Raw genomic sequence first — 43,225 nt, 5'->3', positions numbered from 1 at the left:
CCCACCCCAACCCCTCCCCTGAAGGGGAGGGGCTTTTGCATGAGCGTAACACCCGCTAAGCGCTCCATCATGACCACGCGCTCGCCCCTCGCCCCCGCCGCCTTTCCCGCCCTCCCCGAAATCGCCGGGGTCACGCGCCGCGTCGCGCGCGCGCAGTACAAGAATTGGGACCGCTGCGACCTGACCTATGTCGAACTCGCGCCCGGCACCACGGTCGCGGGCGTGTTCACGCGCAACGTGTGCTGCTCATCCGAAGTCGAGCTTGGCCGCGAACAAGTGAAGGGCGGCAAGGGCCGCGCGCTGATCGTCAACGCCGGCAACAGCAATGCCTTCACCGGCTATCGCGGGCGTGAGGCGGTCGAACAGATCATGGCGCAGGTCGCGGTCCACCTCGGCTGCGACGCGAACGAGGTCTTCGTCAGCTCGACCGGCGTCATCGGCGTGCCGCTGCCCAAGGACAAGGCGCGCGCCGGGGTCGACGCCGCGCTCAACGCACAGCCCTGCTCGTGGGAGGCGGCCGCCGGCACGATCGGCACAACCGACACCTTCGCCAAGGGCTCGGCCGCGAGCGCGATCGTCGGCGGCAAGACCGTTCAGGTAGCGGGAATCGTCAAGGGGTCGGGCATGATCGCCCCCGACATGGCGACGATGCTCGGCTATATCTTCACCGACGCCGCGATCGCGCCCGCGCTGCTGCAGGAGATGCTGAGCGAGGCGACAGGCGGAAGCTTCAACAGCATCACCGTCGACAGCGACACCTCGACCAGCGACACCGTGCTGCTCTTCGCAACCGGACAGGCAGGCAACGCCACGCTCACCACGCGTGACGATCCGGGCGCCGACGCGCTCTACGCGGCGATCCGCGAGGTCGCGCTCGACCTCGCGCAGCAGGTCGTGCGCGACGGTGAGGGCGCGTCGAAGTTCATCGAGATACAAGTGACCGGCGCCATCAGCGACAACAGCGCCAAGCGCGTCGCGCTCGCGATCGCCAATTCGCCGCTGGTGAAGACCGCGATCGCGGGCGAGGACGCGAACTGGGGCCGCGTCGTGATGGCTGTAGGAAAAGCGGGCGAACCCGCCGACCGCGACAAGCTCGCGATCCGCTTCGGCGATCATTGGGTAGCGAAGGACGGGCTACCCGTCGATAGCTATGACGAGGCGCCGGTCGCGGCGCATCTCAAAGGTCAGGACGTCCGCATCGGCGCCGACCTGGGGCTGGGCGAAGGTGTGGCGACCGTTTGGACGTGCGACTTGACCCATGGCTATATCAGCATCAACGCCGATTACCGGAGCTGATCCTTTTACGTCGTCACCCCGGACTTGATCCGGGGTCCATGGCCCACATCTGAGAGGTCCGCATGGATCCCGGATCAAGTCCGGGATGACGAAAAGAGACTAAAGTGCGTCTTCGAGCCAGCCCTTGAGCGCGCTCTTCGGCGCCGCGCCGACCTTGGTGTCGGCGATCTCGCCATTCTTGAACAGGATCATCGTCGGGATGCCGCGCACGCCATATTTGCCGGGCGCGTCGGGATTTTCGTCGATGTTGATCTTGGCGATCACGACCTTGCCCGCGAGTTCGTCCGAGATTTCCTCGAGCGACGGGCCGATCATCTTGCACGGACCGCACCATTCGGCCCAGAAATCGACGAGTACGGGGGTGTCGCTGTCGAGCACGTCCGACTGGAAGCTGGCGTCGGTGATGGCTTTGGTACCCATAGTCTGAACTCCTGAAATTCTGTTGTCCCCAAGCTAAGGCGTCGGCGCGTCCGGCTCAAGGGGTGGGCCCGGCAAATTCGCCTTGGTTGCGGGCAAGCCCGGCTTGTGCGCGTCGAGCAGGTCATCGCCCGGCACGATCAGCCGAGGTCCTGCGGTATAGAGCAAAGCCGTTGCGACGCGCCGGCCGGGAAAGATCACCTTCAGCGCATCGCGATAGGCCGCCATCTGCCGCAGATAGGCGGGCGCGACATCGGCAGCACGCGCCGGCACATGCCGCCCGGTCTTATAGTCGATCACCGTTACCGTGTCGGGCGTGACGAGCAGCCGGTCGACGATTCCCGCCACGACCACGCCGTCAACGACCGCCGACAGCGGCACTTCGCCCAGCGAACCGGGACCGAAAAGCGCGGCGTGCGCCGGATCCTCGATCACCGCGAGCACCTCGTCGACCATCGCCGCGCGCGCGGACTCGTCGAGCGCCGCCGCCTGTACCGAGAGCCAGTGCAACGCGGCAGCCCGCCGACGCTCGGCCAGAACCGGCGGCAAGCGCTCGAACAAAGCGTGGAGCAGCAAACCGCGCTCGACCGCGACCACACGCTCGCCCCCCTGCGGCGGCGACGCGACATCGTCCTCACCCAGCGCCGACGGCGCGAGCGGCCGCGGCGGGCGCGCCTCTTCGGGCGCGGATCGCCGCGCCCAGGGCGGCACGACAACCGGCGGCGCCACTTGCCGAGCCTTGTCCTTCGGCGGACGCGCCCATTTCTTCGGCTGCACCGCATAAACGCGCTTGCGCCCCCAACGCGGCCCGGCATCCTGCCAATCGGCACCCATGTCAGCCATCACCGCATCGACCGCGCCATGCCAATTATTGTCGGGCAGCGTGCGGTCGACGGTCTTGGTGATCCCGGTGACGACCAGCAATTCCTCGGCGCGCGTCATCGCGACATAGAGCAATCGCCAATGCTCCTGGCGCTCGGCCGCTTCCTTGTCGTCATGCGCTTTGGCGATCGCACCGTGCCGTTCGTCCTTGCCCAGCCCGAACACCGGCAATTTCTCCCACTCGCCCATCGACAGGTCGAAGCTCACGCGTCGCGGCCGCGGATCGTCGGTCGCATCGGCGAGGATGACGATCGGCGCCTGCAGCCCCTTGGACCCGTGCACCGTCATCACCCGCACAACGTCGCTGCGCGCCTCGGTCTGGCGTTTGATCTCGGCCGTGCTGGCGGCGATGTGGGCGAGGAAGCCAAGCAGCGACGGCACTTCCCGCTGTGCGAAGGCGAGCGCTTGTCCGAGCAATTCGTCTATCGGATCGCGGGCTTCGCGGCCCAACCGGCGGTACAGTTTGCGCCGCCCGTCGAGCGACCCCGACAAGATAGCGTCCAGGAAACGGAAGGGCGTGGTGAAGTCGGCCATGCCGAGCAATCCGCGCAGCGCCGCCATCGTTTCGGGCGGCGCGTCGCTTTCGCGCGCGCGAAGCTGCTCCCACAAGGTGCGGCCCTTGCGGGCATGGGCAAAACCGAACAGATCGTCCTGCGTCCAGCCGAACAGCGGCGAGACCAGCAAGCCGGCCAGGTTGAGGTCGTCGAGCGGCTGCACCGCGAAGCGCATCGCCGCGAGCAGATCCTGCACCGCGAGCGACTGCGTCAGCGAAAAACGATCGACCCCCGCGACCGGCACGTGCCGCGATTGCAGCCGCGCGACGATCCGCGCCGCGAGGTCGCGACGGCGACGGACGAGGATCAATATATCGCCCGGCGCGACGCTCCGCCCGTCCTTGCCATGTTCGATCCAGTCCTGCACCTCGTCGGCAATCGCGCGCGACAGACGCAGGCTCGCGGGATCGCTCGCCGCCACGGAGGATTCGCCCGATCCGGCATCTTCCTCGCCGTCCTCGCGGTCGCTCTCGTCGTCGGCGGCCGCATCGAGCGCTTTCCCGACCGGCAGCGGCTCCCACAGCTCGACGCGGCCCGCGCGGTCGCGGTTGAAATCGGCGGGGATGTGCGGTGGCTCGTCGCTTTCCAGCCCCATCAGTTCGGGCGCGCCCGCCGCGATCCACGCATCGACGACGTCGAGCACGGCGGGGCTCGACCGGTAGTTGGTGTCGAGATCGACATCCTCGAACGGCCTGCCGCCCGCCATCGCCCGCTCGCCAAAGCGGATCCGCGCGGCCTCGAACGCCGCGGGTTCGGTGCCCTGAAAGCCGAAGATCGCCTGCTTGCGGTCGCCGACGGTGAACATCGTGCGGACGCGGTCGTCCTTGGCGCCCAGTCCGGCAAAAAATTCCGCCGCGAGCGACAGGATAATTGCCCATTGCCGCGCGTTCGTGTCCTGCGCCTCGTCGACCAATATATGATCGGTGCGCTGGTCGAGCTTGAAGCGCACCCAGTCGCCGAAATCGCCGGTGGCAAGCAGGTGGCCGGCGATGCTGATCAGGTCGTCGAAATCGGCATAGCCCTTGTCGCGCTTGGCGAGGGCATAGGCTTCGGCAAAGCGGCTGCCGAGATCCCACGCCGCCGCCAGATCGTCGGCGACCTGCATCGCGGTGGCGATTGCCAAAAGATCGCCGGTGGCGGCAACGATTCGTTCCGCGGCACCAAGGCAGCCGCGCATCGCGCCCTTTTCCTTGGTGTAGTCGGCGCGCAGATCGCCCGTCCCGGTAACGAAGCAGCCGCGCACCGCGGCCAGCATCGCCGCGCGCCCATGCGAATCCGCGCGGCGCCAGTCGTCCATGATATCGGCCCGCCCGTCGCCGGTCTTGGTCGCCCAGTCGCGGCCACTGAGGGCCACGGCCGCGATATCGGCATCGGCGACGGCGCCATCCGCAATCGCCGCCGCCCGCCAGTCGGCGGGGTCGCCCTGCGGCAGGTCGAGCGCCGTCCGCAGGTCGGTCGCCCGTGGCGCAAGCCGCGGCGCATTCGCCGCCGTAAAACTGCTGGCGCAGCGCGCGAGGAAGGCGATGGCGGCATCCTGCCCCAACCGCCGCGACAGCATCGCGGCGATGCTTCGCATGCGATCGCCGTCGCCCCCCGGTTGCGACAGGAGCTTGCCCAGCACCTCGCGTTGCAGCGCGCGCGCCTCGCTATCTTCGAGCGCGCGGAACCCCGGCAATATCCGGGCCTCGAGCGGGAAGCTGGCGAGCAAGGTCTGGCAAAAGCTGTGGATCGTCTGGACGCGAACGGCGCCGCCGGGGCTGTCGATGACCGTCGCGAACAGCGATCGCGCCCGCTCGATCAGCGCCGGGACGCCATGATCATAGCCGATGAGTTCAAGGTCCAATCCCAAAGCCCGGAGTTCGGTGCGCAGGTCGCCGTCGTCCATCCGCACCCACATCGCGAGCCGCTCGTGGATGCGATGCGCCATTTCGGCAGCTCCCGCCTTGGTGAAGGTGATGCAAAGGATCGCTTCGGGCGACACGCCTTCCAGCATCAGGCGCAGGACGCGCGCCGACAGCACCTGCGTCTTGCCCGTCCCCGCCGACGCGCCCAGCCAGACATGATCGTCGGGCTGCGCCGCGGCACGCTGCCCTATATCGAGCATTTTGAGCTGCTTGTCGGGGTCGATCATGCCGCCCCCACTTCGGTCGCGCGATCGTCGGCGTCACCCCGTCCGAACCATTCGTCGCGGCGCATCAAATGGTCGAAATCGGCATAGCGCTTGCCCGTATCGCCCGGAACAAACGGCTCCTGGCCCAACAGGTAACGCGCTATCAGGTCGCCGAATACTTCGCGCGCGCGCTCGACGACCGCGCCCGCCGTCGCGGGTTTGGGTTTTTGCCCGCGGATGGCCTTGACCGCGCCATCAACCTCTTTTTTCCGGTCGCGCTTCAGTTCCCAATATTCGAACGCGTCGACGATTTCGGGCGCGAGGTCGCCGAGCCCCGCGTCCTGCGCCAGCAAGCCCAGAAGGCCAAGCTGGCTGTTGAGCCCGTCGCCCGTCGATTTGCCCGACGGCGCCGCACCCGTCTTGTAATCGACGATCGCCAAGGTGCCATCGGCGGTCTGGTCGACACGGTCGGCGGTCCCGTGGAGCAGGATGCCATCGACGACCTGTTCGCCGCGCACCTCATTCGCCACCGGCCAGCGTTCGTCGCGCGACGCCCAAACGCGCTCCGCCGCCCAGCGCAGCGACGGCTCGATCCGCGGCAACCAGAAAGCGCTGGCCAGTGAATCGAGCGCCGGGTCTGACCGCAGTGCCGCCAGTTCGATATCGAACGCGGCTTCGGTCAGCCCGGCCGTCTGCCAGTCCTGCAGGAATTTATGGACGCGAATGCCGAACCACTTCGCGTCGGGGCCGCTGCTCAGCGGATCGAGCTCGCTCAGCCGCAATATCTTTGCCGCATAAAAGGCAAAGGGATCGCGCGCGAGTTGATCGACCCCGGTCACGCTGATCCGGCCCGGCCGTGCCGCGAGCGGCGGCGCCGGTTGCGGTTTTTCGGCCGGCGCGCTGACGCCCGGCGGCACGTCGAGCATCCCCGCAAGCGCCATCACCGATTGCTCGCCCAGCCGCGCCTCGGGCAATTCGCCCGCGAGCGCCGCGAGCCGCAGCCAGAAGCGCGACGCGACCGCCGGATCGCCGCCGCTGCGCTGTGCGCGTGTCACGACCACCTCGCGCGCCGCGAACGCCCCCGCAAAATCATGCGCCGCCGCGCCCTGCTGGCGTTCGGGCGCCGCGAGTCCGAGCATCCGGCGGATACCGGGCGCGAGCCACGGGTCGGGGCTCTGCTGCTGCGGCCAGCGGCCTTCGTCGAGCCCGCCGAGGATCATCACATCGGCGCGCTGGAGCCGCGCTTCGAGCAGTCCCCAGATGAACAGGCGCGGGTGCCCGCCATAGGGCGGCCGCACGCTCTCGCTCGACAAGAGGTCGGTGAGCATCGCCGGAAAGTCGGCGGGCGCGACGAGCGCCGGGCCGTCGCCCTTCGCGAGCGCCCAGCGGTCGAACAATTCGGACAGCGCGCGCCCGGCATGGCCCGTCCACGCCCCCTCGCCGGTCAGCCAGCCGAGCGCCGCCTGCAACGCGCCGAGCAGGACCGAAGGCGGCGCGGGAACGCCCGCCGCGAAGGGCGCAAGCGTGGTGCCCAGTCCGGCGGCGACATCCGCCCACCAGTCGCCGATCGCCTCTGCTTCGGCATGGCCGCGCGCTTTCGAAGCGGCGGCGCGTTCGGCGATCCGCGCGGTCACTCCGTCCCAGCCGGGCACCAGTCCCGGCCCGCGCAGCACAAGGTCGAGCCGCCGTACCTGATCGAGCCAGCCGAGCCGCGCTTCGCCCGCACGCACGAGCGGATGCCCGAGCAGCGCGACGAGCCGCACCGGATCGAATGCCGCAGCGAATTCGGCGAGCGCAAGCAGCAGCGCGCCCGGCGGCGTCTGCCCGAGCGGCTGCCCCGCGCTGTCGTCGACCGAAATATTCCAACGCGCGAGCGCCGCCGCGACGCGCGTCGCGAGCGCGCGGTCGGGGGTCACCAGCGCGGCAGTGCGCGTGGGCGTTTCGAGCGCGTGGCGCATCATCAGCGCGATCCCCTGCGCCTCCTGCCCGTCGTCGGCGAACACCCCCGCGCTGACACCGGCGATGCCGGGGTTCAGATCGCCCGCCTGTTGCCAGCGTGTCGTATAGGCGGCGGGCGCGAAGAGCAGCGAGGTGAAGGGCGCGCGCGCATCGGGGCCGTCGAAGGGCGAGGTCGCGTCCCAGGGCCGCACCTCGTCGCGCGACATACCCATGCGCCCGAGCAACAGCTTCAGATGATATTGCGGGTGCGTCTCCAGCGGGCGCTCGTGGGGCTTATCAGGATCGGCTTTCACCGGGCCGAGCGCATCCCACTCCTCGCCGGCCATGCCAATGTCCAGACCCGGCAGCACGACCATGCCTTGAGGCAGATCAGCGACGGTGCGCAGCAGCCGCGCGATCGCGGGCGCCGCCGTGGTGACACCGGCCGCCACCACGAAGCGCGCGGGCGGTGCGACGCGCCATCCCTTGGTCACGCGACTCAGCAGACGGTTGCGGCGATCGGCGCGGTCAATATGCCCCGTCGCCGCGAGCAGCTTTGGCCACTGATCGACGAGCAGCGACAATCGCCGCCACGATGCCTGCCAATGCCCGGCAAGGTCGCCGAGTGCGCTTTCGATATCGGCGAGCCGCGACGGCGCTATCTCTTCATAATGGAGCTGATCGATCACGCGCCCCAGCCCCTCGGCAAGTTGGAACGCCGCGGCGCCCGCGATCGGCTCCTCGCCTGCCGGATTATGCTTCTCGATCAGCCCCGCGAGCATCAGCCGCCGCTTCAGCGCATCGATCGCGGGCGGGATGGCTTCGGCCTCGTCGATCGGGTCCAGCGCGAGCGCGACGCTTTCATCGAGGTCGGCATCGCCGATCACCGCGAGCCGCGGCATCAGCAAACCGGTGCCCCCCGCGCGCACGAAAGCCGCCTGCACCGCGGTCCGCGCCCGATTGCTCGGCAGCACGATCAAGCCCTGCGCCAGCCCCAGCGCACCATCGGCATAGCGGGCGATCAATCCGGCGGCGAACGCATCGGCGAAGGCCCGCTGGACGGGAATGGAAAATACGGTGGGTTTGGCGTCAGCCATCCGTCAGCGCGGCTTCGGTCGGCGCGATGCTCGCCGGGGTGCCGACGTCGAACCACTGCCCCATGTGCGACAGGCCATAAAGCCGCCCCGCCGCGATCGCGCGATCCCAGAGGATGTTGGTCGAAAATGCTCCCTCGGGCGCATCATCGAGCAGCCGCGGCGAAATAAGCTGGATGCCGGTGTAGACGAAGGGCGCGATCCGCCCCGGCTTGCGGCGCGACAGCTTGCCATCGCCGTCCATATGGAAATCGCCGCGGCCGCCATGCCCCGTCGCGCTCGCCTGCCGGATCAGCAGCAGCAACGCGTCCATCCTGTCGCCGTCCCAGTGGCGCGCGAGATGGCGGATGCTGTCCTGCGGCCCGTCGGTCCAGATATTGTCGCTGTTGACGATCAGGATCGGGTCGCCGCGAAGCCGCGGCAGCGCCTTCACCATCCCGCCGCCGGTTTCGAGCAGCAGGTCGCGCTCGTCCGAAATCGCGATGCTGAAGTTGCGCTTCTGCGACGCCAGATGCGCTTCGAGCGCGTCGGCGAGATAATGGACGTTGACGACGACATGCTCGACGCCCGCCGCCTCGATGCGGTCGAGGCTATGGTCGATCAGCGCCTTGCCGGCGACGCGCACCAGCGGCTTGGGCCGCGTCGCGGTGAGCGGGCGCATGCGCTTGCCGATCCCGGCCGCCATCACCATCGCGCTTTCGATTTTCGTCGTCACTGCCCCATTGCCTTCCAAATCGCCGCCCGTTTCGAAGCGGGGACATTGGCGTCGAACCATTGCCGAACGGGGACAAGCGCCGGATGCGCGAGATCGCGTTCGAGCAGCCCCCACATGCGCGGCTGGAAGCTCTTGTAATGCGGCTTGTTGTCGCGCTTCCACAAGCGGACGAAAACGCCGAGGATGCGCGTGTTGCGCTGCGCCGCGAGCGCCCAATAGGCGCTTTCGACGTCCTGCCCCGTCGCCGACTGATAGCGCGCGAGCATCGCCGCCTCGACCGCCGGGCTCACGTCGCGCCGCGCGTCTTCGAGCACCGAGGCGAGATCATACGCCGGGTGCCCAACGAGCGCGTCCTGGAAATCGAGGAGGCCATAATGGGCGATGCCCCCCTTGCCGGGCACCAGCATGATATTTTCGGCATGATAGTCGCGCAGCACCGTGACGCGCGGCAGGCCGTCATGCTCGACCGGCGTCAGCACCTCGGCCCATGCGGCGCGAAACGCGTCGCGGTCGACCTCGATGTCGAAAGCCGGGCAATACCAGTCGCTGAACAGCATCACCTCGTCGAGCCATTGATCGAGCCCATGCACCGGCAGCCCGTCCATCGGTGGCCGCGCGTGGAGGTGGACAAGCAGGTCGGTCACCCCGGCATAATAACCGGCCTCGGTATGCGGCGCCTCATCGACCGTTTCGCGCAGCCGCACGTCGCCGAAATCATCGATCAGCAGCAGGCCCCGCTCCAGATCGCGCGCGAGGATCGTCGGCGCGGTCAGCCCCTGTTCGCACAGAAATTCGGCGACCGCGATGAACGGGCGCGGGTCCTCGTGCGGCGGCGGGGCGTCCATCAACACCGCCTGCCGGTCGCCGTCGACGATCCGGAAATAGCGGCGGAAAGACGCATCGCCGGCGAGCGGCAAAATCTGGGCGTCGCCCCAGCCATGCGCTGCAAGGAACGCCGGGGCATGGGCGGGAGGAATCATCGGAGCGGCCATCTTGCCCCCCAAGCGGGCGGCACCGACGCTGTCAAGACGCGCGCGTCGCCCTCACCCGAAATCGTGAGCAGCAGCGCGTCCGGCCAGCCTTCGCTGCCCAGCCGTTCGGGCCATTCGATCAGCAGTGCGCCGTCATAGAGATAGTCATCGAGCCCCAACTCGATCAGCTCATCCTCGTCCTCGATGCGATAGAGATCGACATGCGCGACGGCCAAATCGACCTCGGGCGGCGCATAGGGCTGGACGATTGCAAAAGTCGGACTGGGCGCCTCGCCCGCTAGCCCGCGCGCTTTCAGCATCGCGCGCGCCAGCGTCGTCTTGCCCGCGCCAAGGTCGCCCGAGAGTAACACGACGTCGCCCGCGATCAGCGCCGTCCCGATCGCAGCGCCAATCCGCTCGGCCTCATCCAAGCCATAGTTGCAGGTAAAAACCGTCATGCGCCGCGCGGCAGACTGATCCGCACGAGCGTGCCCTGACCTTGCTCGCTCACCACTTCCATCGTCCCGCCATGCGCCGCGACGAGATGGCGCGCGAGCGCAAGGCCGATGCCGCCGGTCGCGGTCCCCGCCTGCTGCCCCTTGGCGACCGCAGCCGCCGCCGCGGGCATGCCGGGCCCATTATCGGACACGATGATATCGACGCCGCGCGCATCGCCATCAGCGTGGAGCAGCACGCGCGCGCCCGATTTGCGCGACGGCGCGGTGAAACGCACCGCATTGTCGAGCAGCCCCGCGACGAGGCGTGACAGCCGCGGCGCGTCGCCGTCGATGCTCCCGAGGTTCGCCGAAATATTGCCCACGAGTTCGACCTTCTCGCCGTCGGCAAAGGGCTTGGCGTCGGCGAGCGCGCCTTCGAGCAGCGCGCGGATATCGACCGGCGCGCGTTCGACCGCGAGCGTCCCCGCCTCGCCCTGCGCGAGGTCGAGCACATTGTCGATCTGGCGTCCGAGCACGCCGACCGAATCCATGATCGCATCGATATAGGCGCGCTGCTGATCGCCGAGCTTGCCGGCATAGCCCGCCTGCAGCATCTCGCCGAAGCCGCCGATCGAGGTCAGCGGCGTGCGCAATTCATAACTCATCCGCGACAGGAACGCGGTCTTCGCCTTGTCGGCGGCTTCGAGTGCCTCGTTGCGTTCGCGCAGCGCCCCTTCCATCTTCCGGCTCGCCGTGATGTCGAGCATGATGAGCAGCGCATTGCCGTCGGGCAGCGGGATCGACGCGAAATCGAAATGGCGCCCGTCGGCGAAGCGAACCTCGCCGACGCGCTGTTGCCGTTCCAGCGTCGCGGCACGGATCACTTCCTGCACGATGCTGATCTGGTTCGGTTTGGCGAGCCGGTCGGCGAGCCCGCCCATCAGCGCATCGACGCGCGGATGTGCCGCAAGCGTCGGCTCATCGATTCCCCACAGGCGGCGGAAACGCTGGTTCCACAGATGCAACCGCCCGTCGGGCGCGAAGACCGCCACGGCCTCGAACAGATTGTCGAAGGTCGCGGTACGCACGCGCAGCAGCGTGTCGCGCGCACCCGCAAGCTGCACCTGCTCGGTCTTGTCCTCGGCGATCAGCAGCAGGCCGCCATCGGGGGTCGGCTGCGCAACGACGTGGAGGTGCGTGCCATCGCGCAGCAGCCAATCCTCTTCGCTCGCGCCGGGCTGCGCGAACCAGTCGACATGCGCCTGCCGCCATTCGGGATAGTTGCGAACCTCGGGCGTCCGCCCGCGTTCGCGCCAGGCATCGAGCAGCCGCGCGAACGGCAACGCCTCGGCGACATCCTCGGACTCGATACCGAACAGCCGGCGGAACGGCAGGTTGGCGAAATTGAGCCCCTGATCGGGACCGAATTGCGCAACCGCCGCCGACAGGCGGTCGAGCAGCTCGCGCTGGGTATCGACGAAGCGGCGGTGCGCGCCGCGCTCGGTTTCAAGTTCCTGGATGTCGATCGCATAGCCCGCGATCCCGATCACGCGGCCGCCTTGCGGCGCCAGCGGCACGTCGACGACGCGCATGATGCGGCGCTCGCCCTCGATCGTCACCGGAATCGTGCGAACCTGCGCCGAACCCGCAATGCGCGCTTCGTCGGCGGCTTCGGCGGCACTCACGCCGGCCACGGTCTCGCACAGTTCAATCCCGCCATCGATCACCGCGACCGCGCTCTTCGCCTCGACCGCACGGACATAGGCGGTGTTGACGAGCGCGAGATGGAGATCGATGTCGCGGAACCACATCGGGAAGGGCGCCGCCTCGATCAGCCCCGACAAGGCTTCGAACGCCGCCAACGCCTCGTCGCGCTCGCTGCGCGCATGCGCCAGCGCCCGTTGCCCATCGGTCGCGTCGCTCAGCCACAGCAGCACGCCGCCCGGCCCGCCGACCGCGTTCGGCGCCGCGGCGCCGTGGATGATGATCGCCCGGTTGCCACCCTCGGGCTTCAGGCTCAGCGTAAAGGGCTTCGCGCCGCGCTGCGCGCCGAGAATTGCCTGCCGCAACGCATCATGGCCCGCCGCGTCCAGCCCGCTGCCCAGCCCGCGCAGCTCGTCGAAATTGCGCGGTCCGCGCTCGAGCCCCAACCAGCGGCCGAGCCGCTCGCTCGCCTCGATCCGCCAGTCGGCGCGGACAATGACGGGAAGCTGCGGCGACGCTTCGACAAGGCTTGCGAGCCTTTCGGCCTGCCCCGCAACGAACGCCGAGCGCCGCTGCATCGCGATCCCGCGCACCGTCGCCCAAAATCCGGCAAGCAGCCAGAGTGCGGCGAACAGACCGAGGGCGAACAAAAAGGTTGGGGAAAGCGATCCGCTCATCCCGCTTCAATCTTCCACGCTTCGGCTGTCTTCGGTGCCATTCTCGCCAGCCCTAAAGGCGATGGAGTCATGTTTCAATCGCATGTCATACGGATCGGCGCGCCGCATCGTCCGATGGGCGCGCCGTCCACAGCTTTTATCGTTGCGGAGAGGGCCCGGCCCTCATCCGGTCAATAACGATAATGATCGGGCTTGAACGGCCCTTCGACCGGAACGCCGATATAATCGGCCTGCTTCTGGCTCAGCTGGCTCAGCTTCACGCCCAGCTTGTCGAGATGCAGCGCCGCGACCTTTTCATCCAGATGCTTGGGCAGAACATAGACGTCGTTCTGATACTGCTCGCTGCGCGTCCACAGCTCGATCTGCGCGAGCGTCTGGTTGGTGAAGCTCGCCGACATCACGAAGCTCGGGTGGCCCGTCGCGTTGCCGAGGTTCACGAGGCGGCCCTTCGACAGGATGATGATCTGCTTGCCGTCGGGGAATTCGACCAGGTCGACCTGCGGCTTCACTTCGGTCCACTTGTAATTGGCGAGCGCCGCGATCTGGATCTCGCTGTCGAAGTGGCCGATGTTGCAGACGATCGCCATATTCTTCATGCCCGCCATATGCTCGGCGGTGATCACGTCGGCGTTGCCGGTCGCGGTGACGAAGATGTCCGACCGCTTGACGGCTTCGTCCATCGTCACGACCTCGAAGCCCTCCATCGCCGCCTGCAGCGCGCAGATCGGATCGATTTCGGTAACGAGGACGCGCGCGCCGCCGTTGCGGAGCGACTGCGCCGAGCCCTTGCCGACGTCGCCGAAGCCGGCAACCGTCGCAACCTTGCCGGCGAGCATCACGTCGGTGCCGCGGCGGATCGCGTCGACGAGCGATTCCTTGCAGCCATAAAGATTGTCGAACTTCGACTTGGTGACGCTGTCGTTGACGTTGATCGCGGGGAAGGGCAGCTCGCCCTTCTTGGCGATGTGGTACAGGCGGTGGACGCCGGTCGTCGTTTCTTCGGACACGCCCTTGATCGCCTTGACCGTCTTGGTCAGGTAGCCGGGGTTCGCCGCGACAAACGCCTTCAGCGCGCGCTGCATCTCGATCTCTTCTTCATTCTCGGGTGCCGGCATTTCCTGTCCGGCCTCGAGCTTCGCGCCCCACAGCGCGAACATCGTGGCGTCGCCGCCATCGTCGAGGATCAGGTTGCAGGTCGTGCCGTCTTCGACACCCCAGTCGAAAATGCGGCCGACATAGTCCCAATAATCGGCGAGGCTTTCGCCCTTCACCGCGAACACCGGCACGCCCGTCGCCGCGATCGCGGCGGCGGCATGATCCTGCGTCGAGAAGATGTTGCACGTCGCCCAGCGGACGTCGGCGCCGAGCGCGGTCAGCGTCTCGATCAGCACCGCGGTCTGGATCGTCATGTGGAGCGAGCCGACGATGCGCGCGCCCTTCAGCGGCTGCGCCGCGCCGAACTCGCTGCGCAGCGCCATCAGGCCCGGCATTTCGGTTTCGGCGATGTTGATTTCCTTGCGACCGAAATCGGCAAGCTTGATGTCGGCAACGACATAATCACGGGTATCGGCGGCGAGAGTGGCCACGTTCAGTCTCCTGTAGGCGAGTTCGGCCGCAGGCGAGCGGCCACGAAAATATGAGGTAATTATCTTGCGCGCCCTATCCGAAAGCGCACCGCCGATCAAATATAAACTTTTCTTTATATCGCAATATCGGCACCGCCCGGCCGGATGCCGGACGCACGAATCGCGGGCGCGAAATGCACCGGCCTGCGAAAATAATTTTTAGCGGACGCAATTATGACGGTCGTAGCCACGATTTTGTGACAACGAGTCCAGATCGCCAAGATTCTGAAAATCTTGACTTATAGAACTCCTTGCGGATAGCATAATTCGTCTTTGTGACACGAGTATTACAACACCCTCGAAATATTGACTTTCCTGCCGATGCGCGAGAAAATCATCCAAAGTTTTCGGAGGGATACAAAAATGAAAAAAATTCTACTGCCGCTCGTTGTATTGGCTTTCGCAAGTCCCGCTGCGGCGCAATCCATTGTCGTCGTCACCGCGCCGCAGGCCGGTGAGTCAGAGATTCTGCCGGTGGCCTATGCCGAGCTCAAGGCCGGAGAAAACCAGGCAGCTGTCGAAAAGCTGACCGGCGAAACCACCCTCCACGCTCGCGATCCGTCGCGGCTGATCAATCTTGGCACCGCTTACGCTCGTCTGGGTCGCACCGTCGATGCCGCCGCGGCCTATGGCAACGCGATCGGCAGCCCGATCCGTTACGATCTCGAACTTGCCGATGGTCGCTATGTCGATTCGCGCTGGGCCGCGCGCACCGCGCTCGCCAACCTTAATCGGGGCCGCCCGTTGCTCGCGCTCAAGTAAACCGTCGCCCCCGCGAAGGCGGGGGCCGTCCGAAATGTAACGCAAGGTCGATAACGGCCCCTGCCTTCGCAGGGGGCGACGGATATTCCTACGCCTCGCCGCCTTCCGTCGTCAGCAAGCGGGCGTCCACTCCCGCTTCGGCGAACGCCGCCTGCCACCTTTCGGCGGGCGGCGTTTCGAACAACAGGCCGTCGCTGCCCGGCGTGACATGCCAGCCGTGGCGAACCATCTCGCCTTCGAGCTGCCCCGGCGACCATCCGGCATAACCGAGCGCCACCAGCCAGCGCGACGGACCGCGCCCTTCGCCGATCGCGCGCAAGATGTCGTGCGAGCTCGACACCATCCAGCGATCGCCGACCTGCACCGCCTCCTGCCCGCCCCAGTCGAGGCTGTGGAGGACGAAGCCGCGCGACGGCTCGACCGGTCCGCCGAGAAACACCGGCTGGTCGAGCGGCACCTCGTGCGCGATTTCGAGCTGGTCGAGCACCGCACCGACGGTCATGCCGTCGATCGGATCGTCGATGCCGATCCCCATCGCGCCCTCTTCGTCATGGCTGATCATCGCGATCACCGAATGTTCGAAACGGGGATCGCCGATGCCCGGCAGCGCAAGCAGCAGCTGGCCGGTGAACCAGGTGGGGTCTGTGCTCATAAGCGGCACCATGCCGCGTCGTGGCGGCGCGGTCCAGCTTTTCGATCAACCGCCGCGCCGCGCTTGACTTGGCGACCGACGCACCCGATGTCACCGCCATCAAAATCCCCTCGAGTGAAAGGATGCCGACCATGACGATCCAGACCGGAGACAAGCTGCCCGACGCCACCTTCGTAAAGGTCACCGAAAGCGGCCCCGAACAGGTCAACACCGCCGATTATTTCAAGGGCCGCCGCGTCGCGCTCTTCTCGGTCCCCGGCGCCTTCACCCCGACGTGCTCGGCCAAGCATCTGCCGGGCTATGTCGACAAGGCCGGCGAGCTGATGGCGAAGGGGGTCGACGAAATCGTCTGCACCGCGGTCAACGACGCCTTCGTCATGGGCGCCTGGGGCAAGAGCGGCAATGCCGAGGGCAGCGTCACGATGCTCGCCGACGGCAATGGCGACTTCGCCGAAGCCGTCGGCCTCACCATGGACGGCAAGGCGTTCGGCATGGGCAAGCGCGGCCAGCGTTTCTCGATGATCGTCAACGACGGCGTCGTCGAACAGCTCAACGTCGAGGCCCCCGGCGAATTCAAGGTGTCGAGCGCCGACCATATGCTCGAGCAGCTGTAAGCTCTGGATCCTCCCTGCGGCGCAGCCGTGGGGAGGTGGCAGCGCGAAGCGCTGACGGAGGGGCGGATGGCGCGACGTCGCAGCCCCTCCACCACCGCCTGCGGCGGCGGTCCCCCTCCCCATCGCTTCGCGACAGGGAGGATCAGCCCGCCACCCCTTCCCTTTTGTCACATTTTCATGCAACAGCGTCGCGATGACATCCAACTCATCGCAAGAAACCACCGACCCCACCGCACTCGTCGACGACATCATCGCCGAGCTTCAAACGCGCTTCCGCACGTCGGTCACCAATCTTAAATCCGCCATCGCCGCCTATGTCCACGACCGCACGCTGCCGCCAGCCGACGCCGCGGCGACGGGGCTGTTCGACTATCCGGCGATCCGCCTCGTCACAACCGGCGAACAGCGCGAGGGACAAAAGGGGCATAATCTCTCCTTCGGCCGTTTCGAACGCGCGGGCACCTTCGAAACTACGGTGACGCGCCCCGACCTGTTCGCCGATTATCTGCGCGACCAGCTCATGCTCCTGGCGCGCCATTACGACATCACGCTCGAAGTCACGCGGACCGGACAGCAGATCCCCTTCCCCTATGTGCTCGACGCCAGCGACGGATCGGACATGGGCGGAGTGACCCCGCTCGAACTCGCGCGCCACTTCCCGACCACCGAACTCGCCGACATCGGCGACGAACTTGCCGATGGCCTGTTCGGGCAAGACCCCGCGGCATCGCAGCCGCTGGCGCTGTTCGACGCGCTGCGCACCGATTTCAGCCTCGCGCGCCTCCGCCACTACACCGGCACCGCGCCCGAGCATTTCCAGCGCTATATCCTGTTCACCAACTATCACCGTTATGTCGACGAATTCGTCGCCTGGGCGGGCGCGCAGGTCGGCCAAGGCCGCTACACCGCGCTCGCGGGCGCCGCAGGGCTTTACGTCGACCAGCCGGGCGTCAACGCCAGCGCGCTCGTCGCCGACAGCGCGTGGCGGCGGCACCAGATGCCCGCCTATCACCTCATCGCCCCCGATGGCGGCGGAATCACGCTCGTCAACATCGGCGTCGGTCCGTCGAACGCCAAGACGATCTGCGACCATCTCGCAGTGCTGCGTCCCGAGGCGTGGCTGATGATCGGCCATTGCGGCGGGCTGCGCCCCAGCCAGCGCATCGGCGACTATGTGCTCGCGCATGCGTACCTGCGCGACGATCATATCCTCGACGCGGTGCTGCCGGTCGCCATCCCGATCCCGCCGATCGCCGAAGTGCAGGTCGCGCTCGCGACCGCCGCAGAAACGGTGTCCGGTGCCACGGGCGCCGACCTCAAGAAACGCATGCGTACCGGCACCGTCGTCACCACCGACGACCGCAATTGGGAATTGCGCTACACCGACAGCGCGCTGCGCTTCTCGCAGTCGCGTGCGATCGGCATCGACATGGAAAGTGCCACCATCGCCGCGCAAGGCTACCGCTTCCGCGTGCCTTACGGGACGCTGCTTTGCGTCAGCGACAAGCCGCTCCACGGCGAACTCAAACTGCCCGGACAGGCAAATCGCTTCTACGAGGAAGCGATCGCCGCGCACCTCCAGATCGGCATCCGCGCGTGCGAGACGATGCGCGACGAGGGTGCCAAGCTCCATAGCCGCAAGCTCCGCGCGTTCAACGAACCACCGTTCCGTTGATTGTGCTGTCGCGCTCGATTGCGGGCCGCGCCGCCATCGTCACCGGCGCGGCAAGCGGCATGGGCCGCGCGACCGCACTGCTGCTGGCATCCGAAGGTGCAAAAGTCGCGGTCACCGACCTCGACCTCCCCGCCTGTGAAGCGGTAGCGGCCGAAGCCGGCTCGAACGCCAAAGCCTTCGCGCTCGACGTCGCCGACAGCGAGGCGATCAAGCGCATGGTCGCCAAGATCGCCTCGCATTTCGGCGGCATCGACATCCTCATCAACAACGCCGGCGTCTCCAGCTTCTGCCCGCTCGACGCCGAAGACGAATATGAAGCGATCTGGCACCGCGCGATCTCGGTGATGCTGAGCGCGCACCAACGCATGGTCCGCGCCGCGCTGCCCTGGCTCCGCCAAAGCGACGCCGCGCGCATTGTCAACATCGCTTCGACCGAGGGGCTCGGCGCAACGCCGGGTGATACGCCCTACATCGCCGCAAAATCGGGCGTGGTCGGATTGACGCGCGGCCTTGCCGTCGACCTCGGCAAGGACAGTATCACGGTGAACTGCATCTGCCCCGGACCGATTCGCACGGGCATGACCGACAAGGTGGCCGAGGAAGACAAGGCGGTGTTCGCAAAGCGCCGCACCGCACTCCGCCGCTATGGCGAGCCCGAAGAGGTCGCGCACATCACGCTCAGCCTCGTACTTCCGGCCGCGAGCTACATCACCGGCGCGGTGATCCCGGTCGACGGCGGGTTGATGGCGCGGAATGCCTGAAATGATCCTCCCTGCCGCGATGCGGAGGTAGGGGGCCGGCGAAGCTGTCGTGGAGGGACCGCGCCATGGCCCCTCGGTCAGCGGCTGCGCCGCTGCCCCCGCCCATGGCGTCCTGCCACCGGGAGGATCGACCTCAAACCGCTTCGTTCACCCGATACCGATCCGCCACATCGCGCTTCGACAAGTTTGGCCCCATCGCGAGCCGCGCGGCGTAATAATCCTTCCACTGGCCTTCATCTGCGAGCGGCGGGATCGTCACTTCCTCGCCGCGATCCAGCCCGTGCAGCGCCGCGTCGACAAGATCGCCAGCGCCCATCACCATTTCCGCAGGGAAGGCATCGACATCCTTGCCCGAGCGTTCCCATATCTCGGTGCGCGTAGCGCCGGGGAGGACCGCCTGGACGTGGAAGCCCTTTTCGCGGCCGGTTGTCGCGAGCGGCAGGCTGAGGTTGAGCAGGAACGCCTTCGACCCGCTGTACACGCCCTCGAACGTTTCGGGAGCAAGCGCGAGGACCGAGGCGATATTGACGATCGCGCCCTTGCCGCGTGCACCGAACGCCTTGCCCGCCGCAATCGCGAGGCGCGCAGCGGCGGTGATGTTGAGCGCGATGATGGTCTCGATTTCCGCAGGGCTATTTTCCAGCGTGCCGCCGCTCAGCGACATGCCGGCATTGTTCACGAACAGCGTGATCGCCGCGTCGTCGATCAGCCGCTGCTCGATCCGCGTCACATCGTCGCTCCTGGTCAGGTCGGCGGCGATCACGTCGACCGCGACGCCGGTTTCGGCGCGAAGCTTCGCGGCGAGTTCTTCCATCTGAGCACCGTTACGCGCGACGAGGATCAGGTCGTGCCCGCGCTTGGCGAGGCGGTCGGCATAGACGGCGCCAAGGCCGGTCGAAGCGCCCGTGATCAGGGCCGTTCCATTGGGGATAGTCATATCAAATGCTCCTTGCAGGCGGCCCGGGAGCGAGTCGCTTGCAAAACGATAGTGACTGCCTCATATGACTTCAATGAGTAGCGACGAAAATAATCTGGGCACCTGCCCCGTCGACCGCGGGCTGATGCGCGTCGGCGACCGCTGGAGCATGTTGGTGCTCCGCGATATCGAGCGCGGGCTGACGCGGTACGAGCAATTGCGCACCAGCCTCGGCATCGCGCCGAACATCCTGTCGCGGCGCTTGGCGGCGCTTGCCGATGCGGGACTGATCGCGAAAAGGCGCTACAGCCAGCGCCCGCCGCGCGACGAATATCTGCTCACCGATGCGGGGCGCGACTTCCTGCCGATCCTGATGGCGATCGGCGCGTGGGGGCGCAAATATAACGGCGCCGGCGCCCTCAGCCGCCACATCGACGACGGAACGGGCGAGGTCGTGCGCCCGGTGGTGGTCGACGCCAACACCGGCGCCCCGATCGGCTCGCGACCGCTGCGCTTCGAATATCCGGAATGACGCCCGTCCTCAGCTCCGATTTCGAACCGGGGCGCGGTAGCCCAGCGCCTGAGCCGCATCGCCGACGATATCCCAGATCGCGGCGGCCTCTTCGTCGGTCAGATTCTCGCGCCAGCGGTCAACGCGGACCCTATGGTCCGGTCGCGAATAGCTCCGCGAGGTCCAGGCTTCGATAAAGTCCTTGTTGTTGCTATTCTGGACCCGCTTCGCCCATTGCGCGAGATGCGGGGCATTGGCGGCGGGATCGATTCCGACAGCCTCGCATATCCGGGCCGAAAACCGCGCCGGATCGGCGATCATATCCTCGAACCGGACAAGCGTGGCGCAATGTTCGACCTGCGCATATCCCGCGCGATTGAGAAAACCCCAATGATGCGCGCATCGCGCGATCAAGGGCTCCGCAAGCCAGTCCCTCCAGTCGGGCGGCCTCGGATGATGTCCCCATTGCTTCGCGATTCCGACGCGGAGCGAACACACGGCGTCGAGCGGGTTCCGCACAATCCAGAACAACCGGGCGCCGGGCGCCGCTTCCAGAAAGCGATCGAGCGGAAAAGACAGGCCCGGCCTTGCCGGATGAAGGTTACTTTCGCGTGGCACTTTGAACGCCCGCGGCGTGCTGTAGTCGGCCGCCAACACCGCCTCGAACGCCGGTTCGCTTTGATAGATGTAGCGATCGAGGCCGTCGAACAGCTCGCCGAAGATCGAGGTGCCGCTTCGACCGCAACCGAGGATCATCACCGGCGGTGCGCTTGTCATGCGTCCAGCCTATCGCCCGGCCGCGCCGTTCGCAATGCCGCCCCCGATGGCTGTTCTGCTCGCGGCGACACGGCTAAATATACATGCCCTCGCGCAGATTGATCCCATGCTCGGTCCATGCCTTGAGCGCGCAGAGCATCTGGGCCCACCCCTGGCAATTGCCGTAGGAGGCACCGAGCGCACCCTGATTTTCGCGCCAGCCTTCCTCGGCGATCTCGACCAAAGTGCGCCCGTCGTCGAGCCCCTTGAAGCTCATCGTCACCCGCGTCCGGTAATCGGCGTCCTTGTGCTCGCCGCCTTCCACATTGGGCGGCTCGCCCTCGTTCGCCTGCCATTCGAGGACGATTTTCTCGTCCTGCACCACCTCGATCACCCAGACCGGAAAGGCGCCGGGAAAGTCGTGAAAGTCCCATTCGACCGTGGCGCCGGTTTCGAGCCGGCCCTTGGCGCCGCCCGTGGTGAAATAATTCGACAGCTTCGCGGGGTCCGCGACCGCTTCGAACACTTCGTGCACCGGCTTCGCGATCCGCGCCGCGACCCTGAATTTCAGTTCCATGTCCATTCTCCGCTTGAGTCGCACTCTTTTATGTTATATTTATATAACATGTCAATTCACGACCAGTTCGACGCGACGTTCAAGGCGCTCGCCTCGCCGATCCGGCGCCAGATTCTGGACGATCTGAAGGACCAGCCGCTGACGACCGGCGCGCTATGCGGCCATTTTGCCGACATCGACCGCTGCACGGTGATGCAACATCTGAAGGTGCTGGAGGATGCGGGGCTGGTGATCGCCGAGCGCCGCGGCCGCGAGCGCTGGAACCACCTCAACGCGGTGCCGATCCAGGACATCCACGACCGCTGGATCGGTCCGTACGCCGCCGCCGCGAGCGCGCGGCTCGCACGCTTCAAACAGTCGGTCGAAACCCAATAAAAAAGGCCGAGGCGTCGCCGCCCCGGCCTTTCTGCTTGTCGTCGATCGCCCGGCTCACCAACCCTGCGGCTTGCCCTTGTTCTGCTGGTCGAGCCACGTCTTCAGCGGCGCGAAATAATCGGCCATCGCCTTGCCCGACATTTCGCGGCTGCCGGTAAAGGCTTGCAGCGCATCGGGCCACGGCTTCGACGCGCCCATTTCGAGCATCGCGTTCAGCTTCGCGCCGACGTCCTTGTTGCCATAGAAGGAACAGCGATGGAGCGGCCCCTTCCACCCGGCCTGCTTGCACGCAGCCTGATAGAATTGGAACTGCAGCACGCGCGCGAGGAAATAGCGGGTGTAGGGCGTGTTGCCCGGGATATGGAACTTCGCACCCGCGTCGAACGCATTCGCCGGCCGCGCGCCCGGCGGGACGATGCCCTGATATTGGGTGCGCAGTTCGGTCCATTTCTTGTTGTAGTCGGCGGGCTGGATCGAACCGTCGAAGACGCCCCAGCGCCAGCGGTCGACGAGCAGGCCGAAGGGCAGGAAGGCGACCTTATCCATCGCCTGACGGAGCAGCAGGCCGACGTCCTTGTCGGCGCTCGGCACCTTCGCCTTGTCGAGCAGACCGATGTCGACGAGATATTGCGGCGTGATCGACAGCGCGACGAAATCGCCGATCGCTTCATGAAAGCCGTCGTTCGCGCCGTTGAGGTACAGGAACGGCTGCTTGTTATAGGCGCGCTGATAGTAGTTGTGGCCGAGTTCGTGGTGGATCGTGATGAAGTCGTCGGCATTCACCTTGATGCACATCTTGATGCGAATATCATCCTTGTTGTCGATGTCCCACGCCGAGGCGTGGCAGACGACTTCACGGTCGGCGGGCTTCAGGAACTGGCTACGCTTCCAGAAGGTTTCGGGCAGCGGCGCCATTCCGAGCGACGAATAGAAATTCTCGCCCGCCTTGACCATGTCGAGCGGCGCCTTGCCCTGTGCGGTGAGCAGGTCGCCGATGTCATAGCCGAGGTCGCCGGTGCCCGCGGGCGCGACGAGCGGGTAAATATTGCCCCATTCCTGCGCCCACATATTGCCGAGCAGGTCGGCGCGGATCGGGCCGGTCTTGGGCTGCACCGCGTCGCCATATTTCTCGTTCAATTTCAAGCGCACATAGGTGTGGAGCGCCACGTAAAGCGGCTTCATGTCGTTCCAGATCTGCTCGGTGACCTTGGCGAACTCTTCGGGCGGCATGTCGTAACCCGAACGCCACATCGCGCCGGTGTCGGCGAAGCCAAGCTCCTTCGCGCCCGCGTTCGCGATGCCGACCATCTTGGCATAATCGTCCTTCATCGGCGCGCCGACCTTGTCGTGCCAGCTCGTCCACATCTCGGCGAATTGCGCCGGCGTGTTCTGGACGTTGCCCATCTCGGCCTCGATATCCGAGCCCGAGATTTCCTTGCCGTTCAGCGTGCCGCGGCCCTTGCCATATTGCGACTGCAGGTCGGTCGCGATCGTGTTGAGTTCGGTCGCCGCTCCGGGCGTCGTCGGCGCGGGCAGGACGATGCCGGTGCGCAGGATATCGAGCTTGCGCCTGGTGTCGGCGCTGAGTCCCGCGACATCCTTATATTTCGCGGCTTCGAGCGCATATTTGACCGACTTTTCGGTGCCGACGGCGTTGATCCGCGACGCCATCGCATCGGTATCTTCGGTCAGGTAGGTGCTGTTGACCCAGTTCACCTGGCTCGCCTCGACCGTATAGTCGAACAGGTCCTTTTCGACCGTGGCGATGAAGGCGTCGGCGTCGGCCGCCGTGGGAGCGGCCTGGGCAAAGGCGGGGGTCGCCACCGCGAGCGACAGGGCAAGCGACAGCGTCGAAATCATTGCTTTCATGGGGTGCGTCCTCTGGAATGTTATCGCAGCGCTCTGCGGCGCATCGCGACAGCTAGGCGCTTCCCGCGAGTCCGGTCAAGCGGTCAGGAACGCGGCGATAGCCTCGCCCAACTCGGGTTGGGTGACGCTCGACATGTGCGTGCCGGGGATCGTCGCGAGCCGTGCGTCGGCGAGCGCCGCGACGAGCTCGGGTGCCGAGCCATTGTCCTGATCGTCGGCGCCGCACACGAGCAGCGTCGGCATGGTAATCGCCGCGAGCATTTCGGGCGTCGTGTCGGTGAAGCTGTCGAGCAGATGCCCCGCGGCGATGCGATCGACCTTCATCGTTTTCATGAACTGGATCGACAGCCATGTGTCGTCGCCGCGCTTTGCCGTCTCATATTCGGCGATGACGCGTTTGAAGAATTGCCCGCGTTTTTGCCATCCCGCGAGCCCTGCGAGCCCCATGCCGCCCAAAATCAGGCGGCGCGGCTTCATGCCTGCGACCACCGCGCGCACGCTGGTCCGCGCGCCGAGCGAAAAGCCGCCGAGATCGAAATCGGCAAGACCCAGATGCGCGACCAGATCTTCAAGGTCGCGCACGAGCACGTCGGGCGGATAATATTCCTCCTCGTGCGGAGCGTCGCTCGACCCGTGGACGCGCAGATCGGGCATGATCACGCGATAGCCTTCGGATGCCACGCGCGCGGCGGTGCCGAACTTGATCCAGTTGACCTCGCCGCTCGAAAACAGGCCGTGAAGCAGCAACAACGGACGCCCTTCGCCTGCCTCTGGGCCCATCTCACGCCACGCCAGTTGCACGCGGTCGCGTGCCTCGAAATATTGGGGTTCGATCGTCATGCGCCGCGCTATGCGCCCTTCGCGCCCGGTTCGGCAAGCGCCGATCAGCGCGGGCGCAGGCCCTTTTGTTCCATGCGCCACTTCGCCATTTCGATGCGGTCCTGCCCGAAGAAGGGCTCGCCATCGAACACCAGCGTCGGCACTCCCCAATGACCGGCGATTTCGAGCGCGACCTGATTGGCGGCGATCTCGTTATCAAGCACCTCGGCCTCGCTCACCGCCTCGGCATCGAGTTCGCCGAGGTCGAGCCCGACGCGGCGCGCGGCGTCCGCCAGATGGTCGCCGAGGTGCCAGTCCTGCGCACCGCCCCAGATGAGCTGCGCTGCTTCATGGGCGAAGGCGAGGCTCTTGCCGCGCCGCGATGCCGCCTGCCCGAGCCGCGTCAGGCGATAGATATAGGGCTGCTCGGCCGCGATCGCGCGTGTCGCCATGTCCTGCACGATCGGGTCGGGACGCGGGGGGCCAAAGGGAATGCCGTGGAACTGCGCGACGCGGATCATGTCGCGTACCGTATAGCTCAGCCAGTTGGGATGGTTGCGCTCGAAGAAGTCGGGCTGACGGATCGCGAGCGGATAGACGGGACGCAGGTTGATCGTCACGTCGTGGCTGGCGGCGAGCGCGCGATAACGGCCGATAGCGAGGTAGCTATACGGCGAGCGGAAGGACCAGAAGAGGTCGGCGATCAAAGTCATGACGTCATCCTGCCTAAAAACACGCCAGGTGCAAGCAGTGTAAAGAAAATTTACACCAGATTCGAGATTGTTGGCTGCAAAATCGGGATCTTGAATATAGTAGCAATTGCTATTATATCCTAGGATATGAGTGAAACGATCGGATTCTTGCTGAACGACACCGCGCGCCTGTTCCGGCGTTCGTTCAACGCGCGCACGCGCGACAGCGGCATCACCGCACTGCAATGGCGGCTCATCACCTACCTCAAACGCCACGAGGGCGTCCGCCAGGGACCGCTCGCCGAGCTGATCGAAGTCGAGCCGATCACGCTGTCGCGCATGGTCGACCGGCTGGTCGAGGCCGGGCTGGTCGAACGCCGCGCCGATCCCGCCGACCGCCGCGCCTGGAAGCTGTACCTGACGCCGCGTGCGGGCGAGTTGCTGAACGGGATGCGTCCCATTGCCGACGCGCTGACTGCCGAAGCGGTCGAAGGATTGAGTGCCGCCGAAGTCGACCAGCTGGTCGGCCTTGTCGAGCGCGTCCGCGCCAATTTGTCCCGCCGCATTTGCCAAAAAGAAAAAGAGACCGCCTGATGGACCAGCTCTCCCCATCCCGCCACGCCAAAAACCCCAGGGCCGAAAACGCGACCCCGCCCAAGGCGGCGCCGAAGGCCGACCCCTCGCCGAACCCGTCACTCGAAGCCGAGGCCGCACCCAAGGCAAGCTGGCGCACGCGCATCCTGATGTTCGGCCTGCCCGCACTGCTGATCGCGGGCGGTGCCGGCTGGTGGCTGACGAGCGGCGGATCGGTGTCGACCGACAATGCCTATGTCCAGATGGACAAGGTGTCGGTCGCGGCCGAGGTCGGCGGGCGGATCACCGAAGTCGCGGTGCGCGACGGCCAGCAGGTCGCGGCCGGGCAATTGCTCTTTCGCATCGATGGCGAACCCTATGCGCTGACCGTCGCGCAGGCGACCGCGGCGATCGATGCCGCCGAAGTCGAGGTCGGCAATCTGTCGGCGAGCGCGAACACGTCAAGCGTCGACATCGCCGCGGCGCGCGAGGACGTCAAATTTGCCGAGATCACCTTCCAGCGTCAGGCGGCGCTGATGGAGCAAGGCTTTACGACCAAGGCCGCCTATGATGCGGCGCGCCATGCGGTCGCCCAAGCGCGCGAGAGTGTGCGCCAGACCGAAGCCGCCGCCACCGAAGCACGCACCAAACTTGCCGCCGGCCCTTCGAGCGGCATCAACCCGCAGGTCGAGGCGGCGCGCGTCCAGCGCTCGCAGGCACAGGTGAACATGGGCCGCACGACGGTTCGCGCGCCAAGCGCCGGCCGTATCGCGCAGTCGGACCGGCTGCAGGTCGGCCAGATGATGGTCGCGGGGCTTCCCGCGGTCACACTGGTCGATACGGCGCATCCGTGGGTCGAGGCCAATTTCAAGGAAACCGACCTTGCCGACATGCGCGTCGGCCAGCGCGCGGAAATCAGCTTCGACGCCTATCCGGGGGTGAAGGTGCGCGGTCATGTGCTGACGATCGGCGCGGGCACGGGCAGCGAATTTTCGGTGCTGCCCGCGCAGAATGCGACCGGCAACTGGGTCAAGGTGACGCAGCGCGTTCCGGTGCGCATCGCCTTCGACGAAAAACCCGCGCGCGACATGATCGCGGGGCTGTCGGCCGACGTCCGGGTGTTTACGAAGTAGTTCGGATGCGGAGTTGGCACGCCCAATATCTTCAAACCCCTCCCCTGAAGGGGAGGGCAGCGAGACTTGCGAACTTGTTCGCTAGTCGCAGCGGTTGGGGGCTATCGGCTTTGCGCAACCTTGATAGCCCCCACCCCAACCCCTCCCCTGAAGGGGAGGGGCTTTAGCTGATGGCGAGCCGCTCCCTCCCCCGCCGCTCCCCCGCCGCGGCGCTCCCTGACGACGACAGCGTCCCGCTGCACGAACGCGTACGTTATCGCGGGCTGCTGACGGTCGCGGTGATGGGCGCGTCGATCATGCAGATCCTCGACACGACGATCGCCAATGTCGCGATCCCGCACATGCAGTCGGCGCTCGGCGCGACGAGCGAGACGGTGACGTGGGTGCTGACGAGCTATATCCTCGCCTCGGCGGTCGCGATGCCGATCACCGGCTGGCTCGCCGACCGTATCGGGCGCCGCGAATTGTTCATGGCCGCGGTTGTCGGCTTCATTATCGCCTCGATGGCGTGCGGCGCCGCGCAGACGCTCGAACAGATGGTCGCCTTCCGCTTCCTGCAAGGCGTCAGCGCGGCCTTTATCGGGCCGCTGTCGCAGTCGGTGATGCTCGACATCAACCCGCCCGAACGCCACGCACGCGCGATGTCGATCTGGGGCATGGGGATCATGATCGGTCCGATCCTCGGCCCGATATTGGGCGGCTGGCTGACCGAAAGCGTCAACTGGCGCTGGGTCTTTTACGTCAATCTGCCCGTCGGGCTGATCACGCTCGCGATGATGTGGGCGCTGCTGCCCAAGACGCGGAGCGTCACGCGGCGCTTCGACCTGTTCGGTTTCTCGATGCTCGCGCTCGGGCTTGCCGCATTGCAACTGATGCTCGACCGCGGCGCGCATCTCGACTGGTTCGACAGCATCGAAATCTGGATCGAACTGGGCGTCGCCGTCTCCTGCCTGTGGATGTTCATCGTCCATATGTTCACCGCGCGCGCGCCCTTGTTCAGCCGCCTGATGCTCGCCGACCGCAACCTCGTCACCGCGATGGGGTTCATGGTCGTGATCGGCGTGGTGATGTTCGCGTCGATGGCGCTGCTGCCGCCGATGCTGCAGAATCTGTTCGGCTGGCCGGTGATCGACACCGGCGTCGCGCTTGCGCTGCGCGGCGTCGGCATCCTCGCCAGCATGTGGGTCGCGGGGCAATTGCTCGGCAAGATCGACGCGCGCTGGCTGGTCGGGACCGGTTTGCTGACCGCCGCCTATTCGCTGTGGCAGATGAGCCACTGGTCGCTGATGATGGGGATGCAGCCGGTGATCATCAGCGGGCTGGTGCAGGGCCTCGGCATGGGGCTGATCTTCATTCCATTGAACACCATGGCGTTCGCGACGATCCAGCCGCAGTATCGCACCGACGGATCGAGCCTGCTCAACCTGTTCCGCAGCCTCGGCGCCTCGGTCGGCATCTCGATCGTCACCACATTGCTCGGTTCGAACATCCAGACGAGCCACGAGGATCTGGCGGCGCACGTCACCAACAGCTCGGTGAGCCTGCTCGACCCGTCGACCGCCGACCGCTTCGGCATCGCAGGCGACACGGCGATGGCGATGGTCAATGCCGAGATCAACCGGCAGGCGGCGATGGTCGCCTATATCGACGATTTTTGGGCCATGATGTGGGTGACGCTGGCGTCGGTGCCGCTGGTGCTGCTGCTACGCCCGCCGAGGCCGGGCGGGCCGAAGGCGTCGGCCGCCGATATGGGGCACTGACGGCTCAGGCGCCGCGTCGCTCCGTTGCAAAGCGCATGAACTCCATCGGATCGGGACTGTCGTCGAAGGTCGGCACGCCTTCGGCAATTATGATCCAACCGCGCTTTCGCTTCACCCAGATATGCGCGAACGGTTCGAGCTCCGACGGATCGTCGAGCGTGCCGGCGCGGACGATCGTCATCGCGGGATAGACTGTGTTCGCATTGCACACGCGACTGAAACAGTCGGGGCAATGCTGGTTGATCGTAGTTCCGCCAGACGGGCGCTCGGTCGAATAGGTCACGCTCCGCCCGGTCAGTGTCAACGCGTCGGTCGATACGATCAACTGATCGGCAAAGGCGCTCGCGGTCGATTTCTGGCAATCGAGGCAGTGGCAGCAATAGTTGAGCAGCGGCCCGTCCTGCTCGAAACGGTAGCGAAGCTGGCCGCAGCGACAGCCGCCGGTGATTTCCCTCGCCATATCAGCGGAAGAAGCAGTTGGTGCCCGCGAACAGCGCGTCGATCTTCGCCGCATCGCCCGGCGCCGCGAACATGCCGCCGATGACCTTGTCGCCGCTGCCGATGCTGAATTCCTCGCCAAGCGTGCTGTCCTCGAGGTCGACGATCGACACCGATTCCGCCGCCTTGGCGCGCGTCGTGCCGATGCCGATCCCGCTCATCGTCGAATAGGTCGCGGCGCCGGGTTCGTTGCCGAGGAACCAGCCGGCGAATTTACCGTTCTGGAAATTGAGCGTCATCGCGTCGTAGCGGGTGAATTCCATCGAACCCGCGCCGCATTCGGCGTTGGTGCTGCGGTCGTCCTCCTTGCCCGCGACATTGGCGAGCGCGGTTTCGGCCTGTACGCGCGGGACGCCGAAAGCGAGCAGGCTGGTCTTGCCGCTGGTCTTGTCGACGAAGCGCAGCCCCTCGCCGTCGAGGCTGACCGCGGTGGTCGCGACGTTCGGCCCGTCGGCCTTCGCCTCGGGCACCGCCGGCGCGACCGGGTCGGCGTCGACCGGCGCCTTGTCGGCGGCGGGTTTGCATGCGGCGAGCAGACCGATCATCGCGAGGGTCGTGAACTTGCGCATGCCTATCTCCTGTTCCGAACGATCAGCCCCATCGCCATAACCACTAACGCACCCAAGGCGGCAAGCGCCATATCCTTTTGCGCGTCCCATATGTCGCCCTGCTGCCCATTGTAGCGGTCGGCGGTTTCGCCCGCCGCGACGATGGTGAGCAGCCATTCGAAGATTTCGTAAAAGCACGAGATGGCCAAGACCCAACCAAGCACGGTTAACGCCGCGCCGCGCGCGCCGAGTCCGCCCCAGCGCCGCGCGATTTCGGCGACGGGGATCACCGAAAGCGCCCCGAAAGCAAAATGGACGAGGCGGTCATAATGATTGCGCGTCCAGCCGAAGGCGTCGGAGACGCTCGTCCCGGTCAGCGTGCGCCCCCAATCGTCATAGGGGACATTGCTGTAGGCATAGCGCCCGCCGAGAGTGTGGAGCGCCATGAAGAGCGCGATGCACGCGACCGACGCGGTCGACAGCGGCCAGCGGCGCAGCAGCCAGGGCGACGCGACGAGCAGCAGCATCGTCGGGATATGCTGGAGCAGCGCGACTTCGGGATAGGGCTGGTCGATCTGCGCGAGGAGCAGCAGCGCAAGGAGCAGGCCGATCAGCGGCCTTTGCGCGTTGGGACGCGCCGAACCGGCCGTCATCGACCGAAATCCGCGAGGACGGAAATGGCCGAAAACTGCCTAACTTCACTCGCAAATGCATGTATCTGGCGCAAAGTCGGGGCTTTCATCATGCCGATGACCTAGTGCAGCAAGATATTGTAGGACAGCGATTTTCGATGCCGTCACCAGCGCAGCGACATGCAGCTGAGCCCCGCGTCGATATGCGCGATCTGGTCGGTCGGCAGCGGTCGGATTGCGATGCCGCGTGCCGCGAGCAGTGCGTGCGTCGCGGGCCAGCGGTCGCCGACGAGGACGGTGTCGCGGATGCGCAGGATATTCGCCGCGGGCGCTTCGCCCGGCGGCGTCGTCACGACCTCCAGCCCGGCGAACTGCGGACAATCGGCGAGCGCGGGGACGGCGAGGATCGTGCGCGCGTCGATCAGCCCGCAGCCTGTCTTGAAATGAAGGACGCCCGGCGGCGTTTCGGCGATCTCGGCGCGGTAGCCGAGCTTGCCGAGCAGGCCGGCGAGCTCCTCCGCGCCGATGCGGTCGGTGCGCGCCGAGAGGCCGATGATCACACGGTCGGCAAGCCGCAAGATGTCACCGCCATCGGCGTATCCCGGGCCGGTCATTTCGAGGAGGCGGCCGTGGTGCGCGGCCAGCGGCTCGCGGATATGCCCGACCTCGCCCGCGCGGCTCGGAGCGCCGGGGCGGAGCAGAATCGCGCCCTTGGGAAAGGTCAGCGCGACGTCTTCGGTGAACAGCGCGTCGGGGAAGTCATCGAGCGGCGGCAGCACCTCGACCGAAAGGCCGAGTTCGCGAAGGGTCGCGACATAGGCTTCATGCTCGGCGACGAGGCCATAGAAATCGGGATCGGGGCCGCCTTCGGCGCGGATACCCTTCACCGCCGCACGGGCGGGGGCGCGGCAGAGGGCATGGGTAAAGGCATAGGGGCTGGTCATTTCAGCGGCATAGCTCGAATGCCGTCAAATCGCCATGGGATCCTCCCTGTGCCCAAGGCATGGGGAGGTGGCAGCCTCGAAGAGGCTGACGGAGGGGATTTGGTGCGACATCGCGGCCCCTCCACCATTCGCTTCGCGAACGGTCCCCTCCCCATCGCTTCGCGACAGGGAGGATCTGGACTTAGCCCTTCTTCAGATGCCGCCGGCCGAGCAGTTCGGCGATCTGCACTGCGTTCAGCGCCGCGCCCTTGCGCAGGTTGTCGCTGACGCACCAGAGGTTGAGGCCGTTGTCGACCGTCGGGTCTTCGCGGACGCGGCTGACGAAGGTCGCAAAGTCGCCGACGCATTCGACGGGGGTGATATAACCGCCGTCCTCGCGCTTGTCGTGGAGCACGACGCCGGGCGCCTCGCGCAGGATGCGCTGCGCGTCCTCGGCCGACAGCTCATTTTCCATCTCGATGTTGATCGCTTCCGAATGGCCGACGAAGACGGGCACACGAACGCAGGTCGCGGTGACCTTGATCTTGGGATCGAGGATCTTCTTGGTCTCGACGACCATCTTCCACTCTTCCTTGGTCGAGCCGTCGTCGAGGAAGCTGTCGATGTGCGGGATGACGTTGAAGGCGATCTGCTTGGTGAACAGCTGAATGTCCTTTTCGTCGCCGACGAAGATCTGGCGCGTCTGGTTCCACAATTCGTCCATGCCCGCCTTGCCGGCGCCCGACACCGACTGATAGGTCGAAACGACGACGCGCTTGATCTTCGCGGCGTCGTGCAGCGGCTTCAACGCGACGACCATCTGCGCCGTCGAGCAGTTGGGGTTCGCGATGATGTTGCGCTTCGTATAACCGTCGATCGCGTCGGGGTTCACTTCGGGCACGATCAGCGGCACGTCGGGGTCCATCCGGTAGAGCGACGAGTTGTCGATCACGACGCAGCCCGCCGCCGCGGCCTTGGGTGCGTGGATCTTGGTCGCTTCGCTGCCGATCGCAAAGATCGCCATGTCCCAGCCGGTCCAGTCGAAATTGTCGATATTCTGGCATTTGGCGGTCTTGCCGGTGTCGCCGAGTTCGACGTCGAGGCCCTGGCTGCGCGACGAGGCGACCAGCGCCAGTTCGTCGATGGGGAATTCGCGTTCGAACAGGATGGCGAGCACTTCGCGCCCGACATTGCCCGTCGCGCCAGCGACAACGATACGATAACCCATTCACTCACTCCTCAGTGCAAGAAACCCGGTAAAATAGCGTCAGACTTTCCAGCGGAAATGGCCGGTCAGTCTGTGGTCGAACAGCGCATCCTCCTCGCGCGAGCCGCCGCCGATATTGTGGAGGACAAGCGGCACGCCGGTCGTATCCTTGCGGTCGGACACGATGCCGGTGTGCGGCAAGCGCCCGCCGACCAATGCGGTGAAAATATCGCCCGGCCGCCAGTCGGCCGGATTGTCGGTAACAGGTAACGACGCGCCCTGCCGCCGCCAGAAGGTCGCCAGATTGGGAACGCGGCGATGGTCGATGTTGCGGTCGGGGCGCCCTAGTCCCCAGTTTTTCGGATAGGCCGTAAAGTTGGCGCGCATGTCGGCGTTTACAAGAGCCTGCAGGTCTTGTCCCAGCGCATCGCGGAAGGCGCGGATCACAACATCGGTGCACACGCCCTTCGCGCGGTCGACGTCGCCGCCGGGGAAAGCGAGCACCGTGTAGGCGGGATCGTAGCGCAGCGTGACGCCGACCTGCTTCCGCGCTGCCACGACCAGCCGTTGCGCATTGGTGGCCGCCATCGCCTCGCCCGACGCGCCAACCATGCCAAAAAGATAGGCAGGCACCGCGCCGATGAAGGCGCGCCGTGTCGGCTGGAATGACTGGAACTGCTGCATCGAATTCGCTTTGCCCAAATAAAAACGACCGGTTCTGCGCTTTGGCGGAACCGGTCGTTTTGGAAAGCTGTTTTCGCTTGGGGTTGGGAAAGCTCCCTTAGCCCTCGCTGGCTTCCGGCCGGTAATCGCGGCGCTCCGCAATACGCGCCGATTTACCAGTGCGGCCACGAAGATAGTAAAGCTTCGCACGACGCACGGCACCCTTGCGGATGACGGTAATGCTGTCGAGGTTGGGCGAATAGAGCGGGAACACGCGCTCGACACCTTCGCCGAACGACATTTTGCGCACGGTGAAGTTGGAGCCCATGCCCTTGTTCGAGCGTGCAATGCACACGCCTTCGAAGTTCTGGACGCGGGTGCGTTCGCCTTCGACGACCTTCACGCCGACTTTCAGCGTATCGCCGGGACGGAAGGTCGGAATGGTCTTTGCCGCTTTGGCAATTTCTTCGGCTTCAATCGTCTGGATGAGGTTCATGCCTCTAGTCCTTTTCTTTTCGCCGCGCGCCAGAGGCAGGTCGGGCCCGAGCATCGACATGACGCTCCCAAAGGTCCGGCCTGCGTAACCGTGTATGATCTTCCGCCTGTTGTTTCCGCCAGGCAGCGATCTTCGCATGATCCCCCGATCGCAGCACTTCGGGGATCGTGCGCCCTTCCCATTTTACGGGCCGGGTATAGTGCGGATATTCGAGCAAACCGTTTTCGAACGATTCGTCGTCACCGCTTGAAGCCGCGCCCATTACGCCGGGAAGCAGCCGAATGCAAGCGTCGAGCAGCAACAGAGCGCCCATCTCGCCTCCCGACAGGATGATGTCGCCTATCGACACCTCTTCGATGGGCCGCGCGTCGAAAATGCGTTCGTCGAAGCCCTCGAAGCGGCCGCAGAGAATGATCGCGCCGGGGCCGGCCGCGAGCTGGCGCACGCGCGCCTGCGTGATCGGCGCGCCGCGCGGGGTCATCGCGAGAATCGGGAGGTCCGGATGCGCGGCCGTCGCATGATCGATCGCGCTCGCCAGCACATCGGCTTTCAGCACCATCCCCGCGCCGCCGCCCGCGGGCGTGTCGTCGACGGTGCGATGCTTGTCGGTCGCAAAGTCGCGGATCTGCACCGGCGCGCAATTCCATGTCCCGCTTTCGAGCGCGCGCCCCGCCATACTGTGCCCCAGCGGACCGGGAAACATGTCGGGGTAAAGCGTCAGGGGGACGGCGGTGAAACTCATGGCAGCGGCTCCCATAGCTCTTCGGGAAGCAGGTGGCGATCCTTCTCCATTTCGGCGTGCAGCCATTCGCGGAACCGTTCGATCTTGCGTACCCCGACCCGGTTTTCGCGATGGACGAGATAATGCGCGGTCCCCGGCTGATAGAGCGCGTCGAATGGCCTGACGAGCCGCCCGGCGTCGAGTTCGGCGCGCCAGAGCAAGGGCGTCATCAGCGCGATGCCATAGCCCCCCTGCACTGCGCTCGCTTCCTGGAACTGGCTGTCGAGTTCGATGCCGCGACGTTGCGGCAACGGGCCGCTCACCACGCCCGCAGCGGCGAACCAGCCCGCCCACCACGGGTCATTGGGTGCCAGCCGGTCGACACGCAGCAGGTCGGCAGGCGTCTCGATGCTGTTCAGTTCCAGAAAGGCGGGTGCGCAGATCGGCGTGACATGGCTGCGGTAGAGGAAGTCTGCGCGCAGGCCGGCCCAGCTTCCGCGGCCGACGCGGATCGCGACATCGACGTTGGTGGCATTGAAATCGACGAGCTCGTTGTTCAGCAACATGCGGACAGCAAGGTCGGGATAGGCGAGCTGGAAACTGCCGATACGCGCGCTAAGCCAGGTGCCGCCAAAGGTCGCCATGGTGCTGATCGTCAGCACATCGGCTTCGTCGCTGCCGAGCGCGGCGAAGGCGTCGCCCATCGACGAAAAGGCATTGCTGATCGCGGGCAGCAGCCGTTGCCCGGTCTCCGACAAGCGCACGCGGCCCTTTTCACGCACGAAGAGCGCGCGGCCGAGCCGGTCTTCCAATTGGCGGACCTGATAGCTGACCGCGGCCTGCGTCAGCCCCAGCTCCTCGGCGGCGCGCGAGAAATTCTGCAGACGACCGGCGGCTTCGAAGGTGCGGACGGCGGCGAGGGGCGGAAGCTTGGACATGGCACCTTATAAGGTCAGCTTATAATATGGTCTACGCCTTTTGTTGGCGGCGCGATGCGGAGAGGTGCATCTAGGCAACACCCAAGCGAAAGGAGATGAACGATGAAAGACGAGCAGTTCATGCGCGCCTGGAATGACGGTCATGATCATTTCAGCGCCGATATAGCCCGCGGGCTCCACTGGCTCGCGACCCCGTTCCGGCGTCTCGGCGAATGGATCGCCTTGCCGAGTGCGCCCGGCGAAGACAGCGTCTTCACCCGCGCCGCCGCGCGCTGCGGCGTGACCCCAAAGCGCCGGGCGCGATAAGTCACCCCGCCCCCTCTCAAGGCCCAGGGCGAAACGGGGCGGGGTCGTCCCTTGCTAACGGCCCCGCCTCGTCGACACCCATCCCCTCGACGTCAGTGCGCGTCGGGCGGCACGACGCGGAAACGCAGCGCCTGGATCGCGGCAGGTGTCGTCGGCGCGAGCAGTAAGACCCCGTCGAGCTTGCCCTTCGCGCAGTTGAGGCGGAAGGCGGTCGACATCGCCCCGGTCGGCGTGAGCGGTTCGTCGGTCGGGCATTCGCCGACCTCGGCCTTCAATTTCGCAAATTCGGCCTTCCAGTTGTCGGCCGAGCGGTCGAGCAGGAAGTTCATCGCGAGCTTGCCCTGCAGCGGACCAAGATCGCCCGCGGCATAAGCCGCCTTTGCCGCCGCATAGGCGTCCGCCACCGCCGGCGACACCGGCACCGCGCGCGTTTCGAGCAGCCCCGCCTTGTCCATCACGACCGCGGTGTCCCATGCGGGACCCGACGGGCCGGCATAGGTGCGGTTCGACAGCGCGAAGATCCCGACGCCATGGTCGGGCATCAGCATCACATGGCTGCCATAACCCGGATAGCCGCCGCCGTGCGCGAGCGTCAGGCCAAGGTCGCAATCCTGCGCGACGCGCCAGCCCATGCCGTAAGCGCTCGACAGCTTGCACGCGTCGGCGCCGCTCGCCCCGGTGCGGTTCGTCACCGAGGTGAAGTTCAGGCCCTGCGCGACCTCGCGCACCGTCGACCGCCTGACCGGGCCATTGTCCGCATCGTCGCGCGCGGGCCAGGCCGAGAGCAGGAAGGCGACCCATTTGGCATAATCGTTGGCGCTGACCTGCAGCCCGCCCATCGCGTTGAACGCGCCGTCGACCATCTCGGGCTCGGCGGTCCAGCGTTCGTTTTCCCAGCGATAGCCGAGCGCGTAGCGCGCCTTGGGCGCTTTCGGCGCGTCAAAGCCGCTGCTCGTCATGCCGAGCGGGGTCAGGATCGTCTGCTGGACATAGGCCGTGTACGGCATGCCTGAAGCATTGCTGACGATCCGGCCGAGCAGCGCATAGCCGAAGTTCGAATATTCATGGCCACTCTGCGGCACGCGGCTAAACGGCACGCCCGCCGCGACCATCCTGGTGAACTCGTCCTGCGGCAGCACCTGCTGGCGGTCGCCCCACGGATCGTCGGTGACGAAGCCACCGACATGCTGAAGCAGGTCGCGCACCCGGATGCGCGGGCTGTCCCTGGTCGGATAGGTCCAGCCCTTCATCTCGGGCACATGTTGTTCGGCAAGGTCGTCGAGGCGAAGCTTGCCGTCGTCGCGCAGCTTCAGGATCGACAGCGCAGTGAACGCCTTGGTCATCGAGGCGATACGAAACAGGCTGTCGGGGGTGACGGCGCGCTTGTCGGTGATGTTCTGGACGCCGATGCCCTTCACATAGGCGAGCTTGCCGTCCTTGACGACGCCATAGACCACCCCGGGAACATGCTGTTCGGCCTGGAATTTGGCGAAGAGCGCGTCGATTTCGGGGGCAAGCTGGTCGAGGGCCTTGGGTGCCGTTTCCTGCGCCGTGGCGGGGAGCGCGCCTGTGAGCATGAGAGCGAAAGTAAAACCCGATTTCCAACGCATGACAGTCTCCCCGGTGATGTGCGACGGGGCTATCAGAATGACCGGTCAGGACAATCGGCTATTCGACGAACGCCGCATTCACGGTGACGCCGTCGTCGTTCCACGCCGGCACGGCCTGCGCGGTCATCGGAACCATGAAGCGCTTGCGGTCGGGTTTCTCGATTTCGAGGATGTCGCCCGCACCGAAATTCTCGATCGCGGCGACGTGGCCGATGGCCGCGCCGTCAGTCGACACGCACGGCAGGCCGAGCAGGTCGTGATGGTAATATTCGCCCTCGCCCAAGGGCGGCAGCGATGAGCGCGGAACGGTAAGGATGGTGCCGCGCAGCGCCTCGGCGCCGCTGCGGTCGGTGACTTCGGCAAAGGTCGCGACCGCGCCCTGGTTCGCCGGGCGCACCGATTTCAGGGTCAGCTTGCGATCGCCTGCCTCAAAAACGGAAAAGGCACGGAGAGCCTCCGCGCCTTCGCCAAACAGTTTGAGACGCACCTCGCCCCGTACCCCGTGCGCGCCGGCGATGGCGGCGAGGGTGACGGGGCGATTCGCGTCGGCCAAGACTTAACCTTCGGCCTTTTCTTCGCCGGCTTCTTCAGCGGGCGCTTCTTCGGCAGCCGGAGCTTCTTCGGCTTCGGCAGCGACCGGGCCGCCTTCGGCGACTTCTTCAGCGATCGCGGTCGCGTCTTCAGCAGTCGCGTCGGCCGGGGTTTCGTCGGCGACGGCTTCGGCAACGGCTTCGGCGGTCGCTTCGCTCTTCACCGAACCGGTTGCATCCGATTCTGCGGCTTCAGGAGCCGCGGGCGATTCAGCAGCTTCGGGAGCGGCAGCTTCTTCGGCCACGACTTCTTCAGCGGCAGCTTCTTCAGCCGGAGCGGCTTCTTCGACCACTTCGGGTTCGGGTGCCGGAGCGGCGGCAGCAGCGGCTGCGGCTTCTTCGGCGTCAGCCAGCTTCTGCGCCTTTTCTTCGGCGCGTTCCTTGGCCTTCTCGCCCGGGACCGCCTTGTTGGGGTTGTTGCGCGCGGCGCGTTCCTGGACACCCGCGGCGTCGAGGAAGCGGGCGACACGGTCGCTCGGCTGGGCGCCGACGCTCAGCCAATGCTTCGCACGATCGGCGTCGAGCTTGATGCGCTCGGGATTGTCCTTGGCGAGCAGCGGGTTGTAGCTGCCGATGCGTTCGATGAAGCGGCCGTCGCGCGGGCTGCGCGAATCGGCGACGACGATCTTGTAATAGGGACGCTTTTTCGAACCGCCGCGTGCGAGGCGAATGGAGGTAGCCATGATATTTTCCTTTTACCTGTAAACTGAAATTCGGGTGTAATTACTTCTTTTTATTCATCAAATTAGCGAGTTCTGGCGGGATTGATCCGCCTCCACCGAGACCGGGGAGGCCACCGCCGCCCATTCCGGGGAGGCCGCCGCCCTTGCCGAACAGCGCGCCGAGGCCCTTGAGCCCGCCCATCTTGCGGATCTTCTTCATCGCGGTCGCCATTTCCTGGTGCATCTTGAGCACCTTGTTGACCTGCTGAACCGTGGTTCCCGACCCGTTGGCGATGCGAATCTTGCGCTTCGCGGTCAGGATTTCGGGCTTCGCGCGTTCCTTGGGGGTCATCGACCCCATGATCGCGTCGAAGTGGATGAGCATCTTGTCGTCGGCACCGCCCTGCGCCGCCGCGACCTGCGCCTTCTTGATGCCCGGGATCATGCCCGCAAGCGCACCGAGGCCACCCATGCGGCGCATCTGGTTGAGCTGGGTCCTGAGGTCGTTGAGGTCGAAGAGGCCCTTGGCCATCTTCGCCGCCATCGCCTCGGCCTCTTCGGCCTGGATCGTTTCGGCGGCGCGCTCGACGAGGCTGACGACGTCGCCCATGCCGAGGATGCGGCCCGCGATGCGCGACGGCTGGAACAGTTCGAGCCCGTCGAGCTTTTCGCCCGTGCCCGCGAATTTGATCGGCTTGCCGGTGACCGCGCGCATCGAGAGCGCGGCACCGCCGCGCGCGTCGCCGTCCATGCGGGTGAGCACGACGCCGGTGAGCGGCACCTGATCGGTGAAGCGCTGCGCGACCTGCACCGCATCCTGACCGGTCAGGCTGTCGACGACGAGCAAGGTTTCGGCCGGGTTCGCCGTGCGCGACACCGCCTGCATCTCGTCCATCAGCTGCTGGTCGACGTGGAGGCGGCCCGCGGTATCGAGCATCAGGACGTCATAGCCCTGCAGCTTTGCCGCCTGCAGCGCGCGCTGGGCGATCTCGACCGGGCCCTGCCCCGCGACGATCGGCAGCGTCGCGACATCGATCTGGGTGCCGAGGACGGCAAGCTGCTCCTGCGCGGCGGGGCGATTGACGTCGAGCGACGCCATCAGCACCTTCTTGCGCTCTTTTTCCTTGAGCCGCTTCGCGATCTTCGCGGTCGTCGTCGTCTTGCCCGAGCCCTGCAGGCCGACCATCATGATGACCGCGGGCGGGGTGACGGCGAGCTCGAGCTCGGCGGTTTCGGAGCCGAGCATTTCGGTCAGCGCGTCGCTGACGATCTTGACGACCTGCTGCCCCGGCGTGACCGAGCGCAGGACATTCTGGCCGATCGCGAGTTCGGTGACCTGGTCGACGAAGGTGCGCACGACGGGCAGCGCGACGTCGGCTTCGAGCAGGGCGATTCGCACTTCGCGCATCGCGGCGCGCACGTCGTCTTCGGTCAGCGCACCGCGGCCGCGGAGCTTCCCGAAAACATCGCCCAGGCGGCTGCTCAGACTATCGAACACAGTCCAAAATCCTTGTTTATGACGCCCGCAACGCAAAACACGCCGGTGAGCGAAACCTCGCCAACCAGCGGTATCCGTGGACAGTGTTTCCGTCGCGGATGTCGATATGCCCGAACGCAAGATGCGCGCGGACGCGGCCGCCTTTACGCAAAAGCGGCGCCGAAAGCAAGCGGCGGCCGTCCTGCGCGCGCGAACGGCGCGGCGGCGGCGCGCTTAACCCAAATTTCACCGCTTTGCCCCCATTAAGCCAGCCAGGGTGGGAAAAATTCATATGACATCGACGCCGAAGCCATTCGACCGCAGCGAGGGCGCCAAACGCGACATCATAGCGGGCGGCATCGTTGTCGCCGCGATCCTGCTGTTCGTGGGGACGGGCAGCAATGTGATGCAGGCGGCCGTCCGCGCGCTGATCGGCATCGGCGGCGGCCCCGATCGCGCGCTGGCGACTGCGGTCATCCTCAATGTCGCGCTGATCCTCTTCGGCTGGCGCCGCTACAAGGATCTCAACCGCGAAATCCTTGAGCGTACCGAGGCCGAGCAACGCGCGCGCTACCTTGCCGATACCGACCCGCTGACCGGATTCCTCAATCGCCGGGCCCTGCTCGCGACCGGGCAGCGGCAAATTGCAAGCGCGATCGCCGAGAAGCGCCAGGTCGCGCTGTTCCTGCTCGACCTCGACCATTTCAAGACCGTCAACGACATCCACGGCCATGCCGCGGGCGACCGCGTGCTGCAGGTCGCCGCCGAGCGGATCTCGGCCGTGCTGCCGCCCAATGCCACCAAGGCGCGGCTCGGCGGCGACGAGTTCGTCGCGATGCTGGTGTTCGAGCCCGCGACGCGGGCCGACATCGACGCGCTGGCCGCCGAACTCGTCATGGCGCTGGACAATTCGGTCACGCACGACGCGCAGCAGATCCGGGTCGGCGCGTCGCTCGGCATATCGCTCGCCAGCGACGCCAGCGTAACGATGGAAACGATGGTCCGTCAGGCCGACATCGCGATGTACAATTGCAAGGACGAGGGCCGGAACCGCTTCTGCTGGTTCGAGGCCGGAATGGAGATGGCGGTGCAGGTCCGCAACCAGATCGAAACCGGCATTCGCGACGGCATGCCGCGCGGCGAATTCGTCCCGCATTTCGAACCGCAGGTCGACATCGCCAGCGGGCGCCTGATCGGCTTTGAAATGCTGATGCGCTGGGAGTCGCCCGAATATGGCATGATCCCGCCCGAACGCTTCATCCCGGTCGCCGAGGAAAGCGGCCTGATCGGCGAATTGTCGCTGCAGGTGATCCGCGAAGCGATGGAAATCGCCAAGCGCTGGGATCCGTCGATCATGCTAGCGGTCAATATCTCGCCGCAGCAATTGAAGGATCCGTGGTTCAGCCAGAAGCTGACCAAGCTGCTCGTCGAGGTCGGTTTTCCCGCCGCGCAGCTCGAGGTCGAGATTACCGAAAGCTCGCTGTTCGAGAATCTGCCGCTGGTACGATCGATCGTCACCAGCCTCAAGAATCAGGGCGTCTCGCTCAGCCTCGACGATTTCGGCACCGGCTACAGCTCGCTGTCGCACCTGCGCGCGCTGCCGTTCGACCGCATAAAGATCGACCGCAGCTTTGTCGCCGCGATGCGCGGCAGCCCCGACGCGCAGGCGATCGTCGTCGCGATCGTGCGGCTGGGCGAAAGCCTGGCGATGCCGATCACCGCTGAAGGGGTCGAGGACGAGGCGACCGCGATCGAACTGACCCGCCTCGGCTGTTCCAAGGGGCAGGGCTGGTATTTCGGCCGCGCCTCGTCGGCGGCCGATACCGAACGGCTGCTCGCCGAGCGCGGCCTGCTACGCGCGCCGATGGTGCCGCCCGCCGGCCCCGATGCCAGCGAAGACGCACCGCTGCGCAAGACGGCCTGATCCCGCCGCATCGCTAGACTTCGCGCCCGTGCGCCCTTACATGCGCGGACTATGGCAGACCGCTTCACCAAGATGCACGGCCTCGGCAACGACTTTGTCGTGATCGACGCGCGCGAGCATGGCGTCGAGATGACGCCGGCGCGCGCGCATGCGATCGCCGACCGGCGTCACGGCATCGGGTGCGACCAGCTGATCCTGCTCGAGCCATCCACAAGCGCCGACGTGAAGATGCGCATCTTTAACGCCGACGGCGGCGAGGTCGAGGCGTGCGGCAATGCGACGCGCTGTGTCGCGACGCTGATCGGCCAGCCCGCGGTCATCGAAACGCTGGGCGGCATGCTGCGCGTCACCCCCGCCGATGGCGGCGCCGAAGTGACGCTGGGCGAGCCCGAATTCGACTGGGAGCATATCCCGCTCGCGATGCCGATGGACACGCGCGACATGCCCGTCGCGTGGGACGAGCTGGAGCACGGCGCCGGGGTCAATGTCGGCAATCCGCATATCGTCTTTTTCGTGCCCGAGGCCGATGCCGTCGCGCTCGACGAGCTGGGACCGCGGATCGAAACCGACCCGCTGTTCCCCGAGCGCGTCAACGTCAATGTCGCGAGCCTCGACGGCGAGAACCAGCTGCAACTGCGCGTATGGGAACGCGGCGTGGGCCTCACGCAGGCGTGCGGCACGGGCGCCTGCGCGACCGCGGTTGCTGCGATCCGCGCTGGCCTCGTGCAATCGCCGGTGACGGTATCGCTGCCCGGCGGCGACCTGGTGATCCGTTGGGCACCGGGCGAGCCGATCGTGATGAGCGGCGCCGCGACGCGCGTCTATGAGGGCGAGACCGACTGGGCGCAGTTCGGATGAGCGCTCCCCTCGCCGACCCGGTCGAGGTCGTCAATTTCGGTTGCCGGCTGAACATCGCCGAGGGCGAAGGGGTTCGTGCGGCCGCGCGCGCCGCGGGTGCGCGCGATACGATCATCTTCAACAGCTGCGCGGTGACCGACGAAGCGGTGCGGCAGGCGCGGCAGGCAGTACGGCGCGCGCTGCGCGAACGGCCGGGCGCCGAGGTCGTGGTCACCGGGTGCGCGGCCGAACTCGAACGCGATACCTTTGCCGCGATGGGTGCGCGGGTGGTGCGTAACGATGCCAAGGGGCTTGCGCAGAGCTATGG

Annotated in this window: 40 protein-coding genes and 2 pseudogenes; 14 read left to right on the top strand and 28 right to left on the bottom strand. The window is 66.1% G+C overall.

Going from position 1 to position 43,225, the window contains the following annotated elements:
• The first annotated feature begins 69 nt into the window (after positions 1–69).
• Complete coding sequence (gene argJ, locus ACREBX_RS14610; protein WP_431562472.1) at positions 70–1,296, top strand: bifunctional glutamate N-acetyltransferase/amino-acid acetyltransferase ArgJ; 1,227 nt, start codon at positions 70–72, stop codon at positions 1,294–1,296.
• Between the two features lie 99 nt (positions 1,297–1,395).
• On the opposite strand, the gene trxA is transcribed toward argJ, so the two are convergent.
• From trxA to ahcY, 8 genes are all read right to left on the bottom strand, one after another.
• Entirely contained in the window at positions 1,396–1,716 is a 321-nt protein-coding gene (gene trxA / locus ACREBX_RS14605) for a thioredoxin TrxA (protein ID WP_431562471.1), read from the bottom strand.
• Positions 1,717–1,749: 33 nt separating this feature from the next.
• Positions 1,750–5,280, bottom strand: a complete 3,531-nt coding sequence (addA, locus tag ACREBX_RS14600) for a double-strand break repair helicase AddA (RefSeq protein ID WP_431562470.1) — start codon at positions 5,278–5,280, stop codon at positions 1,750–1,752.
• Positions 5,277–8,294: a double-strand break repair protein AddB gene (gene addB, locus ACREBX_RS14595; RefSeq protein WP_431562469.1), complete on the bottom strand. Its 3,018-nt coding sequence runs from the start codon at positions 8,292–8,294 to the stop codon at positions 5,277–5,279. The genes addA and addB overlap by 4 nt, the downstream gene beginning before the upstream one ends.
• Positions 8,287–9,006, bottom strand: a complete 720-nt coding sequence (locus tag ACREBX_RS14590; RefSeq protein ID WP_431562468.1) for a nucleotidyltransferase family protein — start codon at positions 9,004–9,006, stop codon at positions 8,287–8,289. Before ACREBX_RS14590 ends, addB begins: the two co-directional genes overlap by 8 nt.
• Positions 9,003–9,986, bottom strand: coding sequence for an aminoglycoside phosphotransferase family protein (locus ACREBX_RS14585; protein ID WP_431562467.1), 984 nt, complete (start codon positions 9,984–9,986; stop codon positions 9,003–9,005). Before ACREBX_RS14585 ends, ACREBX_RS14590 begins: the two co-directional genes overlap by 4 nt.
• The gene (tsaE, locus tag ACREBX_RS14580; protein ID WP_431562466.1) at positions 9,983–10,435 is read right to left on the bottom strand and encodes a tRNA (adenosine(37)-N6)-threonylcarbamoyltransferase complex ATPase subunit type 1 TsaE; all 453 of its coding nucleotides are present in this window, start codon (positions 10,433–10,435) and stop codon (positions 9,983–9,985) included. Before tsaE ends, ACREBX_RS14585 begins: the two co-directional genes overlap by 4 nt.
• Positions 10,432–12,795, bottom strand: coding sequence for a PAS-domain containing protein (locus ACREBX_RS14575; protein ID WP_431562465.1), 2,364 nt, complete (start codon positions 12,793–12,795; stop codon positions 10,432–10,434). The genes tsaE and ACREBX_RS14575 overlap by 4 nt, the downstream gene beginning before the upstream one ends.
• 170 nt (positions 12,796–12,965) lie before the next feature.
• Positions 12,966–14,381, bottom strand: coding sequence for an adenosylhomocysteinase (ahcY, locus tag ACREBX_RS14570; protein WP_431562464.1), 1,416 nt, complete (start codon positions 14,379–14,381; stop codon positions 12,966–12,968).
• 402 nt (positions 14,382–14,783) lie between these two features.
• Here ahcY and ACREBX_RS14565 point away from each other — a divergent pair, with 402 nt between their 5' ends.
• Positions 14,784–15,182, top strand: a complete 399-nt coding sequence (locus ACREBX_RS14565) for a hypothetical protein (protein ID WP_431562463.1) — start codon at positions 14,784–14,786, stop codon at positions 15,180–15,182.
• 88 nt (positions 15,183–15,270) lie between these two features.
• Here the strand turns inward: ACREBX_RS14565 and ACREBX_RS14560 are convergent, their stop codons facing one another.
• A complete protein-coding gene (locus ACREBX_RS14560; protein WP_056368287.1) occupies positions 15,271–15,834 on the bottom strand; it encodes a YqgE/AlgH family protein in 564 nt (187 codons plus the stop codon).
• Positions 15,835–15,965: 131 nt separating this feature from the next.
• Here ACREBX_RS14560 and ACREBX_RS14555 point away from each other — a divergent pair, with 131 nt between their 5' ends.
• From ACREBX_RS14555 to ACREBX_RS14545, 3 genes are all read left to right on the top strand, one after another.
• Positions 15,966–16,448: a peroxiredoxin gene (locus ACREBX_RS14555; RefSeq protein WP_431562462.1), complete on the top strand. Its 483-nt coding sequence runs from the start codon at positions 15,966–15,968 to the stop codon at positions 16,446–16,448.
• A 193-nt stretch (positions 16,449–16,641) separates the two neighbouring features.
• Entirely contained in the window at positions 16,642–18,123 is a 1,482-nt protein-coding gene (locus ACREBX_RS14550) for an AMP nucleosidase (RefSeq protein WP_431562461.1), read from the top strand.
• 2 nt (positions 18,124–18,125) lie between these two features.
• Positions 18,126–18,884 (top strand): SDR family NAD(P)-dependent oxidoreductase, encoded by a 759-nt coding sequence (locus tag ACREBX_RS14545; RefSeq protein ID WP_431562473.1) that lies wholly within the window; start codon positions 18,126–18,128, stop codon positions 18,882–18,884.
• 133 nt (positions 18,885–19,017) lie between these two features.
• Here the strand turns inward: ACREBX_RS14545 and ACREBX_RS14540 are convergent, their stop codons facing one another.
• Complete coding sequence (locus ACREBX_RS14540) at positions 19,018–19,821, bottom strand: SDR family NAD(P)-dependent oxidoreductase (RefSeq protein WP_431562460.1); 804 nt, start codon at positions 19,819–19,821, stop codon at positions 19,018–19,020.
• Positions 19,822–19,885: 64 nt separating this feature from the next.
• Between ACREBX_RS14540 and ACREBX_RS14535 the strand changes: the two genes are divergently transcribed.
• Positions 19,886–20,332, top strand: coding sequence for a winged helix-turn-helix transcriptional regulator (locus tag ACREBX_RS14535; RefSeq protein ID WP_431562459.1), 447 nt, complete (start codon positions 19,886–19,888; stop codon positions 20,330–20,332).
• Between the two features lie 9 nt (positions 20,333–20,341).
• Here ACREBX_RS14535 and ACREBX_RS14530 read toward each other — a convergent pair whose 3' ends face one another.
• Together ACREBX_RS14530 and ACREBX_RS14525 are read right to left on the bottom strand one after the other, a co-directional pair.
• Positions 20,342–21,088, bottom strand: a complete 747-nt coding sequence (locus tag ACREBX_RS14530; RefSeq protein WP_431562458.1) for a sulfotransferase — start codon at positions 21,086–21,088, stop codon at positions 20,342–20,344.
• Positions 21,089–21,161: 73 nt separating this feature from the next.
• Complete coding sequence (locus ACREBX_RS14525) at positions 21,162–21,644, bottom strand: SRPBCC family protein (RefSeq protein ID WP_431562457.1); 483 nt, start codon at positions 21,642–21,644, stop codon at positions 21,162–21,164.
• A 48-nt stretch (positions 21,645–21,692) separates the two neighbouring features.
• Here ACREBX_RS14525 and ACREBX_RS14520 point away from each other — a divergent pair, with 48 nt between their 5' ends.
• Positions 21,693–22,019, top strand: a complete 327-nt coding sequence (locus ACREBX_RS14520) for an ArsR/SmtB family transcription factor (RefSeq protein ID WP_431562456.1) — start codon at positions 21,693–21,695, stop codon at positions 22,017–22,019.
• Positions 22,020–22,073: 54 nt separating this feature from the next.
• Here the strand turns inward: ACREBX_RS14520 and ACREBX_RS14515 are convergent, their stop codons facing one another.
• From ACREBX_RS14515 to ACREBX_RS14505, 3 genes are all read right to left on the bottom strand, one after another.
• Complete coding sequence (locus ACREBX_RS14515; protein ID WP_431562455.1) at positions 22,074–23,888, bottom strand: M2 family metallopeptidase; 1,815 nt, start codon at positions 23,886–23,888, stop codon at positions 22,074–22,076.
• 75 nt (positions 23,889–23,963) lie between these two features.
• The gene (locus ACREBX_RS14510; protein ID WP_431562454.1) at positions 23,964–24,728 is read right to left on the bottom strand and encodes an alpha/beta fold hydrolase; all 765 of its coding nucleotides are present in this window, start codon (positions 24,726–24,728) and stop codon (positions 23,964–23,966) included.
• A gap of 44 nt (positions 24,729–24,772) precedes the next feature.
• Positions 24,773–25,420: a 2-hydroxychromene-2-carboxylate isomerase gene (locus ACREBX_RS14505; protein ID WP_431562453.1), complete on the bottom strand. Its 648-nt coding sequence runs from the start codon at positions 25,418–25,420 to the stop codon at positions 24,773–24,775.
• Positions 25,421–25,546: 126 nt separating this feature from the next.
• Between ACREBX_RS14505 and ACREBX_RS14500 the strand changes: the two genes are divergently transcribed.
• From ACREBX_RS14500 to ACREBX_RS14490, 3 genes are all read left to right on the top strand, one after another.
• Positions 25,547–25,993: a MarR family winged helix-turn-helix transcriptional regulator gene (locus ACREBX_RS14500; RefSeq protein WP_431562452.1), complete on the top strand. Its 447-nt coding sequence runs from the start codon at positions 25,547–25,549 to the stop codon at positions 25,991–25,993.
• On the top strand, positions 25,993–27,105 hold the full coding sequence (locus ACREBX_RS14495; RefSeq protein ID WP_431562451.1) for an HlyD family secretion protein: 1,113 nt from the start codon (positions 25,993–25,995) through the stop codon (positions 27,103–27,105). The genes ACREBX_RS14500 and ACREBX_RS14495 overlap by 1 nt, the downstream gene beginning before the upstream one ends.
• A gap of 170 nt (positions 27,106–27,275) precedes the next feature.
• Positions 27,276–28,865, top strand: coding sequence for an MDR family MFS transporter (locus ACREBX_RS14490; RefSeq protein WP_431562450.1), 1,590 nt, complete (start codon positions 27,276–27,278; stop codon positions 28,863–28,865).
• Between the two features lie 4 nt (positions 28,866–28,869).
• On the opposite strand, the gene ACREBX_RS14485 is transcribed toward ACREBX_RS14490, so the two are convergent.
• The 9 genes from ACREBX_RS14485 to ACREBX_RS14445 form a co-directional block, all read right to left on the bottom strand.
• Entirely contained in the window at positions 28,870–29,325 is a 456-nt protein-coding gene (locus ACREBX_RS14485; RefSeq protein ID WP_431562449.1) for a GFA family protein, read from the bottom strand.
• A gap of 1 nt (position 29,326) precedes the next feature.
• On the bottom strand, positions 29,327–29,932 hold the full coding sequence (locus ACREBX_RS14480; RefSeq protein ID WP_431562448.1) for a hypothetical protein: 606 nt from the start codon (positions 29,930–29,932) through the stop codon (positions 29,327–29,329).
• A gap of 2 nt (positions 29,933–29,934) precedes the next feature.
• Entirely contained in the window at positions 29,935–30,564 is a 630-nt protein-coding gene (locus ACREBX_RS14475) for a DUF2238 domain-containing protein (RefSeq protein ID WP_431562447.1), read from the bottom strand.
• A 143-nt stretch (positions 30,565–30,707) separates the two neighbouring features.
• Positions 30,708–31,487, bottom strand: coding sequence for a dimethylarginine dimethylaminohydrolase family protein (locus tag ACREBX_RS14470; RefSeq protein ID WP_431562446.1), 780 nt, complete (start codon positions 31,485–31,487; stop codon positions 30,708–30,710).
• A gap of 181 nt (positions 31,488–31,668) precedes the next feature.
• Positions 31,669–32,694 (bottom strand): aspartate-semialdehyde dehydrogenase, encoded by a 1,026-nt coding sequence (locus ACREBX_RS14465; RefSeq protein WP_431562445.1) that lies wholly within the window; start codon positions 32,692–32,694, stop codon positions 31,669–31,671.
• A 39-nt stretch (positions 32,695–32,733) separates the two neighbouring features.
• Positions 32,734–33,357: a DUF1287 domain-containing protein gene (locus ACREBX_RS14460; RefSeq protein WP_431562444.1), complete on the bottom strand. Its 624-nt coding sequence runs from the start codon at positions 33,355–33,357 to the stop codon at positions 32,734–32,736.
• Positions 33,358–33,454: 97 nt separating this feature from the next.
• Positions 33,455–33,832: a 50S ribosomal protein L19 gene (rplS, locus tag ACREBX_RS14455; RefSeq protein ID WP_088442879.1), complete on the bottom strand. Its 378-nt coding sequence runs from the start codon at positions 33,830–33,832 to the stop codon at positions 33,455–33,457.
• A 4-nt stretch (positions 33,833–33,836) separates the two neighbouring features.
• Positions 33,837–34,574, bottom strand: a complete 738-nt coding sequence (trmD, locus tag ACREBX_RS14450; protein WP_431562443.1) for a tRNA (guanosine(37)-N1)-methyltransferase TrmD — start codon at positions 34,572–34,574, stop codon at positions 33,837–33,839.
• Complete coding sequence (locus ACREBX_RS14445; RefSeq protein WP_431562442.1) at positions 34,571–35,491, bottom strand: LysR substrate-binding domain-containing protein; 921 nt, start codon at positions 35,489–35,491, stop codon at positions 34,571–34,573. The genes trmD and ACREBX_RS14445 overlap by 4 nt, the downstream gene beginning before the upstream one ends.
• 102 nt (positions 35,492–35,593) lie before the next feature.
• Here ACREBX_RS14445 and ACREBX_RS14440 point away from each other — a divergent pair, with 102 nt between their 5' ends.
• Positions 35,594–35,797, top strand: a complete 204-nt coding sequence (locus tag ACREBX_RS14440; RefSeq protein WP_431562441.1) for a hypothetical protein — start codon at positions 35,594–35,596, stop codon at positions 35,795–35,797.
• 92 nt (positions 35,798–35,889) lie between these two features.
• Here ACREBX_RS14440 and ACREBX_RS14435 read toward each other — a convergent pair whose 3' ends face one another.
• From ACREBX_RS14435 to ffh, 4 genes and pseudogenes are all read right to left on the bottom strand, one after another.
• The gene (locus ACREBX_RS14435; RefSeq protein ID WP_431562440.1) at positions 35,890–37,407 is read right to left on the bottom strand and encodes a serine hydrolase domain-containing protein; all 1,518 of its coding nucleotides are present in this window, start codon (positions 37,405–37,407) and stop codon (positions 35,890–35,892) included.
• Between the two features lie 58 nt (positions 37,408–37,465).
• Complete coding sequence (gene rimM, locus ACREBX_RS14430; protein ID WP_431562439.1) at positions 37,466–37,960, bottom strand: ribosome maturation factor RimM; 495 nt, start codon at positions 37,958–37,960, stop codon at positions 37,466–37,468.
• A gap of 258 nt (positions 37,961–38,218) precedes the next feature.
• Positions 38,219–38,680, bottom strand: a pseudogene (gene rpsP / locus ACREBX_RS14425) (30S ribosomal protein S16); the annotation flags it as partial.
• 40 nt (positions 38,681–38,720) lie between these two features.
• Positions 38,721–40,157, bottom strand: coding sequence for a signal recognition particle protein (gene ffh / locus ACREBX_RS14420; RefSeq protein ID WP_431562438.1), 1,437 nt, complete (start codon positions 40,155–40,157; stop codon positions 38,721–38,723).
• 271 nt (positions 40,158–40,428) lie between these two features.
• Between ffh and ACREBX_RS14415 the strand changes: the two genes are divergently transcribed.
• From ACREBX_RS14415 to ACREBX_RS14405, 3 genes and pseudogenes are all read left to right on the top strand, one after another.
• On the top strand, positions 40,429–42,060 hold the full coding sequence (locus tag ACREBX_RS14415; RefSeq protein ID WP_431562437.1) for a putative bifunctional diguanylate cyclase/phosphodiesterase: 1,632 nt from the start codon (positions 40,429–40,431) through the stop codon (positions 42,058–42,060).
• Positions 42,061–42,111: 51 nt separating this feature from the next.
• Positions 42,112–42,918 carry a diaminopimelate epimerase gene (gene dapF, locus ACREBX_RS14410; protein WP_431562436.1) on the top strand — a complete coding sequence of 269 codons (807 nt, stop codon included), beginning with the start codon at positions 42,112–42,114 and terminating at the stop codon, positions 42,916–42,918.
• Positions 42,915–43,225 (top strand): annotated as a pseudogene (locus ACREBX_RS14405) (tRNA (N(6)-L-threonylcarbamoyladenosine(37)-C(2))-methylthiotransferase MtaB); the annotation flags it as partial. The gene dapF and the pseudogene ACREBX_RS14405, both read left to right, overlap by 4 nt.

The organism is Sphingopyxis sp., assembly GCF_050725655.1.
GTDB lineage: Bacteria > Pseudomonadota > Alphaproteobacteria > Sphingomonadales > Sphingomonadaceae > Sphingopyxis.
The sequence above is the reverse complement of the archived record's forward strand: the minus strand, read 5'-3'. Positions and strand labels throughout refer to the sequence as shown.

Excerpts from the sequence above, each read along its gene's own strand:
- argJ (WP_431562472.1), top strand. The coding sequence starts at position 70 with ATGACCACGCGCTCGCCCCTCGCCCCCGCCGCCTTTCCCGCCCTCCCC.
- trxA (WP_431562471.1), bottom strand. The coding sequence starts at position 1,716 with ATGGGTACCAAAGCCATCACCGACGCCAGCTTCCAGTCGGACGTGCTC.
- addA (WP_431562470.1), bottom strand. The coding sequence starts at position 5,280 with ATGATCGACCCCGACAAGCAGCTCAAAATGCTCGATATAGGGCAGCGT.
- addB (WP_431562469.1), bottom strand. The coding sequence starts at position 8,294 with ATGGCTGACGCCAAACCCACCGTATTTTCCATTCCCGTCCAGCGGGCC.
- ACREBX_RS14585 (WP_431562467.1), bottom strand. The coding sequence starts at position 9,986 with ATGATTCCTCCCGCCCATGCCCCGGCGTTCCTTGCAGCGCATGGCTGG.
- tsaE (WP_431562466.1), bottom strand. The coding sequence starts at position 10,435 with ATGACGGTTTTTACCTGCAACTATGGCTTGGATGAGGCCGAGCGGATT.
- ACREBX_RS14575 (WP_431562465.1), bottom strand. The coding sequence starts at position 12,795 with ATGAGCGGATCGCTTTCCCCAACCTTTTTGTTCGCCCTCGGTCTGTTC.
- ACREBX_RS14565 (WP_431562463.1), top strand. The coding sequence starts at position 14,784 with ATGAAAAAAATTCTACTGCCGCTCGTTGTATTGGCTTTCGCAAGTCCC.
- ACREBX_RS14560 (WP_056368287.1), bottom strand. The coding sequence starts at position 15,834 with ATGAGCACAGACCCCACCTGGTTCACCGGCCAGCTGCTGCTTGCGCTG.
- ACREBX_RS14555 (WP_431562462.1), top strand. The coding sequence starts at position 15,966 with ATGACGATCCAGACCGGAGACAAGCTGCCCGACGCCACCTTCGTAAAG.
- ACREBX_RS14550 (WP_431562461.1), top strand. The coding sequence starts at position 16,642 with ATGACATCCAACTCATCGCAAGAAACCACCGACCCCACCGCACTCGTC.
- ACREBX_RS14540 (WP_431562460.1), bottom strand. The coding sequence starts at position 19,821 with ATGACTATCCCCAATGGAACGGCCCTGATCACGGGCGCTTCGACCGGC.
- ACREBX_RS14535 (WP_431562459.1), top strand. The coding sequence starts at position 19,886 with ATGACTTCAATGAGTAGCGACGAAAATAATCTGGGCACCTGCCCCGTC.
- ACREBX_RS14530 (WP_431562458.1), bottom strand. The coding sequence starts at position 21,088 with ATGACAAGCGCACCGCCGGTGATGATCCTCGGTTGCGGTCGAAGCGGC.
- ACREBX_RS14525 (WP_431562457.1), bottom strand. The coding sequence starts at position 21,644 with ATGGAACTGAAATTCAGGGTCGCGGCGCGGATCGCGAAGCCGGTGCAC.
- ACREBX_RS14520 (WP_431562456.1), top strand. The coding sequence starts at position 21,693 with ATGTCAATTCACGACCAGTTCGACGCGACGTTCAAGGCGCTCGCCTCG.
- ACREBX_RS14515 (WP_431562455.1), bottom strand. The coding sequence starts at position 23,888 with ATGAAAGCAATGATTTCGACGCTGTCGCTTGCCCTGTCGCTCGCGGTG.
- ACREBX_RS14510 (WP_431562454.1), bottom strand. The coding sequence starts at position 24,728 with ATGACGATCGAACCCCAATATTTCGAGGCACGCGACCGCGTGCAACTG.
- ACREBX_RS14505 (WP_431562453.1), bottom strand. The coding sequence starts at position 25,420 with ATGACTTTGATCGCCGACCTCTTCTGGTCCTTCCGCTCGCCGTATAGC.
- ACREBX_RS14500 (WP_431562452.1), top strand. The coding sequence starts at position 25,547 with ATGAGTGAAACGATCGGATTCTTGCTGAACGACACCGCGCGCCTGTTC.
- ACREBX_RS14495 (WP_431562451.1), top strand. The coding sequence starts at position 25,993 with ATGGACCAGCTCTCCCCATCCCGCCACGCCAAAAACCCCAGGGCCGAA.
- ACREBX_RS14490 (WP_431562450.1), top strand. The coding sequence starts at position 27,276 with ATGGCGAGCCGCTCCCTCCCCCGCCGCTCCCCCGCCGCGGCGCTCCCT.
- ACREBX_RS14485 (WP_431562449.1), bottom strand. The coding sequence starts at position 29,325 with ATGGCGAGGGAAATCACCGGCGGCTGTCGCTGCGGCCAGCTTCGCTAC.
- ACREBX_RS14480 (WP_431562448.1), bottom strand. The coding sequence starts at position 29,932 with ATGCGCAAGTTCACGACCCTCGCGATGATCGGTCTGCTCGCCGCATGC.
- ACREBX_RS14475 (WP_431562447.1), bottom strand. The coding sequence starts at position 30,564 with ATGACGGCCGGTTCGGCGCGTCCCAACGCGCAAAGGCCGCTGATCGGC.
- ACREBX_RS14470 (WP_431562446.1), bottom strand. The coding sequence starts at position 31,487 with ATGACCAGCCCCTATGCCTTTACCCATGCCCTCTGCCGCGCCCCCGCC.
- ACREBX_RS14465 (WP_431562445.1), bottom strand. The coding sequence starts at position 32,694 with ATGGGTTATCGTATCGTTGTCGCTGGCGCGACGGGCAATGTCGGGCGC.
- ACREBX_RS14460 (WP_431562444.1), bottom strand. The coding sequence starts at position 33,357 with ATGCAGCAGTTCCAGTCATTCCAGCCGACACGGCGCGCCTTCATCGGC.
- rplS (WP_088442879.1), bottom strand. The coding sequence starts at position 33,832 with ATGAACCTCATCCAGACGATTGAAGCCGAAGAAATTGCCAAAGCGGCA.
- trmD (WP_431562443.1), bottom strand. The coding sequence starts at position 34,574 with ATGAGTTTCACCGCCGTCCCCCTGACGCTTTACCCCGACATGTTTCCC.
- ACREBX_RS14445 (WP_431562442.1), bottom strand. The coding sequence starts at position 35,491 with ATGTCCAAGCTTCCGCCCCTCGCCGCCGTCCGCACCTTCGAAGCCGCC.
- ACREBX_RS14440 (WP_431562441.1), top strand. The coding sequence starts at position 35,594 with ATGAAAGACGAGCAGTTCATGCGCGCCTGGAATGACGGTCATGATCAT.
- ACREBX_RS14435 (WP_431562440.1), bottom strand. The coding sequence starts at position 37,407 with ATGCGTTGGAAATCGGGTTTTACTTTCGCTCTCATGCTCACAGGCGCG.
- ACREBX_RS14415 (WP_431562437.1), top strand. The coding sequence starts at position 40,429 with ATGACATCGACGCCGAAGCCATTCGACCGCAGCGAGGGCGCCAAACGC.
- dapF (WP_431562436.1), top strand. The coding sequence starts at position 42,112 with ATGGCAGACCGCTTCACCAAGATGCACGGCCTCGGCAACGACTTTGTC.